Raw genomic sequence first — 54,341 nt, forward strand, 5'->3', positions numbered from 1 at the left:
TCCTCGTCCGGTTCGACGAGGACCGGATACTCCTCCTCGCCCGGTACGCAAACCGTCAGCGCCTCGGATTTGAAACCCGCGATGCGAACCGATCCGAGGGTGGTCGCACAGAGAACCTGCCGTCCCTCGAGCTCCTCGGGGTCGTAGTGGTGGTCCAGTTGGGCGGCGGACTGGATCTCGCCGTGTTCCTCGCCGAGATCGATCCAGAGCTTGGTCATCTTCGGCTTGTTCGCCTCGGTGAACGCTTCCGCCTCGAGCACTTCGCCGACGCGAATCTCGACCTCGAACGGGTTCTCGACCATACAGCGTGATATCTGGCCCTCGAGAAAGAACGTACGGGTTCCGGCTACCGGTGTTGCCCTACTCGGGCAATTCGTCGGCTAGCAGTGCCAGACTCTCGTCGTCCCCGGTCGCGTCCGGAACGGAGAGCATCACCGTCTCGATGCCGACGTCGGCGTACTCCTCGAGCCGTTCGCGCACTTCTTTCGGCGTCCCCGTCGGTGCCGTTTCGACGTACCCCGCGAGGAAGAACTCGCGGGGCTCGGTGGGCTCGTCGGGCAAGAACTCGTCTCGGAACTGCTCACGCTTTTGCTCGGCGGCGTCGGTCGTCTCGCCGACGAAGACGAACAGTTCGGCGGACTTGCGTATCTCGTCGTATCGCGCCTCGCTCTCACAATGGTCGCGCAGGATCTCGAGTTTCTCGGCGAAGCCCTCGGGCTCGAGGGTGCCGTAGTTCCAGCCATCGGCCAGTTCGGCGGTGTAGCGCAGGGTAAACTGCTCGCCGCCGCCACCGATCCAGATCGGCGGGTGGGGATCCTGGACTGGCTGCGGTTCACAGAAGGCGTCCTCGAGGTCAATATCCAGATGCTCGCCCGCGTGGCTGTACGTCTCGTTCGTCCACAGTCCCTGCAGGATTTCGACCGTCTCGGCGAGCCGGCGGAGCCGTTCGGCCGGCGGTTCCCGGAACTCGTAGCCAAAGCGGTCGTACTCCTCGGCGTACCAGCCCGCGCCGATGCCGAGTTCGAGTCGTCCCTCGCTGATTCGGTCGACCTGCGCCGCCATCTTCGCCAGCACGGCAGGATGGCGGTAAGACTGGCTCGTGACGAGCGTCCCGAGTCGGATCTCGTCGGTGGCTTCGGCGACCGCGCTGAGCGTCGTCCAGCACTCCTGTGTCGCCCGGCGCGGGTCGCCGATCCACGACTGAAAGTGGTCCTCGAGCCAGACCGCGTCGTAGCCGAGCGATTCGGCCTCGAGTGCCGTCTCCCGGACGGTTCCGATATCGGTGCCGTACTGCGGAAGGATGACGCCGACCTCGAGGTCGGTGGGACTCACGAACGCACCCCGTCCTCGAGTTCCGCGTCGGTCTCGATCGCATCCTCGAGTGCCAGCACTCGATCCGCGAGCGTCTCCGGATCGCTCGCAACGACTTTGGTCATCGCCTCCTTTCCGATATCGCCGCGGTCGATCACGGCTGCCGGCGGCTCCTCGCGGTCGCCGAACGCTTGCCGGGCACCCCAACCCATCGTGTTGTCTTCAGTCTCTTTGACCTCCGGGGGCTCTTCGTCTCGGTCGTATCCGGCGAGCCCCCACTCGAGGTCCTCGAGGGCGTCTTCGACGTCCGGGCCGAATCGGCAGTTGACGGCGAACCGGAGGGTCGGGAAGAATTCGCGGGCCGAGAGCAAGAATCGGGCGACGTGACTCGAGGCCCCGAATCGGATGCCGCGGTTGGGCTGGACGCCCGAAAGCGTCCGCGTAATTCGACCCTCGACGGCCGCAATCTCCGTGACGGACTCGGCGGCCGGCGTCGCGCCAGCGACGTTCATCCCCACCTCGGGAACGAGGGCGGAGACGTCGTGCTCGACGAACCGGTCGACGACCGCCTGCACCTCCTCGGCGGTCAGATTCCGGTTCGCCTCGTTTCGCAGGCTGACGAGGTGGTTGACCGCGCCGTGGCCCTCCCCCACGTCGGAGTAGTACCGCACCGCGCGGGCGAGGAAGTCCGTCGCGCCCTCGACGGCGGCCTCGAGCGGGTCGCCCGTCGCGAGGCGGGCCGCGATCGCCGCGGCCAGCGTACAGCCGGAGCCGTGGGTCGCCTCCGTCCGAATACGCGGATGTTCGAACACGCACACGGTGTCGTTCGTGACGAGCGTGTCCCGAACCTGCTCGCCGGGAACGTGTCCGCCCTTGACGAGCACCGCGTCGACCCCCGTCTCGAGGATCGCCTCGCCCGCCTCGCGGGCGCTCTCCTGGTCGGCGACCGTAATATCGGTCAGCACCTCGGCTTCGTCGGCGTTCGGCGTCGCTAACGTCGCCGCGCCCAGCAGATCCTCGTAGGCGCGTTCGGCTTCAGGCTCGAGCAGGCGGTCGCCGGAGGTCGCGACCATCACGGGATCGACGACCAGCGGGAACTCGAACGACTCCGCGCGGCCGGCGACGAGCCGGGCGATTTCGGTCGTCGCGAGCATCCCCGTCTTCGCGGCCCCGACGTCGAAGTCGCCGGTGACGGCCTCGAGTTGGGCCTCGATCTCCTCGAGCGGCAGGACGTGCGAGGATTCGACGCCGCGGGTATTTTGAGCGGTGACGGCGGTGATCGCGGACGTCCCGAAGACGCCGTGGGCGGCCATCGTCGCGAGGTCGGCCTGGATTCCGGCGCCGCCGCCGGAGTCGCTCCCCGCGATCGTCAAACCTACCGGGCGGGTTTCGGGTGCTGGCGTTCTCATGAGTAGCCGTATAGCTCGGTTATACTAAGCGGTAATGGTCGGCGAGCTTGAAAATCAGTGCGTATCGGATCAGATCCGTCAGAGACTGTCGACTACTCACGTGCGAACGCCGTTCAGGGGGGTGGAACTTGCTCGGACTCCTCCTCCGGATCGTACGCGTCACCGAAGACTTCGACGACGGCCTTGAACGTCGCCAGGAGGACCGGTCCGAGCAGCAGCCCCAGAATTCCGAAGAGGTAGAGCCCGCCAATGACGCCGACCAGGACGGTCCCCGGGTGGACGCCGGACTCCAGATCCACCAGCACGGCACGCAGGTAGTTGTCCACTACGGAGAGGACCGTGATGCCATAGACCAGCAGCAAGATCCCACCGACCGGGTCGCCCACAATAAAGAGATACCCCACGATCGGTCCCCAGATCAGCCAGATACCGACTGCGGGGAGGAACGAGACGACGACCATCACGATCGTCCAGAACGCGACGTTCGGAACGCCGAGGAGATAGAGCCCGAGTCCCCCGAGCACGCCCTCCGCGATCGCGACGAGGACGTGACTCCGCAGCACTGCCCACGTGACGGCATCGATCTCGTCGATCAGCTCCTGCCGGATCTCGTCGTCGATCGGTGCGACCGACCCGATCCAGGCGACCAACCGTCGGCCATCGACGAGGAAATAGTAGAGCAAGAACACCAGTACCAACAGTCCGAGCCCGACCTGAAAGCTCATGTCCAACAACCGGAGCAGTTCCTGGAGTGCGAACTCGAGGCCGCGATTGAGGAACCCCTCGATCTCCGAGTTGAAGGCATCCTCGAGACTGTCCAGGACAGCATCCTCGAGTCCCAGCTCGCGAGCGGTCGTTCGAACGGTTTCGACGAGATCCACGTCACCGAGGTCGTCGATGAACGAAAGGACCGTCTGTAACAGCAAAACCGTAAACACGAGCAACGGAACGACCGTAGCCAGGATGCCGAACACGGTCACGATGCCCGCCGACACGCGCGGCGGAATCGTGACGGTGGTTCCGCGGACGCGTACAGTCCGGTGTTCGAGTCGCTCGTGGAGCGGAAAGAGCACGAACGCCAACAGCGCGGCCGCCATGATATACTGTAGCAAGGGGAGAGCCAGGAGGGCGCTGATCGCTCCGAGAATAGCGACCAGTAACAGTAAAAAACCGATTCGGAGGTCCATGTCTGGACATTCAACGACCCCTATTTATGGGTTTCAGTTCTCACGAAGCGATTCACGCGTCGCGCGCGAATCGGCATACTCGAGTATCGCGATCACGATCGAAGCGCGACCGCGCCGTGACGGTCGGTTTGATGGATACATTTCGGCGCGTTCAGCCGCTGCCGTCGATCGCTTGCGGTCGAAGCCGCGCCTCTCTCGAGCGCGCTGCCGATCGGTCCGTCAGGCGCGGTCGGATCCGAGGTCCTCGAGGTAGCGCTCGGGAACGTAGGGCAACGCCCCTGCCGGGAGGACGCGGACGACGACGGCGGCGAGATCTGCGAGTACGCGCCTGAGCGCGGCGTAGACGATCGCGACGGCGAGCGCGCCAATCACTATCCACTGGAACGATCCCTCGAGCGCCCATAACAGGGGAACCGACAGCGCCACCGACAACAGCAGATCTCCCGGCGAACCATCGTACCGAATCAGGCGACGGGGTGCGATCCAGGTCCTGCGATAGTGGTCGTACACCGCCTTCTCGGAGCGTCCCTCCCAGGGGCGCAACTCGAGGCCGCTGCCGAAGACGTCGGTTACGCAGTGGACGGCAGCGCCGAGCAAGAAGACGGCGATGCCGACGGTCAGTGCCGTCGGAACCAGGGCCGCGATCACGGTTGCGACGGCGGCGACGACGCTGTAGAATACGGGAAAGTGGAGGGTCTTGCGGTGGCCCGCGTAGAGATCCAGGTCCGGAACGATCCCCCCGAGCAGTCCCGCGACGATGGCCACGGAGGCGAACTCCGGCGCCGTGGCTACCAGCGGTAACGCAAGTGCCATCCCAGCAAGGGCGTGGGTGGGGAGCATCATCGTGTCCTTTCAGAGGGGACAGAACTCCTTCAACGTATCGCAGCGAACGGTCGATCGGACGCCGCACCGACAGCGGTTCGCAGTTCGTCGATTTCGCGCAGCCGCTCGTCTCATACGGTTTGCTGTAACGAGTTACCGCTGGGGCCGCAGGACGGTTCGGGACTCCACCGACGCGGTGTACATGCTCCTCGTGGTGGCCGTCGCCAACGGGCTTCTGGAAGCGATTCGGTTCCTTCCGGAGTGGTAACGGCCGCGTCGACCCGCTAGGACTCTCGTCGGGCGGCGACCCACTCCTCGAGTCGGGCCGCGGGATTCTCCGGGACTTGGGTGAGATAGACCGTCTCCTACGTTGCGACGAGGATCGCATCCAGCGTGGTAAACAGCATGTCGACGATCATGTTGTCGATCCGGTGCTGGGCGAGAATGGGCTCAATTCCCAGCACGAGAGCTCCCTGATCGTTGCAACAGCCGTTCCGACGATTCACGAGCGGCAATTCGAGGTGCAGACCATCTTTCTCGCGCTCGAATTTCTCGGACTGTACGTTGGCCGACGGCGAGCTCCCGACTCCTCCGGGCGCGCCTCGAGACCTCGGCGTACACCTCCTCTCGAAACGGCGGCGTCTCGGCTTCCGCGCTAGTCGCTCGCGTCATCGGCCAGTTCGGCGTACGCAGCCCACGACGGATCGACGCTCGGATGCTCGAGGACGTCGCCGTCGACGACCACTTCTCCCTCCCCGTCCTCGCCACGTACAGCCTCCACACGGCCGATGTCGGCGACGACGGTGTCCCGATCCTCGAGCGCACCGCGAACCGCGTTGACACCCGCAGGATCGACGGCAATCAACAGCGACCCGCTGCTGGTCGCCGCCCACGGGTCGATTTCGAGGGCTTCACAGACCTCTTCGACGCCGGGACGCATCGGCACGCCCTCTCGATCGACCGCGAACCGAACGCCCGCGCCGTCGGCCATCTCGTTCAGTGCGCCCGCGAGGCCGCCCTCGGTCACGTCGTGCATCGCCGTCACGGGTCCCGCCGCGGCCGCTGTGAGGGCGTCTCGAACGCAGTAGACCTCCTCGAGTCGATCCTGCGCGCTCGAGACGGTTTTTGGAGGGAGATCGAGTTGATCGCCGAAGAGGGTACTCAACAGCCCGACGGACTCGACGGCGGGACCGGTCGTCATGAGCAGTCGATCACCCACACTGGCTCCGTCGGGACGGACGATATCCGTGTGCTCGCCGACGCCCATCGCGGTCGCAGCGCCGACCCACGGATGAGAGGGATCCGAGTATCGGGCCGTGTGTCCCGTCACGACGGCGACGCCGAGGTCGGCGCACTCCGCGTGGATTGCCTCCCAGACGGTCGCGAACTGCTCGTCGGTCATCGTCTCGGGCAGCGTAAAACAGACCGAGAGATGCGACGGCGCGATGCCGCTGACGGCGACGTCAGCGAGCACGAGGTCGAGGGCGAACCGCCCCGCCCGCTCGAACCCCAGTGCCGGGAGGATCGAGAGCGGATCGGTCGCGGTCACCAGCGCTTGCCCGTCGATATCGATGACACCGAAGTCGACGCCGTGGCGCGGTCCGACTGCGACGTCGGTGCGCTCAGCACCGAGGTTCGGCGCGACGTGGCGCTCGAAGAACGTCCGATCGATTTTGCCGAGATCGCTCACGCTCGAGTGATCAAATCGGGGCGGCTTAGGCGTGGTGATTGTCGAGACCAGCGCTCGAGCAGGTAATCGCTGGGTCGATCTCCGACGTCCGACTGCGATGGCTCACAGCTCGAGCGTGTAGATCGCCGTCGGATACGATTCGTCTCCGATCTCGAACTCGCTCGAGCCCGTCCGTTCGAACCCCCGGGCGTCGTAGAACCGGTGGCCGAGATCGTTTCCGTTCAGCATCTCGAGTTTCACGCGCTCGATCGAGGCTGGAAGGCTATCGAGCCCGCGCTCGAGCAGCGCGGTGCCGACCCCTTCGCCCCAGTAGTCCGGTTCGACGTAGATCTCCTTGAGACCGGCCTCGTTCGGGCCGACGAAGGACTTGGTGTCGTCGCCCCAGCGAAAATAGCTGTAGCCGCGGGCGCCGCCGTCGATGTCGGCGAGAACGATACTGTTTTGACCCTCGCGTAACCGGGCAGCGTACTCCCGGACGGCCTCGTCAGGCGGATCAGGATCGAACTGCTCGAGGACGTCGGCAGGGAGCAGATCGTCGTAGGCCGCGCGCATCGCTGTCACGTTGATTCGAACGACCGCGCGAACATCCGAAGTCCCCCGCAAACGGCGGATTTCCATACCGAGCACGGCTGTCGTGACAGCTGAAAATACTTTCGTCGCGGGTCCTCCGACGGTAGCTTCGATCTCCCTCCGAGCGTCCATGCACGGCACAGGCGTTTCACTCGCAACACCGTTCGACGGCGGGCCGTCGACTACGACAGCCTTGGGATAGTCATTGCCGAGAACACTGAACGAGTGATCCGACCGGCGTGCGGACACGGCGCTCGTGAGTCACGACGGCGTACTGCGGCTCGGATCACGCGGTGCTCGAGTCGTACCGCCATATGGCCGACGAGTCGCCGACCCCGACGATTTTGTATAGCGCCAAGGAGTTTACGACCCCTCGTCCCAGAAACCGTCGCTCGCCGCATACGAGGCAGTAGCCGTGTCACCGCTGACGATCCAAACTACCCAACAGTGTAGGGTAAATCTCTAAGTACCACTACTGGGAACGCCATATACTATCATGGAATTTGATAATTCAGGGTCGGCAAACCGTATCGGGGTAAAACGGGGGACCGTATGCACGGCATTATTCTGAAGACGCTACAGGCGTTCGTCGTGGACACGTACGGCGAGGACGCCTGGCTGTCGATCCAACGCGAAGCGGACATCGAAGAGAAAGTCTACGTGCCCGTTACCGTCTACCCGGACGGCGACGTGTACGAGATTGTCCGGACGGCGGGCGAACTGACCGATCAGAGCCCGCGAACGATCCTGACCCAGTACGGGAAGTGGGTCGTCCCGCCGCTGCTCGAGACCTACGATCTCCACATCGACGACGAGTGGGACGGACTCGAGCTCATCGCGAACATCCAGCAGTTCCACACGTCGTTGCGAACCCGAGATATGACGACGTTGACGACGCCGCGGATTCGATCGGAGCGAATCGGGGAACACCACGTTCGGATCACCTACGATTCCGATCGGAAGCTGTGTGACGTCGCACGCGGGGCGATTCAGGGCGTCGCAGCGAAGTTCGACGAAGAACTGGTCGCCGAAGAGCGGACGTGCATGCACGAGGGTGACGACGCCTGCCGGTTCGACATTCGACGGACCGGGGCCGCGACATCGGCGACCGACAGGGAAGCGACGTTCGAGTTCGACGACGAACCCGAGTCGACAACCGAAGCCACGAGCGGAGGGCCGGATGTCTGAGTCAACGACGGCCCCAGACCGTCAGTCGAGGGTTCCGAGCGCGATACAGTCTCAGCGACCGATCGGCTTCGGGATCGTCGTCACGCTCGTCGGACTGCTCGGTATCGCCGTCGGCGCAGTCGCACTCGGCCAAGCGACGCCGACCGTACTCGGCGTCGGCGTCGGTGGCGTCGTCGCCACCGGACTGGTCGCCACGGCAGTCGCTGCGGTGTCCGACGGCCGAACTGCCCCCCGAGAACGCGACGACTTGCGGGAAGCGATCGACGACGTGACGGATCGCGCAGTCCGTCTCGAAGCGGGCGAGCACGACGTTTCGTTCACAACCGACCGAGACGACGACCTCGCGCGACTCGAGCGCTCGCTTGCATCGGTTCGCGACCGCCTTGCGCGCGGCGAACGCACGGATCGGTCGTTAACCGAACTCGAGTCGATGGTCGAATCACACGCAAAAACGACGCAATCGGTCGCCGAGGGCGACCTTACCCAGCGGTTCAGTCAGCCCGGAACCCACGACGCGGTCGACGAGTTGGCCGACAACTCAAACGCGATGCTCGCCGAGATCGAGGATACGTTCGCGACGCTGAAGTCGTTCTCCGGCGAGGCCGTCACCTACAGCCACGAACTCAACACGAGCATGGAGACGGTCCGGGCCGAGGGCGACCGCGCGAGCGAGACGCTCTCCGACATCGTCGACACGAACCGCTCCCAGCACGAACAGCTTCGAACCGTCTCGACCGAGATGCAGACGTTCTCGACGACGATCGAGGAGATCGCCGCGACGGCTTCCGAAGTCGCGGACAGAGCCGATAGAACCGCCAGAGTCGGCTATCAAGGCGAACAGGCCGCCAGCGATGCGATCGAAGGGATGGACGTGATCGATGCGGAAACCGAACGGACCCTCGAGGAGATCGAACAACTCGAGGCCGAAGCCGAGCAGATCGACGACCTCATCGAGTCGATCAGCGACATCGCCGAGCAGACGAACATGCTGGCGCTCAACGCCAACATCGAGGCCTCTCGATCGGCCGGTAGCGGTGATCAGGGGTTCGGTGCCGTCGCTAACGAGATTCAAACCCTCTCCGAGGAGGTCTACGACTCGGTCCAGTCGGTCGAAGACCGCCTCGAGCAGCTTCGGACGCGAGCCATTTCGGCGGCCGACGAGGTCCGAACGAGCCGCGACCGTATCGAGGACAGCGTCGACGACGTCGAGAACGCGGCGGGCGCGCTCGAGCGGATCGCCGGCCTCGCCGAGCAGACGAACGACGGCGTCCAGGAGATCTCCGCGGCGACTCAGGAACAGGCCTCGGCGACCGAGGAGGTCGTCGCAATAGTCGAAGACGCCGCGGAGACGAGCGCCGATACCGCGACGATGTCCGCCCGGGCGTCCCGACGTGCGTCCGCGCAGGCGGACGCTCTCTCCCACGTGGCCCACAGTGCGACGGTCCTGACCGAACAGGCCGGCGAGTTGAACACCCATCTCGAGCGCTACGCGACCGAAACCGGGTACGAACTTCCCGAAGCGAGAACGACCGACGACGTCGATCCGGAGGCTGTCTCGACTGCCGACCCCTCGACGCAGACGATCGGGGACGGCGAACCGGCCTCGCGATAGCGATTTCGACGTATCCGGATCGTCCCTTGAGTCTCGCTCTCTCGGTCACGGCTGTGTCACCTTTCGAGCCGCCACCGATTTCATCCCGACGACAGTAACTGGATGCGGTAGCGCTATTCTCCGGTGAGAACCGAAAACGGTTACGGACAACAGTCAAGTGTGTCTTGCCCATAGCGGATGTAGATGGCGTACTCGTCTAGTGTCGCGGCCGAATCCGACCTCGAGTTCACCGCCAGCGAACTCACGGGTGCGCTAGGGGATTCGGTTACGGTCCTCCCTTTGCTGGTTGCGCTGGCAGCGACGACGAGCGTCTCCCTGCCGCACGTGCTGGTCGGCTTCGGCGTCTTTCAGATCGTCTGGGGGATCTACTACGGGATGCCGATGTCCATCGAGCCGATGAAGGCCCTGATCGGGCTCGCGATCGTCGGCTCGCTCTCGTATCCCGAACTCGCGGCGGCCGGGCTGCTTGCGGGCGGCGTCTTGCTCGCCGTGGGCAAACTGGGACTCGTCGGTCAGCTCCAGCGAGTGGTCGGCGAACCCGTGATCCGTGGCGTCCAGTTCGCCGTCGCCCTGTTGTTGCTCGAGGCGGCCGTCGGACTCTCCGCCGGAAACGTCCCGGTCGCCGTCGCCGGGTTGGCCGCCGTCGGTTGTCTGGCGCTGGTCGGCTACCGAAGCGCAAGCGTCCTGCTAATTCTCGGTCTCGGTGGGGTCGCGGCCGTTGTGACGACCGGCATTCCGACACCGCGACTGCGCGAACTCGCGCTTTTTCCCGCGGGCACGCCGACGCTCTCGGCCGGCGCACTCGAGGGAACCGTCGCCCAGTTGGAGATGACGGTGGGCAACGCCGCCATTGCGACGAAACTGTAATTCCCGTCTGAGAGCGGTCGTCGGGGCTCCATAGCGATGATAAGGGCTAGAATACACTAACAAATAACTACTTCGGGAGGTAAAATGTGAATAATAAATAGCAGAATCTTTAACACTCAGTAGTATCATCATTAGAGTGCGGGTAAAATGAAAGACACAAACCGGAGAACGATTCTGAAGAGCATCGGAACGATGACCGCAGCTACCACGTTCGGAACGGGTGCCGTACATGCCTCTCAGGGTGAAGACATCGCAGCGGAAGACGTGAAAACGACGCTGGAATACGAGGAGGCACGGGCTGCTCTCGATACGGCAAATATCGATCACGACTCGCTCGAAATAGAGGACGCGACAAAGCAAACGGTCGATTCGGAAACGTGGATCGACGTTCCCGTCACTGGAAAAGGCAAACGCGTCTTCTCGTACAATAGCGACGAGCGACTTGCGGAAATCAAGGTCAACCCGAACACGCTTGTCAGAGCCCAGGCTAAGGACGAGGAGGTTTCCGTCGAGAAACTCACGATGAGTAACGGCGTCACTTCCCGTGCACTTGCAACACTGGAAGATGATGCCGATTACGAGGCGGTACTCGAGGAAGCTAACGTCGATACGGTTATGACGGACGATGCGGCCGCACACGTCGACGAGATCTCGGGGATCACGCGTGTGTTTCTTCCGGTAGCGTTTACGGACAAGAGCGAGCAACTCCTCCTCATCGAGATAGCGGAGGACGATAGTCTGGAAGCGGTTTATGGCCTTCCCACGGAATCCGAGGTCGGAACGATGGGGATAGAATGCTGGGCGAGCTGTATCACGGTCGGTCGGTTCTGCAGAACCGTCTGTAGTCCGTGTCTTTCCGCTCCAACAAAACCGACCTGTACACCATGTGCAGTCTGTATCGGGGGCAGTGCGACTGCCTGTGCAGTTGGCTGCGGTATCAGTCAGTTCTGGTGACCACATCACCTGAACACAGTCAGCAGTGTCCAGGAGTGAACGGCCAACGACGGGCGAGTACCGGCCAACCACTGGACACCCGACAGTCCGGCAAACAAAGCGAGCGTGAAGTAATAACAGAAGGGGTCGCTTACATCGCTTGTTTTAGAAAAATTCCCCTGGGCGACCCTATTATTAAGTAAAATTCGTGTGTTTTATTATCCCAGAGTTGGAAATCAGTATATGATGGAAGAGTATCCGTCACTGGTAGACATCGCTCTTGGGACGGCAATCGTTATTGTCTGCATGCTCGTTCCGGCGATCGCGTTCGTCCTCAACATCTCTTCGCTGTTCGTCGGCATCTTTTTGACGATAATTCCGATTTTCGGAATGGCTGCAGGTGGCTGGTATACGGCACGCCGATCGAACGGCGGTACGAAAGCGGGTGCCACCGCGGGTATCGTACCGGGAGCGTACATCCTCGTGTACGTCAGTTATATCACACTCACCGAGGACGTTGGGACGGTCCTTGCCACAGAGTTGGAGTTCGATCCCGAGGGACAACTCGTACCCCCGTCGGTTTTGTTCGTCGCGTTTGGCGCATTTCTCGTCCTGTACGTCATCGGTCTAGCAGCGTTCGGCGGCTTCATCGCTCGGTACGTTCCGCTAACGACGATTCGAAAACGGATTCTGTGAGACAAAGTCGGTACGGACACTATCCGACGTCGTACGGAACCAACGGCTTTCACCGTATTCAGAACGAAAATGTATATGATTACGCTAGCCGATCGCTGGAACGGGTTATAGTTACGGGAAACAGTGAAAGGATTTCGGCTGTAAATCAGGAGCACATGGATTATTCGCGAGGTATCGGGACGCAATCGAAACTCGAGTTCACTGCCAACGAACTCACGGGTGCGCTAGGAGATTCGGTTACGGTCCTCCCCCTGCTGGTTGCGCTGGCAGCGACGACGAGCGTCTCCCTGCCGCACGTGCTGGTCGGCTTCGGCGTCTTTCAGATCGTCTGGGGGATCTACTACGGGATGCCGATGTCCATCGAGCCGATGAAGGCCCTGATCGGGCTCGCGATCGTCGGCTCGCTCTCGTATCCCGAACTTGCCGCGGCCGGGCTCCTCGCGGGCGGCGTGTTGCTCGCCGTGGGAAAGCTGGGACTCGTCGGCCAACTCCAGCGGGTGGTCGGCGAACCCGTGATCCGCGGCGTTCAGTTCGCCGTCGCCTTGCTGTTGCTCGAGGCGGCTGTCGGACTCTCAGCAGGAAACGTCCCGGTCGCTGTCGCCGGATTGGCCGTCGTCGGCTGTCTGGCGCTGGTCGGCTATCGGGCCGCGAGCGTCCTGCTCATTCTCGGTCTCGGCGGGGCCGCGGCCGTCGCAACGACGGGGATGCCGACACCGCGACTGCCCGAACTCGCGCTCTTTCCCGCGGGGACGCCAACGCTCTCGGCCGGCGCACTCGAGGGAACCGTCGCCCAGTTGGGGATGACGGTCGGCAACGCCGCCATCGCGACGGCCCTGCTCTGTGGCGATCTCTACGATCGGGATGTCTCGCCCGACGCGCTCTCGCGGAGCATGGGCGCGACCTGTCTCGCCGCGATTCCGATCGGCGGCGTCCCGATGTGTCACGGCAGCGGCGGGCTCGCGGGGAAGTACGCCTTCGGCGCTCGCACCGGGGGTGCGAACGTCATCCTCGGGGTTGGCTACCTCGCGCTCGCGCTGGTGGCCACCGGCGCACTGCTGGCAGCGTTCCCGGTTGCTGTCTTGGGCGTCTTGCTCGTCGTGGTCTCTCTCGAGTTGGCTCGAGCGGCGTTCGAACCGGTCGCCGGTCATCGGTCCCTGGCGATCGTCATCGGCGTCGGTTCGCTCGGACTCGCGGTGAACGTCGGTGTAGCGTTCGTACTCGGGGCCATCGCGTTCTGGGTGCTCTCGAGTCGAGCGTGACGAACTGGTGGTATGCGTTGCAACAAGAGTGGATTCGTTCTGGATCAATAGCGGGCACGTTGGTCCTTCGAAACGATCAGATCACGTGCGGTGCGCGCGCTAAGCCGCGGCGAACGGACAGTGAGACGCGGCCCGAAAGCGTGCGAGGTCGTCGCGAGTGCGACGAGCGACGGCTTGGAAGTCGCGAAGCGTCTTCCAGTGGATGAGCGAATGAAATGAGTGAATCGGCTGGGGAGGACGTCAATATCATTGTTGCCAGCGAGAGCAGACCCTCGTTTTTATCGAATTACAACGGAGAACTCGACGAAAATGCGGAGAGACGCCAGAAGCACTCTTTAGCGCTCGAATCGCGCTCTGGGTGACGAATCCGTCGTAACTGGTTCCACTGGGATACACCAATAATTGCTATACTAAACTCCGCGCAGCCGAGAGACACGCCGCTTTTCTCCCCGGACTGCGAAGCACCGCCGATGACAGCGACCTGGGCCGAACTGTTTGACCGCGGCGGGGAGTACGACGTCACGCTCGAAGACGTGCGGACGGCGGCCGACGATCTTGCGGCTCCGTCAGCGACCGAGGAGGCATCTGAGGATGCCTGAGCGTCCCGACTCCGCACGCGTCGTCGCGGACGCAGACGTACTCGCGGCCGACCTGCTCGTCGGCGGCGACGCGCGCGAGGCCCTCGATCACGTCCGAAGCCACTCGTGGGTCGACCTCGTCGCGAGCGATCCGCTGCTCGAGCGAACGGAGCGCCTCGTGTCCGATCTCGCCGATTCGGACCTCGCGGCCGACCATCGAGAGCGCCTCGAGGCCGAGCGAGTCGCCGTCGAGCACCCCGCGGACGACCATCCAGCGCTCGCCTCGGCGTACCGCGGGGCGGCGGCACACCTGCTCTCCTACGACGAGAACCTCGGATCCCCACAGGCTGGGCTCTCCCTGCAGTCTCGCGTCTCGGTGAGCGTCCGTCCGCCGGACGCTTTTGCCCGACTGTTCGACCCCGAGAGCCTTTACGAGGCCGTCGAAGGGGGAACGTATCCGGGCCCGGATCGGGACCCACGGGAGTGAGCCGACGGCTGGGAGCGGTGTCGCGACGGCTCACCCGCCTCTCGAGTCGGGACGCTTATTCTGCTACAGCCGAGAGTGTGGAGGGGCATGAACGATCTACGCACCGGGTTAAGTTACGGGGACGTGCTCCTCGTTCCGAACCGCTCGCCAGTTGATAGCCGGAGCAACGTCGACCTCTCGACGGCTTTCACGCCGTCGATCGAACTGGAGACGCCCCTCGTCTCCGCCGCGATGGACACCGTCACGGAGGCCGAACTGGCGATCGAACTCTCGCGAGCCGGCGGGTTCGGCGTCCTCCACCGGTTTCTCACGGCCGCGGAGCAGGCCGAGCAGATCGAGCGGGTCCATGATAGCGGTGAACGGGTAGGTGCTGCAGTCGGAATCGACGAGGACTACGTCGGGCGCTGTGCCCAGCTCGTCGACGCCGGCGTCGACGCCCTCGTCGTCGACGTGGCCCACGGCCACCTCGAGCGCACGCTCGAGGCCGTCGAGACCCTCCGGGCGGCGTTTCCGGAGACCGATCTCGTCGCCGGCAACGTCGCGACCCCCGCGGGCGTCGAGGATCTCGCGGCTGTCGGTGCCGACTGCGTGAAGGTCGGTATCGGTCCGGGCTCGCACTGTACCACGCGGAAAGTCGCCGGAACCGGCGTCCCGCAGTTGACCGCGATCGACGACTGTGCGGAGGCGGCCGAGGACCTGGACGTCACTGTCTGTGCGGACGGCGGCATTCGCACGTCCGGCGACGCGGTGAAGGCGTTGATGGCGGGGGCGGACACCGTCATGATGGGGAGTCTCTTCGCCGGGACCGAGGAGGCACCCGGTGCAGTGGTCGAAGTCGACGGAACGCGGTACAAACGCTCCCGAGGGATGGCGACCACGACCGCCGCAGAAAAGCGCGACGACAAGGAAAACAACGTTCGCGCCGACGAGGGCGTCGAGGCCCTGACGCCGTACAAGGGACCGGTCGCCGACATCGTTGCGGAGTTCTGTGCCGGCATCCAGTCCGGACTCTCCTACTGCGGCGGCCACACGATCCCCGAGGCCCGCGAGAAGGCCGAGTTCATCCGGGTCGCTCCCAGCGCGAAAGAACGCGAGGGCTACCACGCGGACCACGACTGGGAGGGCGTCAGCGTCGATAGCAAATCGATGGCCGGGGGCGACCCGACGACCGACGAGGCGGTAAACGCCACCACCGAAGGCGACGACTGACCTCTCGTCCGGTTCGAACGGCTCCCGCTGTCGATACGGCGTACGGCATCGGACGGCTGATCACGATGGCGTGTCTCAGGCGGGTTTTCTGGCTTCGACTCGCGCCGAGACGATCGGCAGGTCGTCGGTCCACTCGCCCTCGACGGTGATCGAGCGATCGACGAACCCCGCGTCGGCAAGCCACGTTTCCAGTTCGTCGATCGTCGCGGCACCGCCGACGCAGGCGTCGACGGCGTCGGGATCGTCCCGGATTTCGTCGGGCAACGGTTCGGTCGCGACGAGGTCCGAAATCGCGAGCGTGCCGCCGGGTCGCAGAACGCGGTCGGCCTCCGCGAGCACCTGCTGCTTATCGGGGGAGAGGTTGACGACGCAGTTCGAGATGATCGTATCGACGCTGGAATCGGCGAGGGGCAACTGTTCGATCTCGCCGAGTCGGAATTCGATGTTCTCGTGATCGCTATCGGCCGCGTTCTTGCGAGCGCGCTCGAGCATCTCCGGAGTCATATCGACGCCGATAACGCGACCTTCGGGGCCGACCTCGCGGGCCGCCAGGAAGCAGTCGAAGCCGCCGCCGGAGCCGAGGTCGAGCACGGTCTCGCCGGCCTCGAGATTCGAAATCGCGACCGGGTTGCCACAGCCGAGTCCGAGGTTCGACTCGTCGGGAACGGACTCGAGGTCGTCGGCGTCGTAGCCGAGCGAGAGCGTGCGATCCGGATCGGCCGCTATCTCGGCGTCGGAGCTCTCACAACAGCCGTCGCCGGTCGCTGCGATGTCGCCGTACGTCTCGCGGACGTGCGTTCGCTGGTCGGTCGTCGCGTCGTCGTCGGGTGTTTCGTTCGTCGTCATTGGTGGTGTTTGGTGGTGTACAGGTCGGAAGGTACTATCGCGATCAGTCGTCCGCCGGAACGTCCACGGCAGCCCCCAGATCGAGCAGTTCGAAGACCGCCGTGTCGGCGATCCGGTAGTAAGTCCACTTCCCCTTCTTGCGGCCCTTGACCAGTCCCGCGTCCCGAAGCGTTCGGAGATGCGTCGCGACGGTCGATTGCGGAGCCTCGAGGACGACCTGCAACTCGCAGGCGCACAGTTCGCCCTCCCGGAGCGCCTCGAGAATGCGGACCCGATGTTCGTTCGCGAGCGCACCGAAGACGGTGGCCTGCGTCGTGGCCCGACCGTCGGTCGGTCGGCGATCCTCGAGTCCGGCGACGGCCCCGTCGACATCGTCGTAGACGCTTTCGAGCGCCTGACAGGCCGCCTCGAGGGACTCACTGCTCGAGTTCATATCGGGATTGATCGATCCGATGCGGTGTTCGATGGCGGTCTGTTTTTATCTGTCCCACAATAACCACATCGGCATTCATCGATATAAAGCTCTAGCAAAGAGAAGTGACGTTGGTAGATGGAACGGTCAGAAGCGATACAACTGGACTAAAGGAATCGATCCGTAATCGATAGATCGGAAAATACCGATCCGATCTTACGCTTCGTGGTCGGCGTACCACTCCGCGAATTCGGCGAACGCGCGGCCGCGGTGGCTGATCGCGTTCTTCTCCTCGGTGCTCATCTCGGCTAACGTCGTCCCGTTATACTCGAAAATGGGGTCGTAGCCGAACCCGCCCTCTCCGCGCGGGGCGACGAGCGTGCCGGCGACCGATCCCTCGAAGGTCTCCGTTCCGTTAGCATCCGCGTAGACGACGACCGTCCAGAACCGCGCCCGTCGGTTTGCCTCTTCGCTCGCGAGTCGCCAGAGTCGCTCGACGCCGACGGTATCCTCGACGTAGGCCGAGTACGGGCCCGGAAATCCGCCCAGTGTCTCGACGAACAGTCCCGTATCGTCGACGATCACCGGCTCGTCGCTCTCGAGCGCCGCAAACGTCTCGCGGGCGCCGTGGGTCGCGATCTCCTCGAGCGAGTCGCTCTGTACCTCGGTGTAGTCGTACTGAACCTGTTCGACGGATGCGATGCCGTCGAAGTACGATCGCGCCTCGCGAACTTTCCCCTCGTTACCGGTGACGAATCGGATGGTCATATGCTACTCGAGGCGGTGGCTCCCGGGCGAATATAGCCGTCGGTTCGCCGATCACCGATCGGCGTCGACGTACATCCCGATCGCCCAGTGGTTGTCCGAGAGCACGGACTGTCCGAACCCGACGTTTCCGTCGACGGCACACCGCCAGCCGTCTCCGGTGTGCCAGGCGTCGATGTGGTGCATCCGGCCGGAGGACCAGCCGAACGGCGAGTTGGAGCCCTCGAGAACCGGCGACGCTTCGCATTCGCGGTCGGCGTAGGTCGTCGGCGAGAGCTCCGTGATCTCGTACGCTCGAACCTTGTCGCCGTACTGTCGGCGACAGTCCTGGTAGAACACGAGCAGCCGATCGTTGCGGACGATTGGTCGGCCGGCGGGTCGCGTCGCACTCGGTCGATCGGTGACCACGGGGTTCGCGGCGTGTGGCGTCCAGTCGTCCGCGCGAAGCGACTCGCTGTGATAGACGTGAATCCGGTTCTCGTAGACCGAGTCACCGACGATTGCCCACCAACGGCCTTCCCACCTGAAGAGTACCGTATCGTCCGTCCCGTGATCGTTCACAACGGGCGTCGCAACCGGCCGCCACACCGTCGGAAAGTCGACCGCCTCGTACAGCGTGACCGTCGTGCCGTCCGGGCCGCCCTCCTCGGGGACCATATACTGGGTGCCTTCCCACTCGAAGACGTACGGAAAGGAGAGGTGCTCGTCCGTCTCGAGGACGATCCGATCGTACTCCCAGGTGAAGCCGCCGTCCGGGCTCGTCGCGTGTCCGATCGCCGCCGGCGGCGTTCGATCGCGATTCAGGACCTCGAAAAACATGTGCCACTCCCCGGTATCGGTGACGAACAGGAACGGATCCGCGACGAAGTCGACGGCCCCGAAATCGGTGACATCCATCGCGGTGAGTACCGGGTTGACGACCGTCGGATCGGGCTGCAACTCGAGCGGATCCGCGGCGGGCAAGTCGGCCGACGTTGGGGACGGGGACTGCTGAGCCGTCGAAATGACGCCGCCGTCGGACGCGACCGACGGCTGGCGAGACGCGTCCGGCCGAAGCCGCCGGCGGATTCGACGTACGAGGGTGGGACATGTCTGGTGGACGAACCGGCCGCAATGCCACGCCGCTCGAGAGACCGTTCGCGAGTCGATCGCAGCCGATCGAAGTCGTTCGGTAACCGACGCACTGTTGGACGACTCTGGGGTGGTACCGCCGCCGACAGTATCGTTCGTTCGAGCCACTATACGTGACCCTCTCTATCGGTGCTAATTGTTAGTCACTGACTGTCCGGTCGCCGGGAACCACGCGAATCGACAGCATCGATTGACATCCTCCTCCGGCTAAAGCCGCAGGTATTCTCCTTGCTTTGTATAACAGATGCCTACCGGAACCGCTCTGGTCGGCAACCGACGACTGATTAACACTGCTACTGCCGTAGAGCTGACTCACATCGATCGTGAGCGATCAGCGTAATTCACTGGGATGTCGTCGGCGCTGTCGCCGATAGCCTCTACAACAATCCGGCCTTATTTCCGGCGATCGCTCGCAGCGGTTAGTTCTCGTCGTCGTCGACGATGACTTCGACGGGTTCGTCCTCGGTCTCCTGGCTCTGCTCGGTCGTCCCCTGTTCTTGCTGCCAGAGGAGCGCGCCGGCGATGAGCACGACGACCCACGAGCGCCAGTTGGCGAGGTTCAGCGTGTAGCCGACGCCGAAGGGTTTCTCGACGAGCATTCCTTCGCCGGGCTGCCAGTACGACGAGAGCATGCGGCCCATGCTGGGTCGTTCGAAGTTGTACGGTACCCCGAGAATCTCTCCGGAACTCGGCTTGTCTGCCATGCGCGAACGTACATCCTCCCCGGATATGAGTATTGGGTACTCGTCTCTCTGCTCGCAAGGGACCCTCCGAGGTGCGCTCGAGGCGCTATCGCCGCCGGTTTCACCGTTCCGCGACCGCACGCTCGAGCCCGGCGACGAGCCCGTCGGCCATCGCTTCGAGCGCCAAACTGGGCTCGCCGTCGTCGCGTTCGGCCGCCTGCTCGTGCGACATGGGGACGTGGACGAACCCGGCGCTGAACTCCCGATCACTCGTTTCGACGAGATGGCGCGCGGCGTAGAGGAAATTGTTGCAGGCGTGCGTTCCGGCGTCGGTCGACAGCGTGGTCGGGACGCCCGCCTCGAGCATCGCTTCCTTCATCGCTCGAAGCGGCAGTGTCGCGAAGTAGGCGTCCGGCCCGTCGTCCACCGCCGGCTCGTCGACCACCGTTCGAGCCTCGTTGTCGGGGATTCCCGCGGTATCCCGGAGATTGATCCCGACGCGCTCGAGCGAGAGGGTGTTCCGACCGGCGGCCAAGCCGAGTCCGCAGACGATATCGGGGTCGTGGTCGTCGATGGCGGCCTCGAGCGCCGGACGGACGCGGTCGAAGACGACAGGAAGTTCGCGTCCGACGACGGTGGCGTCGCTGACGGTCGTTCCGTCGAGGCGGTTCGCGAGCTGGCTCGCAGGGTTGGATTCGAACTCGCCGAACGGTTCGTAGCCGGTGAGCAGGATCTCGGTCATCGATCGCATCTCAAACTGATCGGGCATGAGTTCCTCGATTCGACGGCCGCGACACGAACGCTTTTCACCCCAACCATCTTACACTAACGCATGAAACGCAACGTCGGCGGTCTCGATCGGATCGTCCGAGGCGTCCTCGGCATCTGGCTGGTCGTGGTCGGTGTGGCAGCGTATTCTGAGGACGAACGTGAACGCGCCGCAATCGCGGCGATCGCGGGACTCGGACTGCTCCAGAACGTGCTGACCGGCTTTTGCGGCGGAAACCTGCTGTTCGGACTCGACACGACCGCCGGTGAGGACGACGCCTGCTCGCTCGAGTAACTGGGCAGCCCACTGATTCCGGCCCGTCGCTGCTCACGTACCCTCTACGTATCGACCCCGGCCCTCTACGTCCCGCAGGCGCTCGAGTACTCTCTCCTCGCCGACCTCGCGGTACCCCTCCCGCACCGCCTCGCGCAGCGGCTCGGGATCGTCCGCGGTGCCGACGAGGCTCTGGTCGAAGACGTGAACGTCCATCGCGTAGTCCTCGACGTGGTCGGTGTGGTAACCGAGGCCGAAGTCGATAAGGTAGGTGCGGTCCGGTGCCGGCTCGCGCCCGTCGCCCGCTCGCTTCTCCCGAGACTCGTTGCATCTCCCGACCCGGACGTTCCGCGTCGTCGGATCGCCGTGGACGAACCCCGCTCGATGGAGTCGGGCGAGGTGGCGGCCGACGTCACGAACGCGCTCGGGCGTGAGAGCGTCGCGGAGGTCGGCGTCGCCGACGTACTCGAGTTCCAGTCGTGCCTCGAGCGGATCGACATCCGACAGCACCGGCGTCGGCACGCCCTCGCGACGGGCGAGACTCGTCAGACGGGCCTCGAGGGTCGTGCGCTCGCGCCGGAGACGCTCGTCGAGGGCGGGATGCCGGTAGCTCTTCGACTCGCGGTGTTTCGTGACTCGGCCGGCGTCGGGCTCGAGGGAGACGAGAGCTTCCGCGCCGCGGACCCGGCCGTCGTCGGTGCGTCCGAGTTGCAGGTCAGACTCGTCGGCCCGCCAGGTGACCGGCACCTGATCGGGCCGGTAGTTCGGATCGACGCGCGAGTCCTCGAGCGCCAGCGTGTCGCCCGCATTGTACATCTTCGCGCCGAGTACGGCGATCATGCCCGCGTTGTCCCGCAGGAATCGCGCCTCGGGGGCGTGGAACTCGGCCCCGCGCTGGGCGCACATCGACTCGAGCATCTCGCGCAGGCGGGCGTTCTGTCCGACGCCGCCGCCGAGGACGAGTTCGTCGCTGCCGGTCAGCGAGAGCGCGCGCTCGGCGACCTCGGTGAGCATTCCGAAGATGTTCTCTTGGAGGGAAAAGCAGACGTCCTCGATCGGCGTCCCATCGTCGTGGGCCTGCTTCGCGGCGCTCATGATCCCCGAAAAGGAGAAGTCCATCCCCTTGACGACGTAGGGGAGGTCGACGTATTCGCCGTCTTCGGCGGCGGCCTCGACTTTCGGCCCGCCGGGGTGTGTCCAGCCGACGTGGCGGGTGAACTTGTCGATCGCGTTGCCGACGCCGGTGTCCATCGTCTCGCCCAGTACGCGATACCGGCCGTTGCGATAGGCCAGCAGGTGGGCGTTCGCGCCGCTCGCGTTCAGGCAGACGGGGGAGTCAAAACCCGACGTGTGCCGGCCGATCTCGAGGTGGGCGACCATGTGGTTGACGCCGACGAGGGGGACCTCGAGGGCCTGGCTCAGCGCGCGCGCGGCCGTGCCGACGATGCGCAGGCAGGGACCGAGACCGGGACCTTGCGAGAAGGCGACGGCATCGATCGGCGGCTCCGAGGACGGACCGTCGTCCGTCTCGCGAGCGTGCTCGAGTGCGGTCTCTACGACGCGTGGAATCGCGTCGTGCATGTGTTCGGCGGCCTCGCGCGGATGGATGCCGCCGCTGTCGGGTTCGTAGGCGTCGCTCTCGATGAATACGTCGTCGGTAGCGCCATCGTAGACGGCCGCGCTGGCCGCCCAGGCGGTGCCTTCGATGCCGAGAATTCGGGTGTCAGAACTCACGTGTAGGTATCCGGCTGTACGATCGGTCGGGAGAGTGGAGCGGAACTGTCCCCGTTATTCCCACTCGGTGTACCCACACTTTCCGCAGTGGGTGCGGTCGCCGTGGTCGGCGAGGAAAACGTCTCCGCAGCGGGGGCACTTCTCGCGCTCCGTGGTGCCGTCGTCGTTGTAGAGTTCGTGTCGTGCCATTTCAGGCCTCCTCCGCTTCCGGCTCGGCGTCCTCTTCGGCGGCACCGATCTTGTTGCGCTCGAGCATGTGGTCCTGCTCGACGTCGCGGGCGTTGTCGGCCGTGTCGTAGACTTTCGCCTGTCCGACGGTCTTGCGCATCCCGAACTTGGTGTCGAGTTTGCGGACGACGACCTCGTCGGCATCCTTGTTCAGTTTGGCCGCGAGACTGTCCCGAACCTGCAGGCGCGAGGGGGTCGCGTCCTCGTGGGTCAGTTCGAAGGTAACGTCCGTTCGATGCAACATGGGGTTCTCCGTTTCGGAGATGATGTCGACGTCCATGATATCACTCAGTTACACTACTATCCCCGTGTAGCGCCTAAAAGGATTTCGAAGCATGCAGCCGATTGCACGGGTACTCGAGTCGGTCTCTCCGTCGACCGGCGAGAACGCCGCTCCGTCGACTGCGCCGACGCTGACGAACGCCGTTGAATTCGGCTTCAACGAATGAGAGTGTTTACATGTTTTGTGGATGAATCCCTTCGGTGATGCCCTCCAGACGACACGTACTCGCCGGCGGCGGCCTCGCCCTCGCGGGGGTCGCCGGCGGCCTCCAGTTCGTCGACAGACCGATCTCACCCGGAGCGACGACCGAGACCGACTGGCCGATGGCGCGGTACGACCCCGCCGGAACCGGTCACAATCCAGCCGCTTCGGGGCCGAAAGACGGCGTCGACGTCGCGTGGCAGCGTGACAGGGAGTCGCCAATGCACGGGCTGGCGGCACCGATTCTCGTCGGGGAGACGCTATACGTCGTCGGCCGAGGGTCGCTCGTCGCGTTCGATCGGACCACCGGCGAAATTCGATTCGCACGGGACGGTCGCTACTGGTCGACGCCTGCTCGAGCCAAAGCGAGAGCCTACCGACACGACACGCTCGCCGTCAGCGGCCGCGAGGGGATTCGCGGAGTGAGCGCCGGCGGCGGCTACGCGGCGTTCGGGCGGTCAGTCGGCACCGAGCGCTGGCACAGCCACGGCGGGGAGGTCCGGCGCTGGTCCAGTTCGTCGCCGCGGGAGCCGTCGCCTGTCACGGCCGACGGGACGGTCTACGGGGTCGTTCCCGACACCGACCGCGTCGTTGCCCTCGATGCGAGCAGCGGCCGCGTCCTGTGGGAGCGAACGGTCGGCGACGAGCGGTCGATCGGTTCGAACCGACCGGCGGTCCGCGACGGGACCGTCTACGTCTCGAGTCGTCCCGGCGACGTCGTCGCGTTCGACGCCGAGACGGGCGACACTCGCTGGAGCGTTAGGCCGGATCCCCACGCGGACAGCGCCCTGAACTACCGTCACTTCGGGCCGGCGACGGCGACCGATGCGGGGCTGGTCGTCCCCGAACAGGAGGGCGTCGTCCTGCTCGACCGGGCCGACGGCAGCCTCCAGTGGGAGTACGTCTACGACGGGAACGCTACCGACGGAAGCGCTGCCGTCGCCGACGGGACCGTGTTCGTCACCGACGGCGCGGAGTCGCTGCACGCGATCGACCTCGAGAGCGGCGAGCGGGAGTGGATCGCCGACTACGGTCCCGACACGGACCCGGTCGTGGCCGACGGCGTCGTCTACCTCGGCTACCAGATCTCCGAACTGGTCGCGATCGACGCCGAGACCGGCGACCGGCGATGGACCTACGAGGATTCGACGTACTTCACGCAGCCGATCGTCGGCGACGGCGCGTTGTACGTCCTCACCGGCGAGGGACTACTGGCTCTCGAGGAGGCGAGCTGACCGTGTCGCGCGACCGAAACGACGGGTACGACCGGCGGGAGTGGTCCGTCGTGCCCGTCCTCTCGGCGGCCGTCGGCCGGCTCAGTCGGAATCCGTCCCTGCTCGTTCCGTTCGCCGCCGCGGGGATCGTTCTCTCCGTCGTCGACGCGCTCCGGCGGCGCGATCCGATCCCGGTCCTCGAGTACGGGGGGCTCGACGAAGCGACTGTCTACGTCGAGTTTCCCGGTTATCCGACCGGCGTTGGGCAGACGACGCTGCCCCTCGAGTCGCTCGTCGGACTCGAGGCGCCGTATCTCGCGTGGGGATTCGGACTGTACGTCCTCTCCGTGCTCGCGGTTTCGATCGCCGGGGTTATCACCTTGACACGCCTGCTGGACGGCGAGACGCGTCTCGGACCGCTCCCGTCGTATCTCGGGCTCGTAGTCGGAATCGACCTCGCGCATCGGCTGCTCGGCTCGATCGGGTTCCTTCAGGAGATGGGGCTGCTCGGGCTTGTTCCGCTGGCAGCGTTCTTCGCCGTGCTGGTGTGGCTCTTTCCAGTGCCCGGACTCGTTGCCGCTGGCATGCCGCCCTGGACGGCGATCCGACATGCCGGCGCCTGGACCCGGGGCGTCCGCTGGTCGGTGCTCGGACTGATACTCGTCCTCGGAATCGTCACCTGGCTTCTCACCAGCGTTCCCGTCATCGGCGCGTTCCTGGGTAGCGCGCTCGTCGCACCGGTTCACGCCGTCGCGATCGTCTCGCTGTTCGAGAACCACCGTGACGAACGGGTCGGGATGCCGGTCGAAGCGAGACTCTAAGCCACTGAAACGGTTTCCACACCGATCGCGACGCTGTCCTGGGACCGCGGGTTGACTGACTTCAGCGACTACTATCACCGTCGAGAACGGCCAGACCACGGGGCGTCTGCGTCTCGAGTTCCGCTGGCCAGTCGATAACGACGCGCTCCCAGCGGCCGCCGAAGTCCTCGCTGACGAACAGGCCCCGGTTGTTCAGCGCGTAGACGACGCCGTCCTCGCGCGTCGTGTCGAAGACGGCACGAACGACCCCGTCGCCCGTCGGCAGCCCGTGGTCGTCGAGTCGCTCCCAGGGGTCGCCGTCGGTGCGGCGGTAGGCGTACGACTCGGCCGTCTCGGCCGTGTGGGCGCTTCGAGCGCCGCTCGCGCTCGAGACGATGACCGAGTCCGGATCGCCCGGGTCGGTAGCGAGCCCCCAGCAGTAGGTGTGGTCGAGGCCCTCCTGGGGATGGGTCCAGGACTCGCCGCCGTCGTCGCTCTCGGCGTAGCCGTCGCCCGCGGCGGTGTAGACGCGCCCCTCTCGGCCCGGGTGGATCGCCAGCGTGTGGTTGTCCCGGCGGGAGCCTTCGGGTCGTTCGTGCCAGGTCTCGCCGCCGTCGGTGCTCAGGACGAACGCGCCGGCCTCGATGCCGACGTAGAGACGGTCGGGATCGAACGGATCGACCTCGAGCCAGCGGACGTGGTGGGTGTGCGGGCGCGGCGGGAAGTACCACTCCTCGGCGGAGGGGAGATCGGTCAATCCCGGGAGTACAGTCCAGGAGTCGCCGCCGTCCGTGGAACGGTAGACGCGACTCGGCTCTGTGCCTGCGTAAACCACGTCCGGGTCGTGGGGGCTGACCGCAAGCGACATGACCGCGTCGCTGACGAACTCGGCCTCGAGGCGCTCGAACGACGAAACGCCGGCATCGGCGCTCTGCTCGCCCGTCCTGTCCTCCGTCGACTGCGCGCGAAAGAGTCCGTCCTCGAAGGTCCCGACGAAGACGCGATCCGGGGCGGCGGGGGAAGCGGCGACGCACTCGAGATCGTAGCCCTCGAGGCGGGTTGTCACCGTCCAGTCGGTATCGGTCGGTCCGCCTGGGGTACACACGAGGAGTCGATCGCGGAGTGCCGCGTAGAGGGTCGACATGGTGGGACGGACGGGTGCCAGCTACAAACGATCAGGGGTGGCGAAGCGGGCCGGGCGACTCGAGGCGACTCGATAACCGTCTCGATCGGGAGCGTCCCACTGGGCCTGCTTTCACGACGAAACTCCCGTTGTAACCGGAGTCGGATACGGCAAACTATCACCCCGACGAACAATGCTCGGCTCGGACGCGGTCGACCGCGCGGCTCGGATCCGGTCGTGTTTCGCGGTAGTCACGATACCGAGACTTCCACCAGAATTAATACATCTCGGCCACCAACCGATGGCTCGACTATGACCGACCGGCCGCCGTCCCCACAAACGCCGACCGCCCTCTCCACGACCGCCGCCGACGAGGACCGTGTCGTCGCAACGACACCCCAGCTCACCGCGCGCATCGAAGACGCGGTCGGCTGTCGACTCGACGAGAGCGTCCTCGAGGAGTTGCTCCTCGAACTCGACCGCAGCGAGTACGTCGAGTGGGTGACGATGACGCGAAACGGCGAGTACGTCTGGGATCTGACCGACTCGCCCGACCTGATCGCCGACGCCGTGGCGACGGCCGTCGTCGAGCGCGTCGAAGGGTGGCTCGAGGGGAAACTCGACGACTAGCGCCGCGGACGCGCTCGATCGGAGACCGGCCCGACTGTGGGTCGTAGACGCGTCGGATGTCGGCTCGCTTCCCGTCCGGAGCGGACGTACCAAAGAGGACAAGAGCGGTCAGTTTGTGGGAAATGACATGGACCGTGAACGTCGCGCAGTGCTAGTCAGTGCAGGGACGCTTTCAATGGGTGCCGTCGCCGGGTGTCTGTCGAGCAGTTCGCCGGAGCCTCGTGCGGTCGACATGTACTACCCCGAACCCCGCGTCGTCGACGTCGACAGCGAGCACCAGTCCGGAGACAGATACGACTTCACCGTCGAAATCGAAAACACCGGAGCGAGCGGCGACGTCGGGACGACGCTCGTCTGGATGGACGATCAGAACGACGACCCGTACGACGCGTCCACGGACGCGGAAACCAGCAGCGAGCGGTACTTCGACGCCGACGAGCGCCGGGAAGTGACCGTTACCGAGGAGCAGCCGACGGACCAGGAGGCGTACGGATTTCGAGTCTGGGCCGCGGAGATCGGCGTCGAGATCGAGAACGAGGGCGACGACGGACGAGTCGACGTTCGATTGCTAGACGGCAGCGAGGTCGTAGACGACGCCGAGCTACGACTGGACGCCGACGAGACGACGACCTTCGAATTCGAGAGCGACTACGCCGAGGCCCACCCGGAGGAACTCGAGATCGAAGTCGAAGCTATCGAATAACGATCCGTTTCGTCGTTCGCGTGACCGCCAGTAGAGCGGGCAGTTCGGGTACATCATTATAGTAACAACTGAAACGATGTACACATCGATCGCATAGCTCGCGGGTCGTCCCTCCCCGCTCGCTTTCCGCGGTTCTCGCTCACTCCGTTCGCTCCGAACCGCGTACGTTCCGAACCGCGCTGCCTCCTGCGATCGGGTGTGTAGTGATTTTCAGTGGCTACTATAGCGTTCGGCTCGCTCGAGGTGTGACCCGATAGCATTCGTCTATCGCGGCTGACACCAACGGGGTTATGTCCACCCAGTTCGGACCGCTGGTATGACACTCCCCGCCTCCACTACCGACCCCCTGATACCCGATAAGACGATGCTGTACTGTTTCGACTGCGGCCACGAGAGTCCCATCGAGGGCGACTGGAACCAGCGACCGAACGGCGACGCGGTCGACTACGACTGTCCGGTCTGTCGGACGACGATCACCAGCCGACCGCGCCGGGATCGCCACCAGCCCGGCGGCGAAGCGAGACTGCTTCACTGCTCGAGCGACTGATTGGGCGCTCAGTCCCCGCGGAGAACGAGCGGCCCCATCGCGGACGTTCGCTTCGCGATTGTCGCCAACCGGAGGATGTAGGAGACGAACAGCAAGAACGGCAGGACACAGATCGTGTACGCGGCACAGATGACCCACAGCCAGACGTCGATCCCGAGGAGCGTGCCGCTGATCGAGGTCCCGTCGACGAGCATCACCATGCCACCCGCGACGACGAGCGCCGGCACCGCGAGATACAGAATTCCCTGCGAGAGTTTGACCAGCGACCACTGGAAGTAGAGCGTCTTGATGTACTCCCGCGCGGGGCCGTACATCGTGAGCGCCTCGAGCGTTTCCCGACCCGTCTCGCGTTGTGCCGTCGTGAGGCGGTCCTCGTATTGGTCCAGCAGCCAGCGCAGATCGTACATCTTCCGGTCGTAGTTGTAGTTCAGCGCGGCTTTCATCACCGCGAAGGAGCCGAAATCGGCGTTCTCGAGCTGGTCCGTCGCTACCTCGGCGTTCTCGAGCAGGTCCTCGACGTACGCCTCGGTGTGCTCCCGGAACTCCTCGTCGTCGCTCTCTTGGACCGCGTTCTCGAACGCGCGAGCGCGGTCGCTGGTCGCGTCGATGAGTTCCTTGAGAAAGAGCGCCGGATTGGCGGGGCTGGGAAACTCGAGTAAGTCGTCGGTATTCTTGTAGAAGTCCATCGCCAGATCCATCCGCCGGCGCTGGCTGCCGAGCGGGCCGATCTCCTGGGAGAGGACGAGTTGGTTGATCGAGACGACCAGCGTGGTACCGGTGATGAGCGCGCCGATCAGCGCCTGAAAGGACATCTTGACCCAGTCGGTGGTCAACAGCACCTCCTGTGCCGACGGCGGGTTCGAGACCCCCCAGAACATGAGCGCCCCGAAGATCCCGGCGGCCATTCCTCCAGTGAGCGCCCACCGATTCGCGTTGAGCAGCACCCAGAGCTTGTAGCGATTCTCAGCGGCCCGACCCCGCATCGTGTTGTCGGACGAGAAGTCCTTCATGCGTCCTCGAGCGACCGCTCGAAGATCAGGTACTTCGTCCCACCGCCGTCGTAGGAGACGGTCTCCACGAGTCGCCACCCCTCCGCGGCCAGTTCGTTGAGTCGTTGCTCGGGGTTGGCGGACTCGCGTTTCGTGAGTTCCGTCGGGGGCTCGACGGCTTTGTACTCCCAGTCGGCGGACTCGCTAGTCATTTCCGTAATAGATCACTCGGTGACAGGTGATGGTTGTCCCTGCACCTGATAGAGCTATTTGGGTGGCTCGAGTTGCTACCCTCATACACCGCTCGTTACTCGAGCGACTCCGGCACCACCCGACAGCCACAGGGCGAGACCGTGGCCGTCATCGGTCCGGCGACCACCGCCATCGTGATCGGCTCACCACAGCGCGGGCAGCCGGGGAATTTTAATGTGTATCGAGAGTATCGCGAAACGTTCCGGCGAGCGGACGGCTGGTGCTGTTTCGTCGTCTACCAGCCGCACGGTCGCTCTGGATGTACGATCGTCAACGATAAGATGGTTCGCTCGAGCGACCTGCCGTTACTTCGCTGGCACGGGGGTGGCGATCACCGTGGGACTGAACAGGCAAAAATCTTGATTAATTCGGTCTTTTACCCGGGCCGGAAAGTTAGATGAGATCTTGAGGGAGCTTTGCGCCGTGTTCTTACAGTTCTCTGTCGAATGAGACAAGCGTTGCGTCAACAGCGTTTGCAGTGGCGAGAACAAGTGCATCCATCGGATAGAGTAGTGTCTTTTTCTGAAGCTGATTTGCCTCGATCATATCCGATGCGTCTGGGAACGTGACGGTCCTCCGGGAACTAACTCGCTGTTCGATTCGCTCGACGCGCTCACGTTCGAACTGCTTCTTTTTCGATAGCACTGATCGAAGTTCCATAGGGTTCAGAACGGACGTATGGGTCTCGTCGAACTCGTCGAGAACACGAACGGCAGTTTCGGAGCGGTCGGTATCGTGAGTTACAGCAGCGACAAGAACGTTCGTGTCGGAAAAGAGTTTCATAGCCGTTCGCGAACGTCACGGACCTTTTCGACTGCATCAACGTCTACGTCGACGGCTAACTCAGAGAGTGCGTCTCCGAGCGGGACCTCTTCGTCATCCTCAGGGTCTCCAGCCATGAACTCAGCGAAGTCGTCGGTTGTGAGACTCATACCGTATGATTACTGGGAAAATTGCAAAATCCTACTGGTGGAACCGAATCGAATCAATCCCGTCCAACTACTCAGGGCTCTCGAGTGCCGACGTTCGCGAACCACTGTTCCCGTGATCAACACCCGTGTGTAGTAAGCGGCCACGGTCGTCGGAATGTCCATTCGTTGCGACCGGTCCCACTGATAGCTGCGTCCGGAAAATCCCAGAAGAGCTATAGCTTTCATCTGGAAGAGATATGTATGAAGCGACGCGCTCTCCTGTCGACAACCGGCGTTTCGCTCCTCTGTGTGTCTGGATGCACGTCCGTCGACGACGACCCAGCGCTCCCACTTCTGGATTCGGTCTCCGTCCGGAACCGATACAGTGAGCCTCGAGATGTAGACGTTACCGTCACAGAGGGCGAGGAGACGCGCTTTTCGGAGACGTATACGATCGATCCCGGATCGGAACCTGTCGAAGAGGCCCCCGTCGACGGGGCCGGTCAGTACCTCATCCGAGCCGCTACCAACGACAGCGAGCAGGAAGTTGCCGCCGCTGACAACATCGACGGGGAGGAGCGATGTGTCAGCATTCGGTTCGAAATCAGCAGTACCGGCGGATTCACTCCCCCGTCAATCATCTCCTCTCGTGACTGCTGAGTGTCGAAACTGTATCGAGTCGGCTTCGGTTGTGGATCGTTCAGTGTGGCTCGAGGAGTGTCCGCTTCAGCGACTATCCGATTGACATCCTCCTCCGGCTAAAGCCGGAGGAATCCTGAGTCAAGCGAATCGAAGATTCGCGTACGTCGCAAACCTCCGGTTTGCTCAGTGTTGGAGATTTCAGGTTTACAGTCCTACCGAGCATCCGAACGGTGAGAATCCGTGGGATGCTCACGGACTGTAGCGGGTGGGACTGCTGGGAGTGCCAAGCCCCCGGTACTCCTATCCTCTATCATATTCGGACTCCTAGAGTTGTTTTTGCCTCGGGGAGTCCGGTAGACTTCGACGGACTCGGAGTTACTTTCTTCGTGCTTACAGCAGTCAACTCCAGTCGAACCCTGTGAGGGTTCGCCGGTCATCGACTGGTTCCGATTACTGTTTGATTGCTTGGGGCGGGCAGGCCGCCATCGTAGGACGAGGCAGAATCACTCTGTTCTAGCCTGATTCCTCCTTCTACATAGGATGGTCTGCCACTTGAAAATACGGATCAGAAATCTCGAACTGGCCATCGAAACGTGGATTGTGTTTGTGTTGTCGGATTCATCCTGCGGCTAAAGCCGCAGGTATTCTCCTTGCTTTGTATAATTCAAAGCGGTACAGAATTTTGATGGGAGGGATTTGAACCCATTGTGAGACGTTCCTGCTCCGTCGCTTCGCTCAGTCCGCGGGCTGGCACTCACAGGGCTTTAAATCCCAGCTTCGACGACTATTCGCGCCGCTCACGAAGTTGTTCGCGGCGCAAAATTATGGACTCGCTGGGATTTGAACCCAGGGCCTCTTCCTTGCGAAGGAAGCGATCTACCACTGATCTACGAGCCCTCGACCGTTCCTAACCTCGGTTTCTATTTGTAGCTTGTGTTTCGAGGACGATTCGAGAGTCACCACCACTCGAGTCGCCCCACTCACTCGAGCCCGGATAGTAAAATCGTAATTAGTATAATTGTGATTTTATAATCACAATTATTATGGCCGTGGCCCGCGAGAGACCGGTATGAGTCAGCCACGGTTCGTCGACCGCGAGGACGAACTCGAGCTTCTGAAATCGCGGTTCGAGAGCGACACGGCCGAGTTGCTCGTCGTCTATGGCCGGCGACGCCTCGGGAAGAGCGCGCTCGTCCGAGAGGCGATCCGGGACCGCGACGACGCGATCTACTGGCAGGCGACCGAGGAAACGGCGGCTGCCCAACTCGAGAACTTCGTCGAGACGGCCAGCGAGACGGTCCCGATGCTCGAGGACATCAAGCGCGACTGGGAGGCCCTGGTCCGGGCGCTCGGACGACAGGACGCGGTCGTCGTCATCGACGAGTTTCCGTATCTGGTCGAATCCGACGACGCGCTGCCCTCGAAGATCCAGCGGGTCTGGGACCTCCACCTCGAGGAGACGGCCGCGACGCTCGTGCTCGTGGGGTCGTCGATCAGCGTCATGGAAGAGAAGGTCCTCAGCGGTGGTAGCCCGCTGTACGGCCGCCGGACGGGGACGATCGACCTCCCGCCGCTCGAGCTTCGGGACGCACGGCGGTTCTATCCGGAGGACGATCCCGATTCGATCGTTCGGACGTGGAGCGTGTTCGGTGGAACGCCGTACTATCTGCAGGCGCTCACCCCCGATGCGTCGCTGGCCGAAAACATCCAGTCCCACGTGCTCTCCGAACACGGTGTCCTTCACAACGAACCCGAGTTCCTGTTGCGAACGGAGTTCGGCATCCGAGAGCCCCAGACGTACTACACGATCCTCCGGGCGATCGCGACGGGGAAGCGAGAGTCGAACGAGATCGCGGACTTTGCCGGCGTCGACTCGAACGCACTCAGCTCGTACCTCTCGAAGCTGCGCCGACTCCGGTTGATCGAACGAGATATTCCGGTGACGGCCAATCCAAACGCGACCCGGAAGAGCCGGTATCGGCTGAACGAGCCGCTGTTCAACTTCTGGTTCCAGTACGTCTACGGACAGGAGGGGAAGATCGCCCAACTCGGCGACGACGCCTACGAACAGCTGGTCGAACCGAGCTTTTCGGAGTACATGGGGACGATGTTCGAGCGCGTCTGCCAGAACGCGCTCCCGTCGCTCGTTCCCAAAACCTATCAGGGGATCGGCTACTGGTGGCACGACCACCACGAACTCGACGTCGTGGGACTCGCGAGCGACGGGACCCTCGTCGCTGGCGAGTGTAAGTACACCACCAGGGAGATGACGAAGAACGATCTAACCGCGCTCGAGCGACGAACGGCTCAGGTGCGGTGGACGCCACCCGAGGGCACCGAGCTGACACACCGCTACTGTTGTTTCTGCCGGTCCGGATTCTCGGCCGAACTTCGAGCGGTCGCCGAGAATCGAGACGACATTTCGCTGTTCACCCCGGCGGATATCGTCACGAACTGACTTCGAGCCCGATCCGACAGCGTACAGAGCAGCCCACGATTCGTCGTATTCGACCAGCTACAGCCTCGAGCCGCGCCCACCCGACCCGCCGACGTGTAACACCCGAAGCCGCCCGGCCAACAGTCCGACGAGGAAGCCCGTGAAGTGTGCGAACAGGGCGATTCCGGGGCCGCCGGTCGCAAGCGTCACGGCGATCGCCAGGCCGACGAACACCAGCACGGCAAACCACTGCGGGACGTCGATGAACGATGCCAACCCGGCCGACAGTCGGTTCGAGGCGATCAGGTAGCCCAACAGGGCGAAGACGGCCCCGCTGGCGCCGAGGACCGGAGCCTGTTCGACCCAGCCGCCGACGAGGGGCATCCCTTCGAAGACCCCGCTGAGGACGATCTGTGAGATTCCGGCGATCACGCCCGTCACCAGGAAGAACGTGTGGAATCGAAGTCGGGTAGTCGCCCGCGCGACGGGCCACCCGAAGACGATCAGCGCGAGGCTGTTCGACACCAAGTGGCCGATCCCGCCGTGGGCGTAGACGCTCGTGACGATCGTCCACGGGTTGGTCGTCAACGGCGTCGCGAGGACGAACAGGCCGGCCATCACGCCGATCCCAATGATTGCCGTGAGCTGCTGGGCGGCGAAGACGACGACGAAGACGATCAGGAGTTCGACGATGGGACTGCTCGACCCCTCGGTCGATCGGTCGTCCCCACTGGCGTCGGACCCGAGGGAGGTAACTGACTGCGACCGCGAACGCCTCGACATAGGAGCCTCTCCGACGGCGACCGACAAAAGCCTCCGCACTGACTCGTAGAGTGTGAGAACGGCGGACCGACTCGAGTGTGGTACGTGGTGGTGAACGTAGACGGACTCTCAGTGTGGACTCGAGTGGATCGCTGGTGAGGGTTTAGACCGGCTGTCGATTACGACTCGAGTATCCTGCTCGTGCTGGCGGCGATGAGGGCCACACCCTCCCCAACCGATTCGTTCGTTCCCTACGGTCTCTCACTCATCCACTGGAAGACGCAAGCGTCTTCCAAGCTGCTGAAAAATCGAAGATTTTTCGCATCGCGAGACGGCAACGCCGTCTCGACTGACTTCGCTCGTGCTACTCGCGAAGACCTCACGCGACTTCGGACCGCGGTTCGTCATCGACTCACCGCGGCCCAGCACGCGCCACTGCACGTGGACTGACGGTATGTACTCAGTACGTGAATAACCACACAGCTATCGCTCCGACCCAGAATCAACGCGCAAAAACGGTGAAAACGCGAATCGACCGTTAGTCTTCGAGGACGATCTCGATCGAGACGTCGTTCGGCACCTGAATGCGCATGAGCTGGCGGAGTGCGCGTTCGTCGGCGTCCAGATCGATCAGGCGCTTGTGGACGCGCATCTCCCAGTGCTCCCACGTGGCAGTGCCCTCGCCGTCAGGCGACTTCCGGGTCGGCACCTCGAGGGTCTTCGTCGGCAGCGGGATCGGACCGCTCAGGTTGACGCCGGTATTGTTCGCGATCTCGCGGACATCGTCACAGATGTCGTCTAAGTCTTCTGGGCTCGTGCCCGCGAGTCGAACGCGTGCCTGCTGCATTTATTCTTTCTCGTGAACTTCGAGGACCTTTCCGGCCGCGATGGTCTGACCCATGTCGCGGATGGCGAAGCTCCCGAGTTCTGGGATCTCGCTCGATGGCTCGATGCTGAGTGGCTTTTGTGGTCGGATGGTGACCACAGCAGCGTCACCCGACTGGATGAAGTCGGGATTCTCCTCGGCGACCTCGCCGCTTGCTGGGTCCATCTTCTTGTCGATGGACTCGATCGTACAGGCGACCTGTGCGGTGTGGGCGTGGAAGACCGGCGTGTAGCCAGCCGTGATCACGGACGGGTGCTGCATGACGACGACCTGGGCCTGGAACGTCTCGGCGACGCTTGGCGGCTCGTCGGCCGGGCCACAGACGTCACCGCGGCGGATGTCGTCCTTACCGATGCCGCGGACGTTGAATCCGACGTTGTCACCGGGCTCGGCTTTTGGCACCTCTTCGTGGTGCATCTCGATCGTCTTCACTTCGCCGCCCACGTCGCTGGGCTGGAAGGAGACGTTGTCGCCGATGTTCATGATACCGGTTTCGATACGTCCGACTGGGACGGTACCGATGCCGGAGATCGTGTAAACGTCCTGGATCGGGAGTCGGAGCGGCGCGTCCGTCGGTGGCTCCGGTGCCGGCAGGTCGTTGAGTGCCTCGAGCAGGGTACGGCCGTCGTACCACGGCGTGTTGTCGGAGGCTTCGGCGATGTTGTCGCCTTCGAACGCCGAGATCGGGATGAACGAGGCGTCGTCGGTCTGGAACTGAACCTGCTTGAGCAGCTGGTTCACTTCGTCGACGACATCGTCGAAGGTATCCTCTTTGTAGTCGACGACGTCCATCTTGTTGATGCCGATGATGAGTTCGTCGATACCGAGGGTTCGGGCCAGGAAGACGTGCTCCTGGGTCTGGGGCGCGACACCGTCGTCAGCGGCGACGACGAGGACGGCGTTGTCCGCCTGGGATGCGCCCGTGATCATGTTCTTGACGAAGTCGCGGTGGCCAGGACAGTCGACGATGGTAAACTCGTACTCGTCAGTCGAGAACTCCTGGTGGGCGATGTCGATGGTGACACCGCGCTCTCGCTCTTCGGCGAGGTTGTCCATGACGTAGGCGAACTCGAATCCGCCTTTGCCCTTCTCTTCTGCTTCTTCGCGGTGCTGTTCGATGACGTGCTCTGGTACGCTGCCTGTCTCGTACAGGAGGCGTCCCACGAGCGTGCTCTTCCCGTGGTCAACGTGGCCGATGATGGCCAGGTTCTGGTGTTGTTCGCTCATTGTTGTAGCTCACGCGCAGAGGCGCTTATATCGGTCTCTTTTGCTCGTTGCGGTTAAAACCATTTCGAAAGCGTATTCTGCCGATCCCGACGCCTTCTTGCGGTTTGGCTAGCATTCACACGATGTGGGCGGTTCGATCGACGGGCCTGTCGACCGGTGAGAGTGTCCCTCCGACACGTACTATCGCCTGTGCACGAATGAATATTTCAAACTCACTGACGAACTGCACTGGATACGTGAGAACGAGAGCGAACGTGTTGACGAGAACGACGTGTCGACGGGGCGAACGCGTCCCGACGTTCAGCGGTGACCGCGAATCGACCGGCTACAGCGGCGGGAGCCGACCCACGTCGGAGAGGATCGCCGTCGCCGTCTCCGGACCGCCCGCCCCGCGTCCGCTCGAGTGAAGCGAGCCCGCGTTTCGCGTCTCGATCTGAACGATGTTTCGCGTGCCGGTGACGGCCAGTGGACCGTTCTCGGGGACGAGTCGCGGCCCGACGCGGACGCCGTCGCGAGTCGCTTCGCCGATGAGGCGGATCGTCCGGCCGTCCTCTGCGGCGAGGTCGAGTGCACTACCGGGAATCGACTGGATGCCCTCGACCGTTGCGTCCTCGAGCGAGAACCCGCCGTCGGCGAGTACGTTTGCGAGGATGACGAACTTGAGCGCGGCGTCGGTGCCGTCGACGTCGAACGTCGGATCGGCTTCGGCCACGCCGAGGTCCTGAGCTTCTGCGAGGACGTGCTCGTAGTCGAGTCCCTCCGCGGCCATCCGCGTGAGGATGAAGTTCGCGGTGCCGTTGAGCACCCCGCGAACCGCAGTTACGGCCTGCGGCGTCGAATCTTCGATCGTCGAGAGCACCGGAATCGCTCCGCCGACCGTGGCCTCGAACCGGATCGATCCCTCGCTGTCGGCCTCGAGCGTGCGGAGTTCTTCGTACCGTTCCGCGACGGGGCCCTTGTTCGCTAACACGACGTGGCGGTCGGCCTCGAGTGCGCGTTCGACGTGCGAGAAGCCGGGTTCGGCGTCGCCGAGTGTCGTCGGCGTCGCCTCGACGAGGACGTCGTAGTCGGTTTCGAAGACGTCGACGGGATCGCTCGAGCCCAGCGCGTCGCCGCCGACCTTTCGCTCGAGTGTGCCCTCGATGTCGATCCCATCGGGATCGACCGTGGCGGTCGTGGAGTCGGCGATCGCGACGACGTCGTGTCCGTATTCGCCCGCGAGATCGGCCACCGAGCGGCCGACGTCACCGGCGCCGAGGATTGCGAGTTTCATGCGGCGTCACCTCCGAGGAGGGGTTCGACGACAGTGAGGTCTTTGTCCGAGCCGATGGAGCGAATCGCCTCGAGCGCCGCGTCGGACCGGCCGGAGTCGATGGCCAGTCGGATACGAGCACTCGAGACGGCCTCCGTCCCGTTGGGTGCAGAAAGCGAGAGGTCCCGGACGACGGCGTTCGCTTCGTCTTCGATCCGTGAGAGCGTGTTCGACAGGTCGTGTTCGACGATGTTGCCGACCAGCACGACGTTGATTTCCTCGCCGTAGTGTTCCGCACCGGCCTGAATCACGTTGACGCCGGCGTCGCGCAGGGCGTCGACGATACCGTCGAATCGATCCGGCGGTGACTCGAGATCGACCTCGACCGGGATGTGCCCGCGCGGGGTCATGTTGCCGCGCTCGTGGTGGATACTCAGCAGATTCCCACCGTTGTCGGCGATCGGTGCGAGCGCGCGAAGCAACTCGCCGGGCTCGTCGACGAGTTCGAGGCGGACGGTGTAGGCGCGAACACCGCCGTCCGTCTCCGTGTTCTCTTCCGCGGCGGAATTGTCACTCACTGCCGTCACCTCCTGCTTTCGGGCGTCCACACGTCGTCATGGTATACGACTCCGTAATGGGCGCGTAAAAGGATATAGGAATTCCCAAAATGATCCGGCCCTGTTACCGACACGCACACCGAGTCAGGGCGAGACACCGGTCGAGCATCGACTCGCTCCGGACGACGGGACTCGAGTCGGTTCGGGACTTAGAGGTGATCCTTTCCAGGGTTCGAAGAGCCCCAGTCGCCGCGACCGCCCTCGGTGCGGTCAACCCCCATGATCGATTCGGCCTGATCGGGGCCGCCGAGGCTCTCGCGGGGGTCGGGGACGCGGACCGTAATATCGTCGATTTCGGGCCAGGTGAGCAGTTCGGCCTCGATGTTGCTCGACGTGATACCGCTGACCGAACAGCCCTCGCAGCCGCCGCCGAGTTCGATAATCACTTCGCCGGTCTCGGGGTCCGCTTCCCGGACGGCGCTCGTCCCGCCGTGCATCTGAATGATCGGCATCTCTCGGGTGAGCCAGGACTCGACGCGCTCTTTGAGCGACGGCTCGCCGTCCGCATCGGCGTCGGCTGCTGCGTCGGACGTAGTCATTACCCGAACTACGGGTTCGAACGGTGAATAAGGTTTTGACAGCTGCTACCATCCATCAGGATCAACCCTGAGGATTTCGGGCGATGGAGCGGTTACCGATCGGTGTCGTCGCGGCGACGGAGCCACTCGAGCGCGACGGCCCCGCCGGCGAGTCCGGCGAGACCGGCCGCGCCGGTGAATCCGGGGATCGAATCGAGCGGGTCGCCGGACGCGCTCGAGTCGGGATCTGGATCGGTCGAGAAGGTGTACAGCGCGCCCTCAGTCTCAGCGCCGGGAATGAGCGGCGTGCTGCTCGCGACGAACGTCTCGCCGGGGTCGGCGACGCGTGCGGTCCAGAAGCCGGCCGTGTCGGTGTCGCGCCAGTGGGCCAGTTCCTCGGGTTCGGCGGGATCGCTCACGTCGTGGATCTTGACGCCGCCCTGGTACCACGAGGAGTAGAGACGGTCGTCGCGCAGTTCGAAGTTGTGGGCCGTCGTCCACTCCTCGCCGTAGTAGGAGGCGTCGTCCGCGGGGGGCGCGTCGATCGAGGCAAGTTTCCCGGGCTCGGTCGGGTCACTCACGTCGTAGAGATCGATCCCACCGGGGCCGTCGGGTTCGTCACCGCCCGTCGCCCAGGCCTCCCGGCCGACCGCGAGGAGGTCGCCGGTGTCGTCGACCGCCGAGTAGTGGTCGTTGCCCGGCAACCCCATCTGTGCCTCGTTGTCGTCGAGCGCCAACGATTCCTCGAGATCGATGTCCATCACGCGCGAAACGTACTCAGGTTCGGTTGGATCGCTCACGTCGATCAGATAGGTTCCGGCGTTCCAGTGGGCGAGATAGGCGATCTCATCGTGGACGTAGACGTCGTGATTGTAGCGTGCGAGCCAGTAGACCTCCTGCCATTCGGGTTCGTGTTCGACGAGCGACCAGCGACCGATCTCCGCGACATCGTCGTCGCTCACGTCGAATATGACGAGCGGGTTCTCAGCCTCGCTGTTGGCGACCACGTAGAGCAGGTCGTCCGCGAGAAAGCAGTTGTGGATGTGGTAGCCGGTTTCGTAGGGGTCGCCGACGGCGACCGGATCGGCGGGGTCGCTCACGTCGTACAGTTCGAACCCGTGGAAGACATCGTCCGCCTGTTGGTTCGCCGGGCCGGCGACGACCAGTCGGTCGCCGTCGACTTTCACGTCGAGAATCTCCCGAAACGGCGCGTCGTCGACCTCGAGCGGGAATCGGTCCTCGAGCAGTTCGGGCTCGGATGGATCGCTGATATCGACGGTCGCGAAGCCGTCGGTGGTGGCGAGGTAGGCTGTCTCTCCGTCGTCGCCGACGACGGCTTCGGCGGCCCCGGTGACGTCGACGCGGCCGAGCGGTTCGTAGCTGTCTGGCGCGCTCTCGGCGGCGGCCGCCGTGGCTCGAGTCGTTGCTGTGACGACGGCCTCCGAAAGGGCCAGTGTCACTCCGGCGGCCCCACTCGTCCGGAGGAAGTCTCTCCGCTGCATACGATATCCTCGTACCGACCGTTCAAGAAACGCGTGGTCGGTTACCGGCCAGTGAGTGGGCGTCTGTCGATCGGAGAACAAGAGACGGCACGTCGGGCTCGCAAGCCGATACGGATCGTTAGACGCCGTGTCGGTCCCGACAGTCGTCACAGATCATCGAATTGAACCACTTTCGCTCGCCGCAGCCGTGACAGATCTGGTGCCACTCGAACTCGAGGTCGACGTCGACGGTCGCCGAATCCACCTCGGTTTCACACAGGGCAACCTCGACGGATCGCCTCGTAAACGTGACCGAATCCGGATTGACGAGGAGCAACGAAATCTCCTGGCACTCCTCCTCCCCCCGAAGGTCGTCCCCCGTAGCCATCGTGGGCGGTCAGATATTACCGTACACAATAAGCGTTCTCCCCAACAGTACAGTAAATACGGAATTAACAGGAATCGGTTACCTGTACAGCACCAACAGCTGCCCTGACGAGTCTATCAGTACGTCGTGTAGAGGGGTGTTATCGATTCCTGATCCGCAACTGAGGGAGGCGTCCGCCGAAACCGACGAGCGCGCGGGAGCCACGCGACTACAGCCGCTGGCGGTCGCCGGTCCCGCCGGTCAATGCACTCGCGAGCGCGCCCTCGACGACCACGTCGTCGCCCTGATCGGTGACGCGGATCTCTGGCACGTTCGTCATTACCGATTCTGCGACGTGTTCTCGGATCGGGTCGACGACCAGTTCTTCGTTGTGTAAGGCGACGGCGCCGCCGAAGGAGACAACGATCGGCGCGAACGCGTGGATGACGTTCGTCACACCCATTGCGTTCCAGTGGGCGAGTTGCTCGATCGCGTAGTCGGCGAGTTCGTCCTCGCCGGCCAGATCGAAGACGTCTTTCGCCGTGAAATCGGGCCCATCGAGCGGCAGATCGGTCTCGATCGTCGGGTCGTCTTCGGCGAGCAGTCGGGCATAGTCCGGGATCGCGTTGCCCGAACAGTAGGCCTCCCAGTGGCCGTCGCGACCGCAACCGCAGGTCAGGCGACCGCGCGGATCGACGACGTAGTGGCCCACCTCGCCTGCGTTGCCGTCCCAGCCGCTCACCACGTTCCCGTCACAACAGACGCCGGCACCGATCCCCGAAGAGATGGTGATGTAGACCATGTCGTCGGGATTTCGGTCGGCGTGGAACCGTTCGCCGATGACGCCGGCGTTGGTGTCGTTGTGGAGGTAGACCTCGTCGCTGTCGATCAGTTTCTCGATGGGACCCGTCAGGGGGATTCGATCGATCGAATCGGGAAGGTTCGCGGGATCGATCACGGTCCCCTCTGCGAGATCGAACGGGCCGATCGAGCCGATTCCGGCGGCGACGATCTCCGTCGGCGTGATCCCGGCGTCGCCACACGCGCCGCGAAGCGTCCGCAGGACGCCCTCCGTCACGTCGATTCCCGTCGGTCCGCGCGGCGTTGCCCGGCGGTCTGCGCCGATCGTCGTCCCGTCCTGTTCGGCGACGACCGCCCGGACGTTGGTCGCGCCCAGATCGACGCCGGCATAGTAGTCCATGCTGTCTTAGAAAGCGCCGTCGCCGTACTTAACTACACAGATCGTACTCGACTACGAGTAGTGTTTGCAACAAATCGAGTCAGCAGTCCGTACGAAAACACGGGAGACGACTCGAGCATACGAGGCGACTCGAGCGGCCTCGAGGAACCATCGCGTCCGATTCGGTGAACGAGCGGCAACGAGAGCAGAACCGGCCGACTACTCCATGACGTCCAGATCACGGAAGTACGTGACCGGGCAGGGTGCCTGCAGGATGATCTCCTGAGAGACCGAGCCCAGTACGGCCTTCTCCGCGGGCGAGCGGCGTCGGCCGCCGACGACCATCCGATCCGCGTCGACCTCGATCGCCATGTCGACGACCTTGCTGCCGACCTCGCCGACTGCACCGCGGACCTCGTAGTCGACGCCGGCGTCCGCAAAGATTTCCTCCAGATCCCCCACCGGTGCGCGTCGGGCGGCGACTTCGTCGGGATCGACATCCTCGACGCGAACGTCGAAGCCGAGGTCGTCGCGGACGTCCTCGTACTCGTCTTCCGTGAACGCGTGACCGATCACGACCCTCGCATCGAGCGGCTCTGCGATCTCGAGGACGGTATCTGCGAGTTCCCCCGCGCGGACGGTATCCATCGGCCCGACAGCAAGCAGTATCGTATCGATCGCCATACCACAATTGTGGTCGTGCCACCCGCTTAAGTATTCTCGTCGTCGCAGTATTCCCGAACTAACCGAAAACGACTCGAGGGAAGCGTCCTAACTTCGGGTTCGAAATCGAGATGGCGGGCCGACTGCAGCCGCCGGGACCGCCACGATCACTCCTCGGGATCGTCGCTTCGGACGAACGTCACCGGACACGGTGCCGACAGCAGGACTTCCTGGGCCGTCGAGCCGAACACCGCTTTCCCGGTCGGCGATCGACGACGGCCGCCGACGACAACCCGATCGACGTCGTTGCTGGTCGCGAGATCCACGATCGTCGGCCCGTGTTCGCCGATCGAGCCCTCGATCACGTAGTCGACGTCGTGTTCCTCGAGGACGGTACGGAGGTCGATGATCGACTGATGGCGTCGAGCGACGTCGTTGGGATCGATTTCGTCCGTGGCGCGGTCGAACTCGAGTCGCGTGAGGACGTCGTCGTACTCGTTGCTGGTAAACACGTGCGCGAGAATGACGGTCGCGTCTGCCGGCTTGGCTACTTCGACGACCGATTTCGCCAGTTCGTCGATTCGGTCGGCGTCGCCGGGTCCGACGGCGAGCAGGACGGTTTCTAACTCCATACTGCCACTATTCGAATGGAGTACCGTAAAGCCACGTTTTTTGTGAACTCCGCTTCCCGCCCAGTTCGACCGCGTTACGCCACGTACGCCCCATAACGGTCGTCGTTCCGGACCGTTTTTCCACGTGGCCCTCGATAGGAAAGACGACCCATGGACGGACCAGCGTTGTCGGATCGGACGGTACTCGTAACGGGGAGCGCAAAGGGCGTCGGTCGGGAATTCCTGCTGGCGACGGCCGACTGCGGGGCGAGGACGGCCGTCCACTATCACACGAGCGCCGACGCGGCCCGCGAGGTGGCCGACGAGGCGCTCGAGCGCGGGGCGAGCGACGCGATGACGGTGCAGGGAGACGTCACCGACCCCGAGAGCGTCGACGGCCTCTTCGGGGCCGTCGAGTCCGAACTCGGCCCCGTCGACGTCCTCGTGAACAACGTCGGCGACTTCGCGCCCGCCCACTGGGAGGAGATCGAGTTCGACGCCTGGAACCGGGTTCTCGAGACCAATCTCAACGGCACCGCCCTCTGTTCGAAACGCGCCCTGCCGAACCTGCGTGAGGGCGACTACGGCCGGATCGTGAACATCGGCTACGCCTCGAGCGAGAAGGGCCTCGTCAGTCCCAAGAACTTCCCCTACTTCGTCGCGAAGGCCGGGGTGTTGATGTTCACGCGGATGCTCGCGGCCGATACGCAGGACGACGGATTGACGGTCAACGCCATCTCGCCGTACGTCGTCGAGAACTCCGACGAGTTCCCCGAGGAACTGCCTCGAGACCGGCCCGCGAGCTTCGAGGACCTGATCCAGCCGCTGTACTTCTTCCTCGATCCCGAATCGGGATACATCAGTGGGGAGAACGTGGAGGTCGACGGCGGCTGGTTGCCTGAGACGGTGTGAGGTGTGTTACAGGGCTTCGATATCGGCTTCAGTATGGCTACTCGAGATCCACGTCTGGTCGTTGCCCTCGACGAACGCTGTGAACTCCCAGACGGACAGTTCGGTCCGTTCGGCGGCCGTTGTGAGCGTTATCTCTCCATTGACGAGTCGCTCGAGGAGTCGTTCACGACGTCGGTTCTCGAGTCCTACTGCGAGGAGTTTCCGGACGGCTGTACGCCGGTCGAGGCCCTCTTTCTCCGTGAGTTTCTCGAGGTCAGCCTCGAGTTCCTCGGACACTCGGACCGAAATCGTCTTCATACGTAATCGTCGTATCCAATGTGCCGTATATATTACTGTTAGAATACAAATAGTGCAAACTGATCGCCCCGGTCGAATACAACAAAGATAGTATAAGGTATCAACATAAACACATCGGGCAATGACGGAAAAGAGCACCAGTTCGACGGATCATCTAAATATGCTGGTCTATCTCCTCTTTTTGCTCGCAGCCGTTTTTCTCGGACCATTCAAGGCCGTTTTGGGTTTGGCAGTCTACTGGTTGATTCGACCAGAGACAAGCCGGAACGGCGCCGTTGAGTGAATTTACTAATTGATCGATTTCGGTCGGAGTTTCAGTGTGTAGGTCGCCTGTACTGACCAGCGAAAGTTCCGATTGGACCACGTTCGACGTATTTCGAGAGAGCCGAAAAATCACATCATATAACTCGAGCCACTCCGACGAGACACACATGACCGGCAACGTACGCACGATTCATATCGCACCGGAACAGGGCGCACCGATGGAACGACTCGAAGAGGTGCGCGCCGTCGCCGAACAGGGACTCGAGGGCGACCGCTACTTCGACACCGACGGGACGTTCGCGGATCGGGACGGCAGCGACCTCACGCTCATCGAACGCGAAGCGCTCGAGGGCGTCGCCGAGGAGTACGACATCAGTCTCGAGCCGGGCGTCCACCGGCGGAACGTGACGACCGAGGGGGTCGCGTTGAACCACCTCGTCGGGGAACGGTTCCGCGTCGGCGACGTCGTCTGTGAGGGTGTCGAACTCTGCGAGCCGTGTTCGTACCTCGAGCGACACCTCGAAAAGCAGGGCGTCCGCGAGGCGCTGGTCCACCGCGGCGGGCTTCGAGCGCGAATCCTCGAGGACGGGGACGTGGCGACCGGTGCACCGATCGAACGGGTCGAATAACGAAAGATCGATCGCGGGAAGGGAATAACACCCACATATGTTCGGGTGAACGGAGGTCAGAGGAAACAACAGCTACATTTTCGTGAGGCCGAAGGGGAACGTATGAACGAACCGGGCATCCAGTCGCTGATGGACCAGGAGACGCTCGAGCGACGCGTGCAGGCCGGCGAGACCCCGTCGTGGGTCGTCGAGCACTGGGAGACGTTCCGGGACGGCCTGCTCGGCGAGCGAAACGGGACCCCGTTTCCCTGTTTCTTCGGTGCCGAGTCCGTCCAACAGGGCGACCCGCTCTACACCGCCGTCCCCTCGATGAGCGACGCGGACGCACTCTTGACGCTCCGTGATCGCATCCTCGAGTACCTCGAGGTCTATCAAGACCACTCGGAGCGCGCGTCGCTGGTCACCTTCTTCAAGCCGGCCGAGCGGTCGCTCTCCGAGCGAGAGTACCACGACGCACTCTGGCACATCCTCCAGACGTTACACCTCCACGATCCGGAACCCTGGCCCGAGGACATTCCGACCGATCCGGACGACCCCTACTGGGAGTTCTGCCTCGGCGGCGAGCCGATGTTCCCGACCTGTCGAGCGCCGTTCTACGAGCAGCGAAAGAGCCGGTACTGTCCGATCGGCCTCGAGATCACGTTCCAGCCCCGCACGCTGTTCGAGAACATGGGCGTCACGGGCGACACCGAGGCTGGCCAGCACGCCCGCGAGGTCATCCAGGACCGACTCGAGGAGTACGACGGCGTCTGCCCGCACGCCGACCTCGGCGACTGGGGCGTCGAGACCGACCGCGAGTGGCCCCAGTACCTGTTTTCAGAGGACGAAGCCCAGGCCCCGTCGACCTGTCCGATTACGGTGACACGGGAGCATCCGAAGCCGGCTGCGAGGTTGCCGTAATGGCGGGTCGGAGCCGCGGAGACGGCAGGAACCGCGGAGGCAAGCGAGACCATGGAGACGAGCGAAACCACGGAGAAGATCGACTCGAGAACGCCGCCCTCCTCCTGATTGACCTCCAGACCGGGTTCGACGACTCCGGGTGGGGCGAGCGAACCAATCCCGAGGCCGAGACGAACGCGGCGCGCCTGCTCGCACACTGGCGCGAGACGGAACGTCCCGTCGTCCACGTTCGCCACGACTCTACGGAGCCGGACTCACCGCTTCGGGGGGATGGACCCGGCTTCGCGTTCAAATCCGAGACGGCCCCGCTCGAGGACGAGCCGACGATGGCGAAGTCGGTCAACAGCGCGTTCATCGGGACGGGACTCGAGAACTGGCTCCGCGAGCGAGATCTCGAGACGGTCGTCATCGTCGGACTCACGACCGACCACTGCGTCTCGACGACGACGCGGATGGCGGAGAACCTCGGCTTCGATCCGATCGTGGTCGCCGACGCGACCGCGACATTCGATCGACGGTTCGACGGCGAGACGTTCGACGCCGAGACGGTCCATCGGACCGCGCTGGCCCACCTCGAGGGCGAGTTCGCGGACGTGGTGTGGACCGACGAGATGGTCGGACTCGAGTCGGAGTCGTAGCGCGATCCGTGTGATCGAGTATTTCGGGGTGTACTCGGGCTTAGTGAGCGGAGTTGTTTTGATGAAAGGTTTGTGAAGGCGAACGTGTTGCTGCCGCTGGCGGCGATGAGTTCCACGTCCTCCCCAGCCGATTCGCTCGCGCCAGAGGCGCTCGCTCATCCACTGGAAGACGCTTTGCGTCTTCCAAGCCGTCACTCGCTACCGCTCGCGACGACCTCGCACACTATCGTCGGCCGACCTCACGTTCGTTCGGCCGACCGACAGCGCGCGCCACCACACGAGGCCTGATCGGTCATTCCGGCTGGCAACGCCTTCATTTCTACTCATCGAATCCCGATCACTGACCCGAACTCAGACGGTTCCGATGCCTTCGACCACGAAGATGATCGCCAGCGTCGCGACGAAGCCGACACAGGCACCGGCGACGAGCTGCGGTCGCCCTCGTCGCGGGAGGGATCGGCCAGCGTCGATCCCCGCAGGCACGAATTCGACGACGAGGAGGTAGAACAGCGCCCCCGCGGCGAACCCGAAGCTCACCGCCAGCAGTCCTTCGAAGGCGCTGACGAAGTAGTAGGCGGCGACCGCGCCGATCGGCTGTGGCAGGCCTGAGAAAACGGCCCAGCCGACGACCTTCCAGCGGTCCATCCCGTAGGCGATCAGCGGGATGGCGATTGCGAGCCCCTCGGGAACGTTCAGGATCGAGATCGCGATCCCCATGAAGACGGCGAGCGCCGGCACCGTAAGACCCGCAATCTCGAGTCCCTCACCCGTTCCGAGATCCGCGAACGCGACGCCGACGGCGATCCCCTCCGGAATGCTGTGGATCGTCAGCACGCCGACGGTCAACACGACCGTCCCCGGGTCGACGGCTGAGACCGTCCGCGGGGAGAACTCGTACCCCGACACGAGGTGGTCGGCGAGGAAGACGAACGCGACGCCGCCGATCAGGCCAGCCACAACGTGTGTGAGTTCGCCCTCGGCGAGCGCCTCGCCCAGCAACCCGAACAGTGACGCCGAGAGCAGGATACCGGTCGCGAGACCCCAGAGCACGACGAGCCAGCGGTCAGCGATCTCGCGAACGAGAAAGAACGGCGCGACGCCCAGCCCGGTGGCGAGACCGGTGACGAGACCGACGAGAAAGACGATCGAGAGTTCGGTGATAAGCGACATCGAGACCAACGTATATACTACGCAGATCGTTCTTCGGACGGATATATTCGCCTCATTCGATCGAGTCGATGTCCGTCCGCGCGACTCGCGATACCGTCTCTCGAGTTCAGCAGTCGAAAGAATGTGACACACCTATGGGCCTCCCCGTCAGTTGGACTCGTATGTACGTCGCAGTCGCTGGGACGTTCGGTCCGTTGCACGACGGCCATCGAACCCTGTTCGAGCACGCGCTCCGGTTCGGCGACGACGGCGTCGTCGTCGCGCTGACGAGCGATGAGCTTGCGGTCGAGACGCGCACCCAACCCCGGGAGATCCCCGCGTTCGACGACCGCGTCCGGCAAGTCACCGACGCCATCGAGGATCTCGACGAGTGGGACCGCGATATCGAGGTTCGGGAGCTCACGAGCGAGTACGGTATTGCGGAAGACGATCCCGAAATCGACGCGCTCGTCGTTTCACCGGAGACGGCACCCGAACTCGAGGCGATCAACGACCGACGACGAGAGCGCGGTCTCGACCCGCTCTCCGGAATCGTCGCCCCGTACGCCCTCGCCGCCGACGGCGAGCGAATCTCCTCGACGCGGATCGTCGCGGGCGAGATCGACGAACACGGAGCCAGCATCGAATGAGCGATTCGACCGCGAACACACGGCCGCTCCTGGTCGTCCTCCTCGCGAGCGCCGCGCTCGTGACGCTGGTGGTCCACCTCTCGGTCGTCCCCCAGCAGTACCCCGAGGACGTGTTCACGACCGGGCTGGCCCTCGTCTTCGGCTGGCTGACCTACACCCTCGCGTTCTACGCGGTGGGTCGAATCGGTTCGCAGCCGGACGAACTCCCCAGTATGCGCTTTGCCGACGTCGGGATTGCGCTCTTTCTCGTCTCGGTGCTACTCGCCGCTGCCCTCGACGGGTTCGGATTCACGCCCGGCGTGATCCTCGAGGCGTACGTCTTGCCGGCGCTTGGAATCTACGTCGGCCTCGCGCTGTTCGGCTGGTCGATCGGGCGCCGAACCGAAGCGATCAACGAGATCGTCCGCTGAGCGACTGGTCGGCCGCCAGGGTGTGTTTTTCGGGTATCGATCGATGTGGGGACGAAGCAATCAGTAGAGGCGAAAGACTGTGCGCTCACCGCGAGCGCACGAAGTGAGCGAGCGGGCCGACGACCGACCCGAAGGGCGCTGCGCTATGCGCCGCGAAAAGGCGAACGGTGGACAACTGATCAGTCCATGACGCCCATCGACTTTGCGATCGTATTGAGCTGGATCTCGTCGGTCCCCTCGACGATCCGCAGGATCCGCGCCTGGTGGAGCAGATCCATGTAGGGGTTCTCCTCGGCGAGTCCGTTCGCGCCGTTGACCTGCACCGCGGCGTCGGCAACCTCCCACATGACGTTCGTCGCGAACCACTTCAGCACGGAGGAGTCCATCACCGTCCGCTCGTCCTGGGCCATCTTCCAGGCCAATTTCAGTCCCGCCGCGTCGGCGGCGTACGTCTTCGCCTTCCCACGAGCGAGTTTCGCCGAGACCTGCTGGAAGTCACCGATCGACCGACCGAAGGCCTCGCGCTCGGTGACGTACTCGGTGACCTCCTCGAGCAGAAACTCACTGTACCCGACGGCCTCAGCGCCCAACTCGAGCCGCCCGAGCGAGAGAAACTCCATCGCGGCGTAGAAGGCCCCGTCGACGTCGCCGAGCACTCGCTCCTCGGGAACTCGGACATCGTTCAGAACGATTTCGGCCTGTGACCCGACGGAGCCGACGGCGTTGTTGAACGAGCCGAGTTCGTACTCCTCGCGCTCCACGATGAAGCAGGTGATTCCGCCGTAGCGCCCGACCTCCTCCTGTGGCGTGGTTCGCGCGAAGAGTTGCACGAAGTCCGCGTACGGCGCGTTGGTGATCCACTGCTTGCGACCGTCGAGGACCCACTCGTCGCCTTCCTTTCTGGCCGTCGTCTCCATGTTCGGTGAGTCCGAGCCGGCCCCGGGTTCGGTCTGGGCGAAGGCCGTCGACTTCTCGGCACGGACGGTCGGCTCGAGGTATCGCTCCACTTGGTCGCCTTCGGCCTGCAACAGGAGGGGTTTCGGTCCCTCCGGGCCGGCGAGGACGTAGCGAGCCATCCCGGGACCGTGGGAGGCGAGGTGCTTTTTCGCCCGGTACCAGGTGACCGGCGAGACGTCCTCGCCGCCGATGTCCTCTGGCAGGTTCATCGCGTAGAAGCCGGCTTCCGCGGAGCGACGGCGGATCTCTTCGCGGGCCTCGAGCAACTCGTCGGTCCACCGACCGTCCTCGCGGTGGCCCTTTCGCGGATTCGTATAGACGTCACCCAACTCGTCGACGATCGGCTCGACCTCCTGGGCAACGAACTCGTCGAGGCTGTCGAGGATCAGTTGCGTCTCGCCGTCGACGCCGAAACTCACGCCACCACTGTCGTTCGTTGACATACCCCAACGAGTGTGTGGAACGGCTTAAGTTTCAGCGTCCCCCTCCTTTTCTGCTTCGAGCACGATATCGAACCGATCCCGCAGTCGTTTCTTGTCGAACTTGCCCGTCGAGGTCTTCGGAATCTCCTCGATGAACTCGTAGGCGTCGGGGAGCCACCAGTCCGGGAAGGTTTCCGCAAGATGACTCTCGAGATCGTCTTCAGAGAGTTCCCCAGTTCCCGTCGGAACGACGATGGCGAGGGGGCGTTCCTGCCAGCGATCGTGCTCGACCGCGACGACCGTCGCCTCCGCGACGCGCTCGTGGGCCATCAGTTCGTTCTCGAGTTGCACCGAGGAGATCCACTCGCCGCCGGACTTGATCATGTCCTTGTCGCGGTCGACGACGTCCACGTAGCCGAGTTCGTTCCGCACGGCGACGTCTCCCGTCCGAAGGTAGCCGTCCTCCGTGAACGCGTGTTCGTTCTCCTCGGGGCGGTTGTGGTAGTGGTCGGTCACCCAGGGACTGCGAACCTCGAGTCCACCCATCGTCTCGCCGTCACGCGGGACCTCTTCACCGTCATCACCGATCACTCGAACCTGCATCCCTGGAACGGGGAATCCGGCCATCGCGCGGTACTCGTACTGCTCGTCGGTCGGCAGCTCCGTGACCTCCTTTCGGAGGGTGCTGAGCGTGCCCAGCGGCGACGTCTCGGTCATTCCCCAGCCCTGGAGGATCGGTGCGTCGTACTCCTCGTCGTACCGGCGGATGAGCGACTCCGGCGGCGCGGAGCCGCCGACCGTCAGCCGGTCGATGTTCGAGATGTCGACCTCGGGATTCTCGTCCAAGTACTCGGCCATCTCGAGCCAGATCGTCGGGACGGCGGCCGAGAACGTCACTTCCTCCTCGTCGATCAGGTGGGCGATCGACTCGGGATCGGTGTGGACCGAGGGGAACACCTGCTTTGCGCCAACGAACGTCGCGCCGTAGGGGATCCCCCAGCCGTTGGCGTGGAACATCGGCACGACGGGGAGCACCGTGTCCCGTTCACCGATCGCGTTGGCGTCGACGTGGCCGCCCATGACGCTGTGGAGGTACATCGCCCGGTGGGTGTAGGGGACGCCCTTGGGGAGTCCCGTCGTCCCAGACGTGTGGCACATGCCGTACTCCGTGTCCTCGTCGATATCCGGCCACTCGTACTCGGTGGGGTGGCCGGAGAGCAGCGACTCGTAGTCGGTCACCGGCTCGAGGTCGGTCTCCGGGATCTCGGCCTCGCTTCCGAGGACGACGTACTGCTCGACGCTCTCGAACTCGTCGGCGTTTGCCGCGACCTTCTCGACGAACGCCGGATCGACGAAGAGCACCTCGTCTTCGGCGTCGTCGACCGTGTGGACGAAATGGTGGTCGGGCAGGCGCATGTTGCACATGTGAATCGACCGCCCGGTGCAGGCCGGCCCGAAATACAGTTCGAAGTGCCGGTAGTGGTTCGTCGCGACCACCCCGACTCGCGCGCCCTGCTCGAGTCCCAGTTCGTCGAGCGCGTGCGCGAGCTGGCAGATCCGCTCGTACGCGTCGGCGTACGTGTACCGGTGCGTACTCCCGTCGGGCAGTTTCGTCACCAGCTCTCGGTCGGGGAACAGGTCGACCGCGCGCTCGAGAAGCTTGTCAAGTGTTAACTGCACACTCATCATGGCTGGGGCAAATATTACGGTCAGACAGTTAACTGTTCGGCCGCCCCCTCGGGGACGCGCGGTGCGCCCGGAGCACCATCCTGTCAGACGACCCGAAGGAGTTATCACGAGAACCGTGGTGTGTCGGGACATGCCATATAACGGCGTATACGAGGCGGTCGCCGACCAGCACGACCCCGACAGGGGGTGGGAGGAACACGCCCACGTCGGCGACGAAACCTCGCTCAACGTTGCCACGGAAGCGCTCGGCCGTCATGGCGATTCGAATCGACCCGGCCTCCGGATTCGGGACTTCGAAACCGGCGAGACCGAACTGTACACGTTTGCCGAACTCGACGCCGCCGCCAACCGTGTCGCCAACTACCTGTGCGACCACACCGACCGCGGCGATCGGATCGGGGCGATGGCTCCGACGCGACTCGAGCTGTACGCCGTCGTGTTCGGGACGATCAAGGCGGGACGGATCTATCTCCCGCTCGCGCCGGTGTTCGGTCCCGACGCGTTGAACTATCGGCTCGAGGATTCGGGTGCGAGCGTCCTGTTCACGACGGACCGCGGCTGTGAAATCGCCGATGGCGACCTTCCGTCGCTCGAGCGCGTCGTCCGGATCGGGGACGACTCGGGCGACGGGAGCGCCGACGTCGACGCAATCGGCAACGGTACCGCGACGAACGACGGCAATGCGGCCGACGACACCGATTCGGTCGTCGACGGCGATACGATCGTCGACGACTACGACGCCGTCCGAACTCGCCCAGAAACCTTCGAAACCGTCGAGACGCACCCGAACGATCCCTACACGTTGACCTACACCTCCGGAACGACCGGCCAGCCCAAGGGAGTCCTGAGCGCACACCGCGGCCCGATCGAACTCTACGCCTACACGGAATACGTCGTCGACCTGCGACCCGACGACGTCTATCTCGTCGCCGCGTCGCCCTCGTGGTCGTACGGGCTCACTATGGGCACGATCATGTCCGGGATTCGAGGGACGGCCATCGGTTGCTACCGCGGGCAGTTCGACCCCCACGCCTTTTTCGAGACGCTCGCCGAGTGGGACGTCGACAACGCGATGATCCCACCGACGGCGCTCCGCCAGTCCCGCGCCGCCGGCATCGATCTCGAGGCGTACGACATCGATCTCCGGGTGCTGATCTCGGCCGGCGAGTCGCTCGATCGGGAGACCGTCGACTGGTGTGAGGACGGACTGGGCGCGCCGCCACAGGACGCCTACGGGCTGACCGAGGCGGGGATGGTCGTCTGTAACTACGCGTTCGACGACTGGGAGGTCAAACCCGGAAGCATGGGGAAAGTCACGCCCGGCGTCGAGGTGGCGCTGCTCGACGACGACGGTACCCGAGTCGAGCGGGGCGAGGTGGGCGAGATCGCGATCGAACGAGACGAGGACGCCCGCGGCTCTTACTGGGGGTGTCCCGAGGCGACCCTCGAGAGCTTCACCGGTCGCTGGCTGCGCACGGGCGACCTGGCCCGGCAGGACGAGGACGGCTACTTCTGGTACGTGAGCCGGGCGGACAACGTCATCGTCTCCGCGGGCCACCGGATCGGTCCCGAGGAGGTCGAGGCGACGCTGCTCGACCACCCGTCGGTCGAGGAGGCTGCCGTCGTCGGGAAACCGGACGAAACTCGCGGCGAAATCGTTGCGGCCTTCGTCACGCTCGTCGGCGATTACGAGCCCTCGGACAGCCTTGCGGACGAACTCCGACAGTTCGCGCGCGAGGAACTCTCCAAACACGAGTATCCGCGAAACGTATCGTTCCTCGAGGAGTTGCCGAAGACGGCCAGCGGGAAGATCAAGCGTTCCGCGCTCCTCGAGTGAGTCCGGTCGATTGGTCTCTCGTCTTGGAACGATCACGTACTGGGGAGCAGTACCATTTTTCGTCGGATTCGTTCGCCGGCCGTCAATCGTCGCCCTCGAGCCGCACTAGCTCGTCGACGTCGGGGATGTCGGCCGCGGCGTCCGTGATCTGTCGCATCCGATCGGTGTGTTTGTCGACGGCGTAGGCCGCGAGTTCGCCGTCCTGCAGGCCGACGCGCTCCTCGGCGGCGTCCGGCTGGAATCGGTCGTCCTCGGTAATGCCCTGGACGAGCGGGAGCAGTTCGTTGACGGTCCGCTCGATCAGTTCGGGATCGACGCCCTCCTCCCGAATGAGCGTCTTGAGCTGATTCATGCCGAATCCGACGTGGCGTCCCTCGTCGCTTCTGATCTTCGTGAAGCCCTCGACCAGTCCCGGCAGGTACGGTAGCTCCTCGAACTCGCCGCCGTAGGAGGTCTGCATCCCGTAGTAGCCCGTTTGGGCGAGGATCCCTTCGACGGTGAGGTGATAATGGCAGTACGCCTTCGCGCGATTTTCGGGCGTGTCGTCCTCGAGCAGTCGATCCTGCGCCTTCTTGTTCCGGTCGAACAGTTCGACGTAGGGCTCGTTAAACCACTTGTCCGCGCGCGGATTC

60 protein-coding genes, 1 tRNA gene and 2 pseudogenes (2 of these 63 cut by a window edge) are annotated in these 54,341 nt (G+C 63.8%); 25 read left to right on the forward strand and 38 right to left on the reverse strand.

Annotated features, from left to right (window positions below; genetic code table 11):
• The 7 genes from NATTI_RS0113735 to NATTI_RS0113770 all read right to left on the reverse strand — a co-directional run.
• Positions 1-302, reverse strand: the 5' portion of a protein-coding gene (locus NATTI_RS0113735; RefSeq protein ID WP_006090041.1) for a hypothetical protein. Its footprint begins 28 nt before the window's first position; only the first 302 of its 330 coding nucleotides appear in the window; its start codon is at positions 300-302; its stop codon lies beyond the left edge, outside the window.
• Between the two features lie 58 nt (positions 303-360).
• Positions 361-1,332: an LLM class flavin-dependent oxidoreductase gene (locus NATTI_RS0113740; RefSeq protein WP_006090042.1), complete on the reverse strand. Its 972-nt coding sequence runs from the start codon at positions 1,330-1,332 to the stop codon at positions 361-363.
• Positions 1,329-2,720 (reverse strand): bifunctional hydroxymethylpyrimidine kinase/phosphomethylpyrimidine kinase, encoded by a 1,392-nt coding sequence (gene thiD, locus NATTI_RS24995; RefSeq protein WP_049806268.1) that lies wholly within the window; start codon positions 2,718-2,720, stop codon positions 1,329-1,331. Before thiD ends, NATTI_RS0113740 begins: the two co-directional genes overlap by 4 nt.
• 113 nt (positions 2,721-2,833) lie before the next feature.
• Positions 2,834-3,907, reverse strand: a complete 1,074-nt coding sequence (locus tag NATTI_RS0113750; RefSeq protein WP_006090044.1) for an AI-2E family transporter — start codon at positions 3,905-3,907, stop codon at positions 2,834-2,836.
• Positions 3,908-4,126: 219 nt separating this feature from the next.
• Positions 4,127-4,750: a membrane protein gene (locus NATTI_RS0113755; protein WP_027119163.1), complete on the reverse strand. Its 624-nt coding sequence runs from the start codon at positions 4,748-4,750 to the stop codon at positions 4,127-4,129.
• Between the two features lie 634 nt (positions 4,751-5,384).
• Positions 5,385-6,419: an AIR synthase family protein gene (locus tag NATTI_RS0113765; protein WP_006090046.1), complete on the reverse strand. Its 1,035-nt coding sequence runs from the start codon at positions 6,417-6,419 to the stop codon at positions 5,385-5,387.
• 102 nt (positions 6,420-6,521) lie between these two features.
• Positions 6,522-7,037: a GNAT family N-acetyltransferase gene (locus tag NATTI_RS0113770; protein WP_027119164.1), complete on the reverse strand. Its 516-nt coding sequence runs from the start codon at positions 7,035-7,037 to the stop codon at positions 6,522-6,524.
• Between the two features lie 504 nt (positions 7,038-7,541).
• Between NATTI_RS0113770 and NATTI_RS0113775 the strand changes: the two genes are divergently transcribed.
• The 9 genes and pseudogenes from NATTI_RS0113775 (at position 7,542) to NATTI_RS0113815 (ending at position 15,818) form a co-directional block, all read left to right on the forward strand.
• Positions 7,542-8,177, forward strand: coding sequence for a heme NO-binding domain-containing protein (locus tag NATTI_RS0113775; protein ID WP_006090048.1), 636 nt, complete (start codon positions 7,542-7,544; stop codon positions 8,175-8,177).
• Complete coding sequence (locus NATTI_RS0113780; protein WP_006090049.1) at positions 8,170-9,789, forward strand: methyl-accepting chemotaxis protein; 1,620 nt, start codon at positions 8,170-8,172, stop codon at positions 9,787-9,789. The genes NATTI_RS0113775 and NATTI_RS0113780 overlap by 8 nt, the downstream gene beginning before the upstream one ends.
• Positions 9,790-9,972: 183 nt before the next feature.
• Positions 9,973-10,653: pseudogene (locus NATTI_RS25000) on the forward strand (putative sulfate/molybdate transporter); the annotation flags it as partial.
• Between the two features lie 150 nt (positions 10,654-10,803).
• Positions 10,804-11,610, forward strand: coding sequence for a hypothetical protein (locus NATTI_RS0113790; protein ID WP_006090051.1), 807 nt, complete (start codon positions 10,804-10,806; stop codon positions 11,608-11,610).
• A 222-nt stretch (positions 11,611-11,832) separates the two neighbouring features.
• Entirely contained in the window at positions 11,833-12,285 is a 453-nt protein-coding gene (locus NATTI_RS0113795; RefSeq protein WP_241434322.1) for a hypothetical protein, read from the forward strand.
• Positions 12,286-12,440: 155 nt separating this feature from the next.
• Positions 12,441-13,544 carry a putative sulfate/molybdate transporter gene (locus NATTI_RS0113800; protein WP_019991886.1) on the forward strand — a complete coding sequence of 368 codons (1,104 nt, stop codon included), beginning with the start codon at positions 12,441-12,443 and terminating at the stop codon, positions 13,542-13,544.
• Between the two features lie 470 nt (positions 13,545-14,014).
• Positions 14,015-14,143, forward strand: a complete 129-nt coding sequence (locus NATTI_RS27330) for a hypothetical protein (RefSeq protein ID WP_006090054.1) — start codon at positions 14,015-14,017, stop codon at positions 14,141-14,143.
• Positions 14,136-14,609, forward strand: coding sequence for a DUF7384 family protein (locus tag NATTI_RS0113810; RefSeq protein WP_006090055.1), 474 nt, complete (start codon positions 14,136-14,138; stop codon positions 14,607-14,609). The genes NATTI_RS27330 and NATTI_RS0113810 overlap by 8 nt, the downstream gene beginning before the upstream one ends.
• 87 nt (positions 14,610-14,696) lie before the next feature.
• Complete coding sequence (locus NATTI_RS0113815) at positions 14,697-15,818, forward strand: guanosine monophosphate reductase (protein ID WP_006090056.1); 1,122 nt, start codon at positions 14,697-14,699, stop codon at positions 15,816-15,818.
• 75 nt (positions 15,819-15,893) lie between these two features.
• Here NATTI_RS0113815 and arsM read toward each other — a convergent pair whose 3' ends face one another.
• The 6 genes from arsM to pcp form a co-directional block, all read right to left on the reverse strand.
• A complete protein-coding gene (arsM, locus tag NATTI_RS0113820; protein WP_006090057.1) occupies positions 15,894-16,664 on the reverse strand; it encodes an arsenite methyltransferase in 771 nt (256 codons plus the stop codon).
• A gap of 43 nt (positions 16,665-16,707) precedes the next feature.
• On the reverse strand, positions 16,708-17,097 hold the full coding sequence (locus NATTI_RS0113825) for an ArsR/SmtB family transcription factor (RefSeq protein WP_006090058.1): 390 nt from the start codon (positions 17,095-17,097) through the stop codon (positions 16,708-16,710).
• A 195-nt stretch (positions 17,098-17,292) separates the two neighbouring features.
• The gene (locus tag NATTI_RS0113830) at positions 17,293-17,844 is read right to left on the reverse strand and encodes an XTP/dITP diphosphatase (RefSeq protein WP_006090059.1); all 552 of its coding nucleotides are present in this window, start codon (positions 17,842-17,844) and stop codon (positions 17,293-17,295) included.
• A 51-nt stretch (positions 17,845-17,895) separates the two neighbouring features.
• Complete coding sequence (locus tag NATTI_RS0113835) at positions 17,896-19,080, reverse strand: glucosamine inositolphosphorylceramide transferase family protein (RefSeq protein WP_006090060.1); 1,185 nt, start codon at positions 19,078-19,080, stop codon at positions 17,896-17,898.
• A gap of 311 nt (positions 19,081-19,391) precedes the next feature.
• Positions 19,392-19,676, reverse strand: coding sequence for a DUF5808 domain-containing protein (locus NATTI_RS0113840; RefSeq protein ID WP_006090061.1), 285 nt, complete (start codon positions 19,674-19,676; stop codon positions 19,392-19,394).
• 100 nt (positions 19,677-19,776) lie between these two features.
• On the reverse strand, positions 19,777-20,424 hold the full coding sequence (pcp, locus tag NATTI_RS0113845; RefSeq protein ID WP_006090062.1) for a pyroglutamyl-peptidase I: 648 nt from the start codon (positions 20,422-20,424) through the stop codon (positions 19,777-19,779).
• Between the two features lie 63 nt (positions 20,425-20,487).
• Between pcp and NATTI_RS0113850 the strand changes: the two genes are divergently transcribed.
• A complete protein-coding gene (locus NATTI_RS0113850; protein ID WP_006090063.1) occupies positions 20,488-20,718 on the forward strand; it encodes a YgaP family membrane protein in 231 nt (76 codons plus the stop codon).
• Positions 20,719-20,751: 33 nt separating this feature from the next.
• On the opposite strand, the gene NATTI_RS0113855 is transcribed toward NATTI_RS0113850, so the two are convergent.
• From NATTI_RS0113855 to NATTI_RS0113865, 3 genes are read right to left on the reverse strand one after another with little or no spacing between them, the layout of a single operon-like run.
• Positions 20,752-22,431 carry a bifunctional N(6)-L-threonylcarbamoyladenine synthase/serine/threonine protein kinase gene (locus tag NATTI_RS0113855; protein ID WP_006090064.1) on the reverse strand — a complete coding sequence of 560 codons (1,680 nt, stop codon included), beginning with the start codon at positions 22,429-22,431 and terminating at the stop codon, positions 20,752-20,754.
• 54 nt (positions 22,432-22,485) lie between these two features.
• The gene (locus NATTI_RS0113860) at positions 22,486-22,620 is read right to left on the reverse strand and encodes a 30S ribosomal protein S27ae (RefSeq protein ID WP_006090065.1); all 135 of its coding nucleotides are present in this window, start codon (positions 22,618-22,620) and stop codon (positions 22,486-22,488) included.
• Position 22,621: 1 nt separating this feature from the next.
• On the reverse strand, positions 22,622-22,939 hold the full coding sequence (locus tag NATTI_RS0113865) for a 30S ribosomal protein S24e (protein WP_006090066.1): 318 nt from the start codon (positions 22,937-22,939) through the stop codon (positions 22,622-22,624).
• A 206-nt stretch (positions 22,940-23,145) separates the two neighbouring features.
• On the opposite strand from NATTI_RS0113865, the gene NATTI_RS0113875 reads away from it, so the two are divergent.
• Positions 23,146-24,378, forward strand: a complete 1,233-nt coding sequence (locus NATTI_RS0113875; protein WP_006090067.1) for a PQQ-binding-like beta-propeller repeat protein — start codon at positions 23,146-23,148, stop codon at positions 24,376-24,378.
• A gap of 2 nt (positions 24,379-24,380) precedes the next feature.
• Positions 24,381-25,178, forward strand: coding sequence for a hypothetical protein (locus tag NATTI_RS0113880; protein WP_006090068.1), 798 nt, complete (start codon positions 24,381-24,383; stop codon positions 25,176-25,178).
• Positions 25,179-25,239: 61 nt separating this feature from the next.
• Here the strand turns inward: NATTI_RS0113880 and NATTI_RS0113885 are convergent, their stop codons facing one another.
• A complete protein-coding gene (locus NATTI_RS0113885; protein WP_006090069.1) occupies positions 25,240-26,301 on the reverse strand; it encodes a beta propeller repeat protein in 1,062 nt (353 codons plus the stop codon).
• A gap of 291 nt (positions 26,302-26,592) precedes the next feature.
• On the opposite strand from NATTI_RS0113885, the gene NATTI_RS0113890 reads away from it, so the two are divergent.
• The 3 genes from NATTI_RS0113890 to NATTI_RS0113900 all read left to right on the forward strand — a co-directional run bounded on the left by NATTI_RS0113890 (position 26,593) and on the right by NATTI_RS0113900 (position 28,160).
• A complete protein-coding gene (locus NATTI_RS0113890) occupies positions 26,593-26,910 on the forward strand; it encodes a hypothetical protein (protein ID WP_006090070.1) in 318 nt (105 codons plus the stop codon).
• A 127-nt stretch (positions 26,911-27,037) separates the two neighbouring features.
• On the forward strand, positions 27,038-27,613 hold the full coding sequence (locus NATTI_RS0113895) for a hypothetical protein (protein WP_241434323.1): 576 nt from the start codon (positions 27,038-27,040) through the stop codon (positions 27,611-27,613).
• Between the two features lie 316 nt (positions 27,614-27,929).
• A complete protein-coding gene (locus NATTI_RS0113900; protein ID WP_027119166.1) occupies positions 27,930-28,160 on the forward strand; it encodes a hypothetical protein in 231 nt (76 codons plus the stop codon).
• Positions 28,161-28,168: 8 nt separating this feature from the next.
• Here the strand turns inward: NATTI_RS0113900 and NATTI_RS0113905 are convergent, their stop codons facing one another.
• A complete protein-coding gene (locus NATTI_RS0113905; protein WP_006090073.1) occupies positions 28,169-29,170 on the reverse strand; it encodes a hypothetical protein in 1,002 nt (333 codons plus the stop codon).
• On the reverse strand, positions 29,167-29,361 hold the full coding sequence (locus tag NATTI_RS0113910) for a DUF4177 domain-containing protein (RefSeq protein WP_006090074.1): 195 nt from the start codon (positions 29,359-29,361) through the stop codon (positions 29,167-29,169). Before NATTI_RS0113910 ends, NATTI_RS0113905 begins: the two co-directional genes overlap by 4 nt.
• Before the next feature lie 195 nt (positions 29,362-29,556).
• On the opposite strand from NATTI_RS0113910, the pseudogene NATTI_RS27015 reads away from it, so the two are divergent.
• Positions 29,557-29,802 (forward strand): annotated as a pseudogene (locus NATTI_RS27015) (hypothetical protein); the annotation flags it as partial.
• A gap of 28 nt (positions 29,803-29,830) precedes the next feature.
• Here NATTI_RS27015 and NATTI_RS0113915 read toward each other — a convergent pair.
• Together NATTI_RS0113915 and NATTI_RS26565 are read right to left on the reverse strand one after the other, a co-directional pair.
• Positions 29,831-30,184, reverse strand: coding sequence for a type II toxin-antitoxin system VapC family toxin (locus NATTI_RS0113915; RefSeq protein ID WP_006090075.1), 354 nt, complete (start codon positions 30,182-30,184; stop codon positions 29,831-29,833).
• Positions 30,181-30,333: a hypothetical protein gene (locus NATTI_RS26565; RefSeq protein ID WP_006090076.1), complete on the reverse strand. Its 153-nt coding sequence runs from the start codon at positions 30,331-30,333 to the stop codon at positions 30,181-30,183. The genes NATTI_RS0113915 and NATTI_RS26565 overlap by 4 nt, the downstream gene beginning before the upstream one ends.
• Positions 30,334-30,573: 240 nt before the next feature.
• Here NATTI_RS26565 and NATTI_RS0113925 point away from each other — a divergent pair, with 240 nt between their 5' ends.
• The gene (locus NATTI_RS0113925; protein ID WP_006090077.1) at positions 30,574-30,972 is read left to right on the forward strand and encodes a hypothetical protein; all 399 of its coding nucleotides are present in this window, start codon (positions 30,574-30,576) and stop codon (positions 30,970-30,972) included.
• An 807-nt stretch (positions 30,973-31,779) separates the two neighbouring features.
• On the opposite strand, the gene NATTI_RS0113930 is transcribed toward NATTI_RS0113925, so the two are convergent.
• Positions 31,780-31,851 (reverse strand) — tRNA-Ala (locus NATTI_RS0113930).
• A gap of 172 nt (positions 31,852-32,023) precedes the next feature.
• Here NATTI_RS0113930 and NATTI_RS0113935 point away from each other — a divergent pair.
• Positions 32,024-33,412, forward strand: coding sequence for an ATP-binding protein (locus tag NATTI_RS0113935; protein WP_006090078.1), 1,389 nt, complete (start codon positions 32,024-32,026; stop codon positions 33,410-33,412).
• Between the two features lie 57 nt (positions 33,413-33,469).
• Here the strand turns inward: NATTI_RS0113935 and NATTI_RS0113940 are convergent, their stop codons facing one another.
• The 11 genes from NATTI_RS0113940 to NATTI_RS0113990 all read right to left on the reverse strand — a co-directional run bounded on the left by NATTI_RS0113940 (position 33,470) and on the right by NATTI_RS0113990 (position 42,976).
• The gene (locus tag NATTI_RS0113940; protein WP_006090079.1) at positions 33,470-34,174 is read right to left on the reverse strand and encodes a rhomboid family intramembrane serine protease; all 705 of its coding nucleotides are present in this window, start codon (positions 34,172-34,174) and stop codon (positions 33,470-33,472) included.
• Between the two features lie 517 nt (positions 34,175-34,691).
• A complete protein-coding gene (gene rpsJ, locus NATTI_RS0113945; RefSeq protein WP_006090080.1) occupies positions 34,692-35,000 on the reverse strand; it encodes a 30S ribosomal protein S10 in 309 nt (102 codons plus the stop codon).
• On the reverse strand, positions 35,001-36,266 hold the full coding sequence (gene tuf / locus NATTI_RS0113950; protein ID WP_006090081.1) for a translation elongation factor EF-1 subunit alpha: 1,266 nt from the start codon (positions 36,264-36,266) through the stop codon (positions 35,001-35,003).
• Positions 36,267-36,591: 325 nt separating this feature from the next.
• On the reverse strand, positions 36,592-37,539 hold the full coding sequence (locus NATTI_RS0113955; RefSeq protein ID WP_006090082.1) for a homoserine dehydrogenase: 948 nt from the start codon (positions 37,537-37,539) through the stop codon (positions 36,592-36,594).
• The gene (locus NATTI_RS0113960; protein WP_027119167.1) at positions 37,536-38,105 is read right to left on the reverse strand and encodes an amino acid-binding protein; all 570 of its coding nucleotides are present in this window, start codon (positions 38,103-38,105) and stop codon (positions 37,536-37,538) included. The genes NATTI_RS0113955 and NATTI_RS0113960 overlap by 4 nt, the downstream gene beginning before the upstream one ends.
• A gap of 179 nt (positions 38,106-38,284) precedes the next feature.
• Positions 38,285-38,674, reverse strand: coding sequence for a NifU family protein (locus tag NATTI_RS0113965; RefSeq protein WP_006090084.1), 390 nt, complete (start codon positions 38,672-38,674; stop codon positions 38,285-38,287).
• 92 nt (positions 38,675-38,766) lie between these two features.
• A complete protein-coding gene (locus NATTI_RS0113970) occupies positions 38,767-40,155 on the reverse strand; it encodes a hypothetical protein (RefSeq protein WP_019991889.1) in 1,389 nt (462 codons plus the stop codon).
• A gap of 118 nt (positions 40,156-40,273) precedes the next feature.
• Positions 40,274-40,522, reverse strand: a complete 249-nt coding sequence (locus tag NATTI_RS0113975; RefSeq protein ID WP_006090086.1) for a hypothetical protein — start codon at positions 40,520-40,522, stop codon at positions 40,274-40,276.
• 208 nt (positions 40,523-40,730) lie between these two features.
• Positions 40,731-41,702 (reverse strand): ROK family protein, encoded by a 972-nt coding sequence (locus NATTI_RS0113980; protein ID WP_006090087.1) that lies wholly within the window; start codon positions 41,700-41,702, stop codon positions 40,731-40,733.
• Positions 41,703-41,900: 198 nt separating this feature from the next.
• A complete protein-coding gene (locus NATTI_RS0113985; RefSeq protein ID WP_006090088.1) occupies positions 41,901-42,365 on the reverse strand; it encodes a universal stress protein in 465 nt (154 codons plus the stop codon).
• Positions 42,366-42,511: 146 nt separating this feature from the next.
• Positions 42,512-42,976 carry a universal stress protein gene (locus tag NATTI_RS0113990; RefSeq protein ID WP_006090089.1) on the reverse strand — a complete coding sequence of 155 codons (465 nt, stop codon included), beginning with the start codon at positions 42,974-42,976 and terminating at the stop codon, positions 42,512-42,514.
• Positions 42,977-43,126: 150 nt separating this feature from the next.
• On the opposite strand from NATTI_RS0113990, the gene NATTI_RS0113995 reads away from it, so the two are divergent.
• Positions 43,127-43,867, forward strand: coding sequence for an SDR family NAD(P)-dependent oxidoreductase (locus NATTI_RS0113995; protein ID WP_006090090.1), 741 nt, complete (start codon positions 43,127-43,129; stop codon positions 43,865-43,867).
• A 6-nt stretch (positions 43,868-43,873) separates the two neighbouring features.
• On the opposite strand, the gene NATTI_RS0114000 is transcribed toward NATTI_RS0113995, so the two are convergent.
• Positions 43,874-44,164 (reverse strand): hypothetical protein, encoded by a 291-nt coding sequence (locus NATTI_RS0114000; RefSeq protein WP_006090091.1) that lies wholly within the window; start codon positions 44,162-44,164, stop codon positions 43,874-43,876.
• Positions 44,165-44,595: 431 nt separating this feature from the next.
• On the opposite strand from NATTI_RS0114000, the gene NATTI_RS0114010 reads away from it, so the two are divergent.
• From NATTI_RS0114010 to NATTI_RS0114020, 3 genes are all read left to right on the forward strand, one after another.
• Positions 44,596-45,057 (forward strand): MOSC domain-containing protein, encoded by a 462-nt coding sequence (locus NATTI_RS0114010; protein WP_006090092.1) that lies wholly within the window; start codon positions 44,596-44,598, stop codon positions 45,055-45,057.
• A 102-nt stretch (positions 45,058-45,159) separates the two neighbouring features.
• Positions 45,160-45,957: a YqcI/YcgG family protein gene (locus NATTI_RS0114015; RefSeq protein ID WP_006090093.1), complete on the forward strand. Its 798-nt coding sequence runs from the start codon at positions 45,160-45,162 to the stop codon at positions 45,955-45,957.
• Positions 45,957-46,595 (forward strand): cysteine hydrolase family protein, encoded by a 639-nt coding sequence (locus tag NATTI_RS0114020; RefSeq protein ID WP_006090094.1) that lies wholly within the window; start codon positions 45,957-45,959, stop codon positions 46,593-46,595. Before NATTI_RS0114015 ends, NATTI_RS0114020 begins: the two co-directional genes overlap by 1 nt.
• A 351-nt stretch (positions 46,596-46,946) precedes the next feature.
• Here the strand turns inward: NATTI_RS0114020 and NATTI_RS0114025 are convergent, their stop codons facing one another.
• A complete protein-coding gene (locus tag NATTI_RS0114025) occupies positions 46,947-47,765 on the reverse strand; it encodes a ZIP family metal transporter (protein ID WP_019991891.1) in 819 nt (272 codons plus the stop codon).
• A 161-nt stretch (positions 47,766-47,926) separates the two neighbouring features.
• On the opposite strand from NATTI_RS0114025, the gene NATTI_RS0114030 reads away from it, so the two are divergent.
• Both NATTI_RS0114030 and NATTI_RS0114035 read left to right on the forward strand, forming a co-directional pair.
• The gene (locus tag NATTI_RS0114030) at positions 47,927-48,394 is read left to right on the forward strand and encodes a phosphopantetheine adenylyltransferase (protein WP_027119168.1); all 468 of its coding nucleotides are present in this window, start codon (positions 47,927-47,929) and stop codon (positions 48,392-48,394) included.
• Complete coding sequence (locus tag NATTI_RS0114035) at positions 48,391-48,804, forward strand: hypothetical protein (RefSeq protein ID WP_006090097.1); 414 nt, start codon at positions 48,391-48,393, stop codon at positions 48,802-48,804. Before NATTI_RS0114030 ends, NATTI_RS0114035 begins: the two co-directional genes overlap by 4 nt.
• Positions 48,805-48,983: 179 nt before the next feature.
• On the opposite strand, the gene NATTI_RS0114040 is transcribed toward NATTI_RS0114035, so the two are convergent.
• Complete coding sequence (locus NATTI_RS0114040; RefSeq protein WP_006090098.1) at positions 48,984-50,204, reverse strand: acyl-CoA dehydrogenase family protein; 1,221 nt, start codon at positions 50,202-50,204, stop codon at positions 48,984-48,986.
• A gap of 24 nt (positions 50,205-50,228) precedes the next feature.
• The gene (locus NATTI_RS0114045; protein ID WP_006090099.1) at positions 50,229-51,872 is read right to left on the reverse strand and encodes a long-chain fatty acid--CoA ligase; all 1,644 of its coding nucleotides are present in this window, start codon (positions 51,870-51,872) and stop codon (positions 50,229-50,231) included.
• 130 nt (positions 51,873-52,002) lie between these two features.
• Between NATTI_RS0114045 and NATTI_RS0114050 the strand changes: the two genes are divergently transcribed.
• Positions 52,003-53,709 (forward strand): acyl-CoA synthetase, encoded by a 1,707-nt coding sequence (locus NATTI_RS0114050; protein ID WP_006090100.1) that lies wholly within the window; start codon positions 52,003-52,005, stop codon positions 53,707-53,709.
• Positions 53,710-53,791: 82 nt separating this feature from the next.
• On the opposite strand, the gene NATTI_RS0114055 is transcribed toward NATTI_RS0114050, so the two are convergent.
• Positions 53,792-54,341, reverse strand: the 3' portion of a protein-coding gene (locus NATTI_RS0114055) for a ferritin family protein (RefSeq protein WP_006090101.1). The gene runs 386 nt beyond the window's last position; 550 of the gene's 936 nt are visible here — the last part of the coding sequence; its start codon lies off the right edge, out of view; its stop codon occupies positions 53,792-53,794.

This window comes from Natronorubrum tibetense GA33 (assembly GCF_000383975.1).
Lineage (GTDB): Archaea > Halobacteriota > Halobacteria > Halobacteriales > Natrialbaceae > Natronorubrum > Natronorubrum tibetense.

Bases quoted from the DNA above. Each gene is read 5' to 3' on its own strand.
- thiD (WP_049806268.1), bottom strand. From the start codon at position 2,720: ATGAGAACGCCAGCACCCGAAACCCGCCCGGTAGGTTTGACGATCGCG.
- NATTI_RS0113750 (WP_006090044.1), bottom strand. From the start codon at position 3,907: ATGGACCTCCGAATCGGTTTTTTACTGTTACTGGTCGCTATTCTCGGA.
- NATTI_RS0113755 (WP_027119163.1), bottom strand. From the start codon at position 4,750: ATGATGCTCCCCACCCACGCCCTTGCTGGGATGGCACTTGCGTTACCG.
- NATTI_RS0113770 (WP_027119164.1), bottom strand. From the start codon at position 7,037: ATGGAAATCCGCCGTTTGCGGGGGACTTCGGATGTTCGCGCGGTCGTT.
- NATTI_RS0113775 (WP_006090048.1), top strand. From the start codon at position 7,542: ATGCACGGCATTATTCTGAAGACGCTACAGGCGTTCGTCGTGGACACG.
- NATTI_RS0113780 (WP_006090049.1), top strand. From the start codon at position 8,170: ATGTCTGAGTCAACGACGGCCCCAGACCGTCAGTCGAGGGTTCCGAGC.
- NATTI_RS0113790 (WP_006090051.1), top strand. From the start codon at position 10,804: ATGAAAGACACAAACCGGAGAACGATTCTGAAGAGCATCGGAACGATG.
- NATTI_RS0113795 (WP_241434322.1), top strand. From the start codon at position 11,833: ATGATGGAAGAGTATCCGTCACTGGTAGACATCGCTCTTGGGACGGCA.
- NATTI_RS0113800 (WP_019991886.1), top strand. From the start codon at position 12,441: ATGGATTATTCGCGAGGTATCGGGACGCAATCGAAACTCGAGTTCACT.
- NATTI_RS27330 (WP_006090054.1), top strand. From the start codon at position 14,015: ATGACAGCGACCTGGGCCGAACTGTTTGACCGCGGCGGGGAGTACGAC.
- NATTI_RS0113810 (WP_006090055.1), top strand. From the start codon at position 14,136: ATGCCTGAGCGTCCCGACTCCGCACGCGTCGTCGCGGACGCAGACGTA.
- NATTI_RS0113815 (WP_006090056.1), top strand. From the start codon at position 14,697: ATGAACGATCTACGCACCGGGTTAAGTTACGGGGACGTGCTCCTCGTT.
- arsM (WP_006090057.1), bottom strand. From the start codon at position 16,664: ATGACGACGAACGAAACACCCGACGACGACGCGACGACCGACCAGCGA.
- NATTI_RS0113825 (WP_006090058.1), bottom strand. From the start codon at position 17,097: ATGAACTCGAGCAGTGAGTCCCTCGAGGCGGCCTGTCAGGCGCTCGAA.
- NATTI_RS0113830 (WP_006090059.1), bottom strand. From the start codon at position 17,844: ATGACCATCCGATTCGTCACCGGTAACGAGGGGAAAGTTCGCGAGGCG.
- NATTI_RS0113840 (WP_006090061.1), bottom strand. From the start codon at position 19,676: ATGGCAGACAAGCCGAGTTCCGGAGAGATTCTCGGGGTACCGTACAAC.
- pcp (WP_006090062.1), bottom strand. From the start codon at position 20,424: ATGCCCGATCAGTTTGAGATGCGATCGATGACCGAGATCCTGCTCACC.
- NATTI_RS0113850 (WP_006090063.1), top strand. From the start codon at position 20,488: ATGAAACGCAACGTCGGCGGTCTCGATCGGATCGTCCGAGGCGTCCTC.
- NATTI_RS0113860 (WP_006090065.1), bottom strand. From the start codon at position 22,620: ATGGCACGACACGAACTCTACAACGACGACGGCACCACGGAGCGCGAG.
- NATTI_RS0113865 (WP_006090066.1), bottom strand. From the start codon at position 22,939: ATGGACGTCGACATCATCTCCGAAACGGAGAACCCCATGTTGCATCGA.
- NATTI_RS0113875 (WP_006090067.1), top strand. From the start codon at position 23,146: ATGCCCTCCAGACGACACGTACTCGCCGGCGGCGGCCTCGCCCTCGCG.
- NATTI_RS0113885 (WP_006090069.1), bottom strand. From the start codon at position 26,301: ATGTCGACCCTCTACGCGGCACTCCGCGATCGACTCCTCGTGTGTACC.
- NATTI_RS0113890 (WP_006090070.1), top strand. From the start codon at position 26,593: ATGACCGACCGGCCGCCGTCCCCACAAACGCCGACCGCCCTCTCCACG.
- NATTI_RS0113895 (WP_241434323.1), top strand. From the start codon at position 27,038: ATGGACCGTGAACGTCGCGCAGTGCTAGTCAGTGCAGGGACGCTTTCA.
- NATTI_RS0113900 (WP_027119166.1), top strand. From the start codon at position 27,930: ATGACACTCCCCGCCTCCACTACCGACCCCCTGATACCCGATAAGACG.
- NATTI_RS0113905 (WP_006090073.1), bottom strand. From the start codon at position 29,170: ATGAAGGACTTCTCGTCCGACAACACGATGCGGGGTCGGGCCGCTGAG.
- NATTI_RS0113910 (WP_006090074.1), bottom strand. From the start codon at position 29,361: ATGACTAGCGAGTCCGCCGACTGGGAGTACAAAGCCGTCGAGCCCCCG.
- NATTI_RS0113915 (WP_006090075.1), bottom strand. From the start codon at position 30,184: ATGAAACTCTTTTCCGACACGAACGTTCTTGTCGCTGCTGTAACTCAC.
- NATTI_RS26565 (WP_006090076.1), bottom strand. From the start codon at position 30,333: ATGAGTCTCACAACCGACGACTTCGCTGAGTTCATGGCTGGAGACCCT.
- NATTI_RS0113925 (WP_006090077.1), top strand. From the start codon at position 30,574: ATGAAGCGACGCGCTCTCCTGTCGACAACCGGCGTTTCGCTCCTCTGT.
- NATTI_RS0113935 (WP_006090078.1), top strand. From the start codon at position 32,024: ATGAGTCAGCCACGGTTCGTCGACCGCGAGGACGAACTCGAGCTTCTG.
- NATTI_RS0113940 (WP_006090079.1), bottom strand. From the start codon at position 34,174: ATGTCGAGGCGTTCGCGGTCGCAGTCAGTTACCTCCCTCGGGTCCGAC.
- rpsJ (WP_006090080.1), bottom strand. From the start codon at position 35,000: ATGCAGCAGGCACGCGTTCGACTCGCGGGCACGAGCCCAGAAGACTTA.
- tuf (WP_006090081.1), bottom strand. From the start codon at position 36,266: ATGAGCGAACAACACCAGAACCTGGCCATCATCGGCCACGTTGACCAC.
- NATTI_RS0113955 (WP_006090082.1), bottom strand. From the start codon at position 37,539: ATGAAACTCGCAATCCTCGGCGCCGGTGACGTCGGCCGCTCGGTGGCC.
- NATTI_RS0113965 (WP_006090084.1), bottom strand. From the start codon at position 38,674: ATGACTACGTCCGACGCAGCAGCCGACGCCGATGCGGACGGCGAGCCG.
- NATTI_RS0113970 (WP_019991889.1), bottom strand. From the start codon at position 40,155: ATGCAGCGGAGAGACTTCCTCCGGACGAGTGGGGCCGCCGGAGTGACA.
- NATTI_RS0113975 (WP_006090086.1), bottom strand. From the start codon at position 40,522: ATGGCTACGGGGGACGACCTTCGGGGGGAGGAGGAGTGCCAGGAGATT.
- NATTI_RS0113980 (WP_006090087.1), bottom strand. From the start codon at position 41,702: ATGGACTACTATGCCGGCGTCGATCTGGGCGCGACCAACGTCCGGGCG.
- NATTI_RS0113985 (WP_006090088.1), bottom strand. From the start codon at position 42,365: ATGGCGATCGATACGATACTGCTTGCTGTCGGGCCGATGGATACCGTC.
- NATTI_RS0113990 (WP_006090089.1), bottom strand. From the start codon at position 42,976: ATGGAGTTAGAAACCGTCCTGCTCGCCGTCGGACCCGGCGACGCCGAC.
- NATTI_RS0113995 (WP_006090090.1), top strand. From the start codon at position 43,127: ATGGACGGACCAGCGTTGTCGGATCGGACGGTACTCGTAACGGGGAGC.
- NATTI_RS0114000 (WP_006090091.1), bottom strand. From the start codon at position 44,164: ATGAAGACGATTTCGGTCCGAGTGTCCGAGGAACTCGAGGCTGACCTC.
- NATTI_RS0114010 (WP_006090092.1), top strand. From the start codon at position 44,596: ATGACCGGCAACGTACGCACGATTCATATCGCACCGGAACAGGGCGCA.
- NATTI_RS0114015 (WP_006090093.1), top strand. From the start codon at position 45,160: ATGAACGAACCGGGCATCCAGTCGCTGATGGACCAGGAGACGCTCGAG.
- NATTI_RS0114020 (WP_006090094.1), top strand. From the start codon at position 45,957: ATGGCGGGTCGGAGCCGCGGAGACGGCAGGAACCGCGGAGGCAAGCGA.
- NATTI_RS0114025 (WP_019991891.1), bottom strand. From the start codon at position 47,765: ATGTCGCTTATCACCGAACTCTCGATCGTCTTTCTCGTCGGTCTCGTC.
- NATTI_RS0114030 (WP_027119168.1), top strand. From the start codon at position 47,927: ATGTACGTCGCAGTCGCTGGGACGTTCGGTCCGTTGCACGACGGCCAT.
- NATTI_RS0114035 (WP_006090097.1), top strand. From the start codon at position 48,391: ATGAGCGATTCGACCGCGAACACACGGCCGCTCCTGGTCGTCCTCCTC.
- NATTI_RS0114040 (WP_006090098.1), bottom strand. From the start codon at position 50,204: ATGTCAACGAACGACAGTGGTGGCGTGAGTTTCGGCGTCGACGGCGAG.
- NATTI_RS0114045 (WP_006090099.1), bottom strand. From the start codon at position 51,872: ATGATGAGTGTGCAGTTAACACTTGACAAGCTTCTCGAGCGCGCGGTC.
- NATTI_RS0114050 (WP_006090100.1), top strand. From the start codon at position 52,003: ATGCCATATAACGGCGTATACGAGGCGGTCGCCGACCAGCACGACCCC.